The 57671-nt window shown below is 59.1% G+C and carries 53 protein-coding genes, 1 tRNA gene and 1 pseudogene (2 of these 55 only partly in view); 23 read left to right on the forward strand and 32 right to left on the reverse strand.

The window, feature by feature from the left end:
- The 7 genes from ACOYXH_RS18635 to edd form a co-directional block, all read right to left on the reverse strand.
- Window positions 1-457, reverse strand: the 5' portion of a protein-coding gene (locus tag ACOYXH_RS18635) for a carbohydrate ABC transporter permease (RefSeq protein ID WP_095048188.1). It extends 452 nt beyond the left edge of the window; only the first 457 of its 909 coding nucleotides appear in the window; the start codon lies at window positions 455-457; the stop codon falls past the left edge of the window.
- 154 nt (window positions 458-611) lie between these two features.
- On the reverse strand, window positions 612-1913 hold the full coding sequence (locus tag ACOYXH_RS18640; RefSeq protein ID WP_016983700.1) for an ABC transporter substrate-binding protein: 1302 nt from the start codon (window positions 1911-1913) through the stop codon (window positions 612-614).
- Window positions 1914-2043: 130 nt separating this feature from the next.
- Window positions 2044-3303 (reverse strand): D-mannose isomerase, encoded by a 1260-nt coding sequence (locus ACOYXH_RS18645; protein ID WP_095048189.1) that lies wholly within the window; start codon window positions 3301-3303, stop codon window positions 2044-2046.
- Between the two features lie 179 nt (window positions 3304-3482).
- On the reverse strand, window positions 3483-4952 hold the full coding sequence (locus ACOYXH_RS18650) for an ATP-binding protein (RefSeq protein WP_095048190.1): 1470 nt from the start codon (window positions 4950-4952) through the stop codon (window positions 3483-3485).
- On the reverse strand, window positions 4942-5673 hold the full coding sequence (locus ACOYXH_RS18655; protein ID WP_003227460.1) for a response regulator: 732 nt from the start codon (window positions 5671-5673) through the stop codon (window positions 4942-4944). Before ACOYXH_RS18655 ends, ACOYXH_RS18650 begins: the two co-directional genes overlap by 11 nt.
- Before the next feature lie 175 nt (window positions 5674-5848).
- Window positions 5849-6802, reverse strand: coding sequence for a glucokinase (locus ACOYXH_RS18660; RefSeq protein ID WP_460409865.1), 954 nt, complete (start codon window positions 6800-6802; stop codon window positions 5849-5851).
- A complete protein-coding gene (edd, locus tag ACOYXH_RS18665) occupies window positions 6799-8625 on the reverse strand; it encodes a phosphogluconate dehydratase (RefSeq protein ID WP_053123026.1) in 1827 nt (608 codons plus the stop codon). Before edd ends, ACOYXH_RS18660 begins: the two co-directional genes overlap by 4 nt.
- A 220-nt stretch (window positions 8626-8845) precedes the next feature.
- Between edd and gap the strand changes: the two genes are divergently transcribed.
- From gap to ACOYXH_RS18710, 9 genes and pseudogenes are all read left to right on the forward strand, one after another.
- On the forward strand, window positions 8846-9847 hold the full coding sequence (gap, locus tag ACOYXH_RS18670; RefSeq protein WP_460409866.1) for a type I glyceraldehyde-3-phosphate dehydrogenase: 1002 nt from the start codon (window positions 8846-8848) through the stop codon (window positions 9845-9847).
- 190 nt (window positions 9848-10037) lie between these two features.
- Entirely contained in the window at window positions 10038-10565 is a 528-nt protein-coding gene (locus ACOYXH_RS18675; RefSeq protein WP_064391734.1) for an RNA polymerase sigma factor, read from the forward strand.
- A gap of 94 nt (window positions 10566-10659) precedes the next feature.
- On the forward strand, window positions 10660-11625 hold the full coding sequence (locus tag ACOYXH_RS18680) for a FecR family protein (protein WP_095048194.1): 966 nt from the start codon (window positions 10660-10662) through the stop codon (window positions 11623-11625).
- A gap of 121 nt (window positions 11626-11746) precedes the next feature.
- Window positions 11747-14332 (forward strand): TonB-dependent receptor, encoded by a 2586-nt coding sequence (locus ACOYXH_RS18685; protein ID WP_460409867.1) that lies wholly within the window; start codon window positions 11747-11749, stop codon window positions 14330-14332.
- Window positions 14333-14443: 111 nt separating this feature from the next.
- Window positions 14444-15040 carry a biliverdin-producing heme oxygenase gene (locus tag ACOYXH_RS18690; protein ID WP_095048196.1) on the forward strand — a complete coding sequence of 199 codons (597 nt, stop codon included), beginning with the start codon at window positions 14444-14446 and terminating at the stop codon, window positions 15038-15040.
- Between the two features lie 166 nt (window positions 15041-15206).
- The gene (locus ACOYXH_RS18695) at window positions 15207-15596 is read left to right on the forward strand and encodes a YbaN family protein (RefSeq protein ID WP_095048197.1); all 390 of its coding nucleotides are present in this window, start codon (window positions 15207-15209) and stop codon (window positions 15594-15596) included.
- Window positions 15597-16081: 485 nt separating this feature from the next.
- Window positions 16082-17089, forward strand: a pseudogene (locus ACOYXH_RS18700) (methyl-accepting chemotaxis protein); the annotation flags it as partial.
- Between the two features lie 102 nt (window positions 17090-17191).
- A complete protein-coding gene (locus ACOYXH_RS18705) occupies window positions 17192-17947 on the forward strand; it encodes a methyl-accepting chemotaxis protein (protein ID WP_400507418.1) in 756 nt (251 codons plus the stop codon).
- A gap of 206 nt (window positions 17948-18153) precedes the next feature.
- Window positions 18154-19503, forward strand: a complete 1350-nt coding sequence (locus tag ACOYXH_RS18710; protein WP_460409868.1) for a CoA transferase — start codon at window positions 18154-18156, stop codon at window positions 19501-19503.
- 209 nt (window positions 19504-19712) lie between these two features.
- Here ACOYXH_RS18710 and ACOYXH_RS18715 read toward each other — a convergent pair whose 3' ends face one another.
- Both ACOYXH_RS18715 and arcD (ACOYXH_RS18720) read right to left on the reverse strand, forming a co-directional pair.
- Window positions 19713-20576 carry a DNA-3-methyladenine glycosylase family protein gene (locus tag ACOYXH_RS18715; RefSeq protein WP_220556897.1) on the reverse strand — a complete coding sequence of 288 codons (864 nt, stop codon included), beginning with the start codon at window positions 20574-20576 and terminating at the stop codon, window positions 19713-19715.
- Entirely contained in the window at window positions 20573-22000 is a 1428-nt protein-coding gene (arcD, locus tag ACOYXH_RS18720; RefSeq protein ID WP_095048201.1) for an arginine-ornithine antiporter, read from the reverse strand. The genes ACOYXH_RS18715 and arcD (ACOYXH_RS18720) overlap by 4 nt, the downstream gene beginning before the upstream one ends.
- Window positions 22001-22438: 438 nt before the next feature.
- Here arcD (ACOYXH_RS18720) and arcD (ACOYXH_RS18725) point away from each other — a divergent pair, with 438 nt between their 5' ends.
- The 12 genes from arcD (ACOYXH_RS18725) (at window position 22439) to ACOYXH_RS18780 (ending at window position 37369) form a co-directional block, all read left to right on the forward strand.
- On the forward strand, window positions 22439-23866 hold the full coding sequence (arcD, locus tag ACOYXH_RS18725) for an arginine-ornithine antiporter (RefSeq protein WP_095048202.1): 1428 nt from the start codon (window positions 22439-22441) through the stop codon (window positions 23864-23866).
- A gap of 33 nt (window positions 23867-23899) precedes the next feature.
- Window positions 23900-25156 (forward strand): arginine deiminase, encoded by a 1257-nt coding sequence (gene arcA, locus ACOYXH_RS18730; protein ID WP_095048203.1) that lies wholly within the window; start codon window positions 23900-23902, stop codon window positions 25154-25156.
- 69 nt (window positions 25157-25225) lie between these two features.
- Window positions 25226-26236, forward strand: coding sequence for an ornithine carbamoyltransferase (locus tag ACOYXH_RS18735; protein WP_008086805.1), 1011 nt, complete (start codon window positions 25226-25228; stop codon window positions 26234-26236).
- A gap of 141 nt (window positions 26237-26377) precedes the next feature.
- Window positions 26378-27307 carry a carbamate kinase gene (gene arcC, locus ACOYXH_RS18740; RefSeq protein WP_034153407.1) on the forward strand — a complete coding sequence of 310 codons (930 nt, stop codon included), beginning with the start codon at window positions 26378-26380 and terminating at the stop codon, window positions 27305-27307.
- 62 nt (window positions 27308-27369) lie between these two features.
- Window positions 27370-27732 (forward strand): DUF5064 family protein, encoded by a 363-nt coding sequence (locus ACOYXH_RS18745; RefSeq protein ID WP_095048204.1) that lies wholly within the window; start codon window positions 27370-27372, stop codon window positions 27730-27732.
- 403 nt (window positions 27733-28135) lie between these two features.
- The gene (locus tag ACOYXH_RS18750) at window positions 28136-29644 is read left to right on the forward strand and encodes a sigma-54-dependent transcriptional regulator (protein ID WP_007908048.1); all 1509 of its coding nucleotides are present in this window, start codon (window positions 28136-28138) and stop codon (window positions 29642-29644) included.
- Window positions 29645-30081: 437 nt separating this feature from the next.
- A complete protein-coding gene (gcvH, locus tag ACOYXH_RS18755; RefSeq protein ID WP_095126188.1) occupies window positions 30082-30465 on the forward strand; it encodes a glycine cleavage system protein GcvH in 384 nt (127 codons plus the stop codon).
- 11 nt (window positions 30466-30476) lie between these two features.
- Entirely contained in the window at window positions 30477-33329 is a 2853-nt protein-coding gene (gene gcvP, locus ACOYXH_RS18760; protein WP_258708714.1) for an aminomethyl-transferring glycine dehydrogenase, read from the forward strand.
- Between the two features lie 203 nt (window positions 33330-33532).
- Window positions 33533-34909 carry an L-serine ammonia-lyase gene (locus ACOYXH_RS18765; protein ID WP_095048207.1) on the forward strand — a complete coding sequence of 459 codons (1377 nt, stop codon included), beginning with the start codon at window positions 33533-33535 and terminating at the stop codon, window positions 34907-34909.
- A gap of 134 nt (window positions 34910-35043) precedes the next feature.
- Complete coding sequence (gcvT, locus tag ACOYXH_RS18770) at window positions 35044-36168, forward strand: glycine cleavage system aminomethyltransferase GcvT (RefSeq protein WP_258708715.1); 1125 nt, start codon at window positions 35044-35046, stop codon at window positions 36166-36168.
- A gap of 403 nt (window positions 36169-36571) precedes the next feature.
- A complete protein-coding gene (locus tag ACOYXH_RS18775) occupies window positions 36572-36784 on the forward strand; it encodes a cold-shock protein (protein WP_003227496.1) in 213 nt (70 codons plus the stop codon).
- A 96-nt stretch (window positions 36785-36880) separates the two neighbouring features.
- Window positions 36881-37369 carry an RDD family protein gene (locus ACOYXH_RS18780; protein ID WP_095048209.1) on the forward strand — a complete coding sequence of 163 codons (489 nt, stop codon included), beginning with the start codon at window positions 36881-36883 and terminating at the stop codon, window positions 37367-37369.
- Between the two features lie 135 nt (window positions 37370-37504).
- On the opposite strand, the gene nadA is transcribed toward ACOYXH_RS18780, so the two are convergent.
- The 19 genes from nadA to ACOYXH_RS18875 all read right to left on the reverse strand — a co-directional run bounded on the left by nadA (window position 37505) and on the right by ACOYXH_RS18875 (window position 52576).
- Window positions 37505-38563 carry a quinolinate synthase NadA gene (gene nadA, locus ACOYXH_RS18785; protein WP_016773509.1) on the reverse strand — a complete coding sequence of 353 codons (1059 nt, stop codon included), beginning with the start codon at window positions 38561-38563 and terminating at the stop codon, window positions 37505-37507.
- 271 nt (window positions 38564-38834) lie between these two features.
- Window positions 38835-38910, reverse strand: a tRNA-Lys gene (locus ACOYXH_RS18790).
- A gap of 62 nt (window positions 38911-38972) precedes the next feature.
- Window positions 38973-39665: a 7-cyano-7-deazaguanine synthase QueC gene (gene queC, locus ACOYXH_RS18795; RefSeq protein WP_095048210.1), complete on the reverse strand. Its 693-nt coding sequence runs from the start codon at window positions 39663-39665 to the stop codon at window positions 38973-38975.
- A 1-nt stretch (window position 39666) separates the two neighbouring features.
- Window positions 39667-40314: a 7-carboxy-7-deazaguanine synthase QueE gene (queE, locus tag ACOYXH_RS18800; RefSeq protein ID WP_095048211.1), complete on the reverse strand. Its 648-nt coding sequence runs from the start codon at window positions 40312-40314 to the stop codon at window positions 39667-39669.
- 166 nt (window positions 40315-40480) lie between these two features.
- A complete protein-coding gene (gene ybgF, locus ACOYXH_RS18805) occupies window positions 40481-41314 on the reverse strand; it encodes a tol-pal system protein YbgF (protein ID WP_007912724.1) in 834 nt (277 codons plus the stop codon).
- A 6-nt stretch (window positions 41315-41320) separates the two neighbouring features.
- Complete coding sequence (gene pal / locus ACOYXH_RS18810) at window positions 41321-41818, reverse strand: peptidoglycan-associated lipoprotein Pal (protein WP_003178634.1); 498 nt, start codon at window positions 41816-41818, stop codon at window positions 41321-41323.
- Between the two features lie 52 nt (window positions 41819-41870).
- Window positions 41871-43151 (reverse strand): Tol-Pal system beta propeller repeat protein TolB, encoded by a 1281-nt coding sequence (gene tolB, locus ACOYXH_RS18815; protein ID WP_016983828.1) that lies wholly within the window; start codon window positions 43149-43151, stop codon window positions 41871-41873.
- Between the two features lie 17 nt (window positions 43152-43168).
- Complete coding sequence (gene tolA, locus ACOYXH_RS18820; RefSeq protein ID WP_320413389.1) at window positions 43169-44251, reverse strand: cell envelope integrity protein TolA; 1083 nt, start codon at window positions 44249-44251, stop codon at window positions 43169-43171.
- Entirely contained in the window at window positions 44251-44703 is a 453-nt protein-coding gene (tolR, locus tag ACOYXH_RS18825; protein WP_161806672.1) for a protein TolR, read from the reverse strand. Before tolR ends, tolA begins: the two co-directional genes overlap by 1 nt.
- 23 nt (window positions 44704-44726) lie before the next feature.
- On the reverse strand, window positions 44727-45422 hold the full coding sequence (gene tolQ / locus ACOYXH_RS18830) for a protein TolQ (RefSeq protein WP_008080223.1): 696 nt from the start codon (window positions 45420-45422) through the stop codon (window positions 44727-44729).
- Complete coding sequence (gene ybgC, locus ACOYXH_RS18835; protein ID WP_095048214.1) at window positions 45412-45879, reverse strand: tol-pal system-associated acyl-CoA thioesterase; 468 nt, start codon at window positions 45877-45879, stop codon at window positions 45412-45414. The genes tolQ and ybgC overlap by 11 nt, the downstream gene beginning before the upstream one ends.
- Window positions 45880-46006: 127 nt before the next feature.
- Entirely contained in the window at window positions 46007-47068 is a 1062-nt protein-coding gene (gene ruvB / locus ACOYXH_RS18840) for a Holliday junction branch migration DNA helicase RuvB (RefSeq protein WP_007912736.1), read from the reverse strand.
- Window positions 47069-47677, reverse strand: a complete 609-nt coding sequence (gene ruvA, locus ACOYXH_RS18845; RefSeq protein WP_034153418.1) for a Holliday junction branch migration protein RuvA — start codon at window positions 47675-47677, stop codon at window positions 47069-47071. It abuts the gene before it with no gap.
- Between the two features lie 114 nt (window positions 47678-47791).
- Window positions 47792-48319 carry a crossover junction endodeoxyribonuclease RuvC gene (gene ruvC, locus ACOYXH_RS18850; RefSeq protein ID WP_007962095.1) on the reverse strand — a complete coding sequence of 176 codons (528 nt, stop codon included), beginning with the start codon at window positions 48317-48319 and terminating at the stop codon, window positions 47792-47794.
- 158 nt (window positions 48320-48477) lie between these two features.
- Window positions 48478-49224 (reverse strand): YebC/PmpR family DNA-binding transcriptional regulator, encoded by a 747-nt coding sequence (locus tag ACOYXH_RS18855; protein ID WP_007912738.1) that lies wholly within the window; start codon window positions 49222-49224, stop codon window positions 48478-48480.
- A gap of 129 nt (window positions 49225-49353) precedes the next feature.
- A complete protein-coding gene (gene aspS / locus ACOYXH_RS18860) occupies window positions 49354-51129 on the reverse strand; it encodes an aspartate--tRNA ligase (RefSeq protein WP_093430490.1) in 1776 nt (591 codons plus the stop codon).
- Window positions 51130-51229: 100 nt separating this feature from the next.
- Window positions 51230-51451, reverse strand: coding sequence for an FmdB family zinc ribbon protein (locus ACOYXH_RS18865; protein WP_093430491.1), 222 nt, complete (start codon window positions 51449-51451; stop codon window positions 51230-51232).
- A gap of 131 nt (window positions 51452-51582) precedes the next feature.
- Complete coding sequence (locus ACOYXH_RS18870; RefSeq protein ID WP_095048215.1) at window positions 51583-51921, reverse strand: ribbon-helix-helix domain-containing protein; 339 nt, start codon at window positions 51919-51921, stop codon at window positions 51583-51585.
- Window positions 51922-52105: 184 nt separating this feature from the next.
- The gene (locus tag ACOYXH_RS18875) at window positions 52106-52576 is read right to left on the reverse strand and encodes a Dps family protein (protein ID WP_038366640.1); all 471 of its coding nucleotides are present in this window, start codon (window positions 52574-52576) and stop codon (window positions 52106-52108) included.
- Window positions 52577-52887: 311 nt separating this feature from the next.
- Between ACOYXH_RS18875 and ACOYXH_RS18880 the strand changes: the two genes are divergently transcribed.
- Complete coding sequence (locus tag ACOYXH_RS18880) at window positions 52888-53490, forward strand: cold-shock protein (protein WP_007912746.1); 603 nt, start codon at window positions 52888-52890, stop codon at window positions 53488-53490.
- Between the two features lie 70 nt (window positions 53491-53560).
- Here the strand turns inward: ACOYXH_RS18880 and ACOYXH_RS18885 are convergent, their stop codons facing one another.
- Together ACOYXH_RS18885 and ACOYXH_RS18890 are read right to left on the reverse strand one after the other, a co-directional pair.
- Window positions 53561-53767: a SlyX family protein gene (locus ACOYXH_RS18885; RefSeq protein WP_093430493.1), complete on the reverse strand. Its 207-nt coding sequence runs from the start codon at window positions 53765-53767 to the stop codon at window positions 53561-53563.
- A gap of 3 nt (window positions 53768-53770) precedes the next feature.
- A complete protein-coding gene (locus ACOYXH_RS18890; RefSeq protein WP_077574284.1) occupies window positions 53771-54196 on the reverse strand; it encodes an HIT domain-containing protein in 426 nt (141 codons plus the stop codon).
- A gap of 891 nt (window positions 54197-55087) precedes the next feature.
- Here ACOYXH_RS18890 and ACOYXH_RS18895 point away from each other — a divergent pair.
- Window positions 55088-56446 carry an OprD family porin gene (locus tag ACOYXH_RS18895; RefSeq protein WP_095048216.1) on the forward strand — a complete coding sequence of 453 codons (1359 nt, stop codon included), beginning with the start codon at window positions 55088-55090 and terminating at the stop codon, window positions 56444-56446.
- 118 nt (window positions 56447-56564) lie between these two features.
- On the opposite strand, the gene ACOYXH_RS18900 is transcribed toward ACOYXH_RS18895, so the two are convergent.
- Complete coding sequence (locus tag ACOYXH_RS18900; protein WP_034153426.1) at window positions 56565-57407, reverse strand: mechanosensitive ion channel family protein; 843 nt, start codon at window positions 57405-57407, stop codon at window positions 56565-56567.
- Window positions 57408-57588: 181 nt separating this feature from the next.
- A protein-coding gene (locus ACOYXH_RS18905) for a YajQ family cyclic di-GMP-binding protein (protein ID WP_007912755.1) crosses the window boundary here: on the reverse strand, window positions 57589-57671 show its 3' end. 403 nt of this gene lie beyond the right edge of the window; 83 of the gene's 486 nt are visible here — the last part of the coding sequence; its start codon lies off the right edge, out of view; it ends in the stop codon at window positions 57589-57591.

Genomic DNA, 57671 nt, shown 5'->3' on the forward strand with positions numbered 1-57671 from the left:
CTTCCCAGCCCCAGTCACGCAACAATTTGTCCAGGCCCATGCCCGGGTTGAGCAGCCATTTCCACGCGGTACCGGTAACGATCATCGAGAGCGCCATCGGGTACAGGTAAATGGTGCGGATAAAGCCTTCGCGACGGATGCGCTGGTCGAGGAACACCGCCAGCAACACGCCGATCACCAGAGTGATACCGATGAACATGCCGCCGAACACCGCGAGGTTTTTGCTCGCGACCCACCAGCGGTCGTTGTCGAACAACCGCGCGTATTGCGCCAGACCGGCCCACTTGTAGTTGGGCAGGAAGGTCGAGGTGGTGAACGACAGAATGAACGTCCACAGGATGTAGCCATAGAAGCCCACCAGCACGATGAACATGCTCGGCGCCAGCACCAGTTTGGGTAGCCAGCGTTGCAATGCATCGAACGGCGAGGCCTTGCTGAACACAGCAACAGAACTCATGGGGAAATCCAGTACAGGGAATAAAAACTACAGTGAGATCCCTTGTGGGAGCGAGCCTGCTCGCGAATGCGGTGTCAGTCGACGGATGGAGCAACTGACACAACGCCTTCGCGAGCAGGCTCGCTCCCACAGGAGAAGCCTGTGCTACCGACGCTTATTTGGACGACTTGATCGCTGCGCCCAGTTTCTTGGCGGTGTCGGCCGGGTCCGCTTTCGGATCGTTGATGTAGTTGGTCACGACATCAAAGAACGCGCCTTGCACCGCCAGCGTGGTCGCCATGTTGTGCGCCATGCTTGGTTGCAGGCCGCCGGACTTGGCGTCCGCCAGGAAGTCTTTGGCTGCAGTCTGTGCGCAGGAGTCGAAACCGAGCTTGTCCATGTTGTTCAACATGTCATTGCGAACCGGGATCGAGCCTTTGTTGATGCTGAAGACTTTCTGGAAGTTTTCACCCAGCACGACTTTGGCGATGTCCTGCTGACCGGCCGCAGTGCCTGCGTCCTTCTGCTTGAACACGGCCAGCGAGTCGATGTTGTAGGTGAACGCCTTGTCGGTGCCCGGGAAGGCTACGCACTCGTAATCCTTGCCGGCGACTTTCTTGGCAGCGGTCCATTCGGATTTGGCCCAGTCACCCATGATCTGCATACCGGCCTTGCCGTTGATGACCTTGGCCGCTTCCAGGTTCCAGTCCTGACCTTTGCCATCGGCGTCCATGTAGGTCGCGACTTTCTTCAGCTCGGTCAGCGCCTTGACCATTTCCGGGCCGGTCAGCGCGGCATTGTCCAGGTCAACCAGGGCTTTCTTGTAGCCATCGACACCCATGACCGAGAGCACCACGGCTTCGAACACGGTGCTGTCCTGCCAAGGCTGACCGCCGTGGGCCAGCGGAATGAAGCCCGCAGCCTTCAGCTTGTCGCCAGCGGCATAGAATTCTTCGAGGGTGGTCGGGTTCTTGGTGATACCGGCTTTCTTGAATACTTCCGGGTTGATCCACAGCCAGTTCACACGGTGAATGTTCACCGGTACGGCCACGTAATCACCGTCGTACTTCACGGTATCGGAGACTTTCTTGTCGAGCAGGCTGTCCCACTTTTCCGACTTGGCGACGTCTTTCAGCACGTCGGTGTCGAGCAGGCCGGTCGACGCCCATTCCTGGATGTCCGGGCCTTTGATCTGAGCAACGCCAGGCGGGTTGCCGGCGACTGCACGGCTTTTCAGCACGGTCATGGCAGTGGCACCGCCACCACCGGCGACAGCGCCGTCTTTCCAGGTGAAACCGTCTTTTTCGACTTGCGCCTTGAGCACATCAACGGCAGCTTTTTCGCCACCGGACGTCCACCAGTGCACGACTTCGACCGAACCTTTGGATTCGGCAGCGGAAACACTGAGAGGCAGAATTGCGAGCGGGAACAGGGAGGCGACAGAAATGACAGTAGCGAGGCGAGAAATCGCATTCATCTGAGATGTACCTTTCTTGTTGTTATGCATGCAAGTCTGGTGCTTGCGCTGCACAGGAGTTTAAACAGGACGTTTCCCTTCGCAGGTAACGAAGGGACGCGCAAATGTCACTACATGGTTACATGATTGGTCACATGGCAACGCTCTGGGACAACTGCGCCAGAGCCGTTGCCATACTCGGTGACAAGGGTAGACGAGGGATCAGCACGGCTTGCCAGGCGTGATACAGATCGGGTTTGCCCGGCCAGATATCGGCACTTGGCAGGTTTTGCGGATTGAGCTCGTGGCGCCAACTGCCGTCGCAACGGTCGATGAAATACGTTTCGCAGAATTCCCAGATCAGCCGGTACCAGGTTTCGTATTGCGCATCGCCGGTGCGTTTGAGCAAGGCGCTGGCAGCGGCACTGGCCTCGGCGTGCGTCCAATGCAGGCGATGGCGAACGACGGCTTTGTTGTCCCAGTCGAGGGTGTAGACGATGCCCGGCAGACCATCGACGTCCCAACCGTTGCGGCAATTGTTCTCGAACAGTTTTTGCGCATCGGTGGCGAGCCAACCGGGCGTGAGCATTCCGGCCTGCACCCGCGCCGCTTCGAGGTGCAGCAGCAGCCGCGCCCATTCGAAACCGTGGCCCGGCGTGGTGCCGTAAGGGCGGAAGCCGTCGGCGGGATTGTCGTGGTTGTATTCGCGTAGCGGCTGCCAGTCGCGGTCGAAGTGCTCGATGACCATGTAACCGTTGGCGGCGGCGTGCCCGTGAATGACGCGTTCGACGATGCGTTGCGCGCGAATTAACCAGCGCGGATCTTCGGTGACATCGGCCAGCGCAAGGAACGCTTCGGTCGCGTGCATGTTGCTGTTGGCGCCGCGATAGGCTTCTTCTTCGCTCCAGTCGCGATTGAAGAATTCGCGCATCGCGCCCTCTTCTTCGCTCCAGAAATACGTGTCGATGATGTCAATCGCATCATCCAGCAACGCCTGTGCGCCAGGGCGCTGTGCGACCACCGCAGAGCTGGCCGCAAGCGCAACGAAGGCATGCAGATAGGCGTTCTTGCCGGTGTTGTCATCGCGGTGTTCGGCGACCGCAAACCAGCCACCGTGCAGGGCATCACGCAACGGCCCGCGCAGGGCGGCGATGCCATGATCGACCAATTCGGCAAAACCCGGCAAACCCTGAATGTGGGCCATGGCGAAGCTGTGGGTCATGCGCGCGGTGTTCATGGTTTCGGCTTGTGCGTTCGCTGGCAGACGGCCGCGCTCGTCGAGGTTGCCAAAGCCTTCGGGCAGTTTCGATGCCTTGGCGAAATCCAGCAGGCGCAGGCCTTCGGCGGCGAGCCATTGCTGGTGGGCAGGGGCGTTCAGCCAACTGCTGAAGCCGGGGTGGAAGAGATCCATGGGTGGCCTTTTTTGTTGTTATGACTGCGGGGAGTCTAAACAACGGGTCGGGGTGGGCTTGTAACGAAGGGGGCGGGGTTTGTCACTGAGCGGTGACAAAGAGCTACCCCTCACCCCAGCCCTCTCCCTCTGGGCGGTCCGACGTTTCGGGAGGGCTAGGGTGAGGGAAAGCTTTTGACTCAATCCGCCGAACGCGGCAGCTGCAAGGTCACCCGCAACCCACCCTCACGCAGATTCTGCAGCGTCACTTCCCCACCATGGCTGTGGGCAATATTGCGCGCGATGCCCAACCCCAAGCCATAACCCTGCTGCTGCCCCGCCAGACGGAAGTGCGGTTCGAACACTTGCTCCAGCCGCTGCTCTGGAACACCCGGCCCTTCATCGTCGACGTGCAGAACAAACGCGCGCTCATCGTCGTCGATGTGCAAATGCGCGTTTTGCCCGTACTTCAACGCATTGTCGATCAGGTTACCGATGCAGCGTTTCAACGCCAGCGGCTTGCCCGGATAAGCCGCCAGCGCCTTGCCCTGCTGCGTCACGCGGCCATTGCCGTTCGGCGCCAGATACGGTTCCACCAGACAGTCGAGTACATGGTTCAAGTCCACCGGTTCGATGTTCTCGTGGATGTCGGTGTCCTTCACACATTGCAGCGCGCCTTTGACCAGCAGTTCCAACTCATCCAGATCACGGCCGAACTTGGCCTGCAGCTTTTCGTCTTCAAGCAATTCGACGCGCAAGCGCAAACGGGTGATTGGTGTGCGCAGGTCATGGGAGATCGCGCTGAACAACTGACTGCGCTCGGTGAGGTAGCGGCTGATGCGCTCGCGCATGGTGTTGAAGGCGCGGCCTACTTCGACCACTTCACTGCCGCCGCCCTCAGCCACTGGCTCGACGTCGGCACCTAGCGACAAATCCCGCGCCGCCCGCGCCAGACGCTTGAGCGGCCGGCTCTGCCAATGCACCAGCAGGCCGATAAACAGCAATAGGAATCCACTGGTGAGGACGATGAACCACACCTGTTGCGAGGGCAGGCCTTGCTCTTCAAGACTGGTGTACGGCTCCGGCAACAGCGAGGCGATGTACAGCCATTCGCCCGGGGCCATTTGAATCTGCGTGACCAACACGGGCGGATTCACCGGCTCCAGGGTCAACGCGTAATGCGCCCAGGAGCGTGGCAGCTCATCGAGTTTCAGCCCAGCATTGAAGATGCGCAGATCCTCAGGACTGACGAAGGTCACCGAAATATCGGTGTCATGGCCCAACGTCTGCCGCAGCACCTCGTCGACGGCTTTCATCACCGCCGCTTTGCGCGGCGTCACCGGCAGCACGTCCATGCCCAACGGCTTGTCGTTGAGCGTCACCACGAATCGCGTGCCGCCCATGCTGCGCAATTGATCGAGCACCAACGGCCGATAAGCCACCGGCAACGAGCGGAAGTAACTGACGCTGGCGGTCATCGAATGGGCGAGGCTGCGGGCGCTGGTGACCAGGCCTTCGAGCTGCGTAGCGCGCAGTTGCGAGACCCAGATCACGCTCGACAAGGTCTGCGCGAACAGCACCGCGAGCAACGTCAGCAGCAACATCCGCCCGAGCAGCGAACGCGGCATCGGCACTTTAGCGGCGAATTTGCGCAGCGACTCAGTGACCATTGCCGGCAACCACGTTGGCTGCCAGTTGGTAGCCGCTGCCGCGCACCGTGCGAATCAGTCGTGGCGGTTTCTCGGTGTCGCGCAGACGCTGGCGCAAACGGCTGACGGCCATGTCGACGATGCGATCGAGCGGCATCAGGTCGCGGCCACGGGTGGCGTTGCCGATGGTGTCGCGGTCGAGAATTTCCTGCGGGTGATCGAGAAACAGTTTCAGCAGGGCGAAGTCGGCACCGGAGAGAATCACTTCCTCGCCGTCGGTGTGAAACAGCCGGTGACTGACCATGTCCAGCCGCCACTCGTCGAAGGCCAGCACGTCACTGCCGCTGCGCTCCTGACCGAATTGCGCACGACGCAGCAATGCCTTGATGCGCGCTTGCAGTTCGCGGGGGCTGAAGGGTTTGCCGAGGTAGTCGTCGGCGCCGAGTTCCAGACCGATCACGCGGTCGGCTTCGTCGGAACTGGCGGTGAGCATGATGATCGGCACCTGCGCCTGACGCGGATGCTGACGCACCCAACGGCACAGGCTGAAGCCGTCTTCGTCGGGCAGCATGACATCGAGGATCACCAGATCGCTCGGCGCCTCGTTGAGGGCCTGACGGAAACTGGCACCGTCGGCGGTGGCCCGTACCTGAAACCCGGCGCGGGTCAGGTAGGTTTCCAGCAACTCGCGTATTTCCTGGTCGTCATCGACCAACAATATCGACTTGTTGACTGAGCTCACTTCGAAGGCATCCTTGTTGTTGGAATTGGGGCGGATTATGCCTGATGAACCGATCGTTCCCACGCTGATCGTTCCCACGCTCTGCGTGGGAATGCCTCTGGGGACGCTCCGCGTCCAGTGACGCGGAGCGTCACGGGCTGCATTCCTTTGCTGCGCATGGGAACGATCTCACGCTTCAGCCTGCCTGTTCCAGAGCCACACCCGCGCCAACCAGTCCGGAATACGGCGCTGTCACCAGCCACACCGGGATGCCTTTGAAGTAATCGCTCATGCAACCTTTGTCAGCGAAGCTGCGGGCAAAACCGCTTTCGAGGAAGAAATCGGCGAAGCGTGGAATCACACCACCGACGATATACACCCCGCCACGTGCGCCCGTGGTCAGCACGTTGTTGCCGGCCACACGGCCGAGCCAGCAGCAGAACTGCTCCAGCACTTCCAGGGCAATCGGATCACCCGCAAGACCTGCCGCCGTGATCGCTTCCGGCGTATCAAGCGTTGGCTCATGCCCATCCACCGCACAGATCGCCCGGTAAACCCGTGGCAATCCACCGCCGCTCAACGCAGTTTCGGCGCTGACATGGCCGATTTCGTTGTGGATGTGCTGCCACAGCTGCGTTTCACGCGGACTGCTCAACGGCAAATCAACATGCCCGCCCTCACCCGGCAATGCCGCAAAACGGCCTTCGCCCAAATCGAGCAAGGTGCCGACGCCAAGGCCAGTGCCCGGGCCGATCACCACCGCCGGACGCAACGGCTCTGGCGTGCCCTCGCAGACCACGCGGAATTCGCCGGGCTGCAAACGGGTCATGCCCAGCGCCATCGCCGAGAAGTCGTTGACCAGCAACAACTGCTCGACCTGCAAGGTTTTGCAGAACGCTGTGCGACTCAAGCGCCAGTGATTGTTGGTGAATTTGAATTCATCACCACTGACCGGACCTGCCACGGACAAGCACACCGAACCGATCGAACCCGGCACCAGACCGAGCCCGCTCAGATAGAGGCTGATCGCCTCTTCCGGGCTGGCGTGGTCGGCCGTGGCCAGCACCTGAACCGATTCCAGTTGCTGGTTTTTCCACAACGCAAACCGCGCGTTGGTGCCTCCGATATCACCGACCAAAGCCAGTTTCAATTAAGCGTCTCCAGGGCAGAAGTGAAGGCGCTGGCGCCCTGCTCCGCCGAGCTGAAGGCCATGCGCATGAAGCCAAACAGTTCGCGCCCGCTGCCGATGTTGTTGCCCAACAGGCCTTTGGCGGGTTCGCGCGCTGCAAATTCTGCGGCGTCGACCTTCAGTTCCAAGGTGCCTTTGACGCCATCGACGCGGATGATATCGCCCTCTTGCACGCGCGCCAAAGCGCCACCGACATAAGCTTCCGGGCTGACGTGAATCGCTGCGGGGATTTTCCCCGAGGCGCCAGACATCCGCCCGTCGGTCACCAGCGCGACTTTGAAGCCGCGATCCTGCAGCACGCCGAGGAACGGCGTCATCTTGTGCAGCTCGGGCATGCCATTGGAACGCGGGCCCTGGAAGCGCATCACGGCGACAAAATCTTTTTCCAGCAGTCCGGCCTTGAACGCGTCGGCCAGATCCTGTTGATCCTGGAACACCATCGCCGGTGCTTCGACGATCTGGTTTTCCAGGGCGACGGCGGACACCTTCATCACACCGCGACCGAGGTTGCCTTCCATCACCCGCAAACCGCCTTCCTGCGAGAATGCACGGGCGACCGGGCGCAGGATGTTTTCGTCGAGGCTGTCGACCGGACCTTCGCGCCAGACCAGTTCACCGTTATCAAGGAACGGTTCCTTGGTGTATTTGCTAAGGCCGTGGCCGAGCACGGTATTGACGTCTTCGTGCAGCAGGCCGGCGCCGAGCAGTTCGCGGATCAGGAACGACATGCCGCCCGCTGCCTGGAAGTGGTTGATGTCGGCTTTGCCGTTCGGGTAAACGTGACTCAGGGTCGGCACGACTTCGGAGAGGTCGGCCATGTCCTGCCAGGTCAGTTGAATGCCCGCCGCCATGGCGATGGCCGGCATGTGCAGGGTGTGGTTGGTCGAGCCGCCGGTGGCATGCAGCGCAACGATCGAGTTGACCAGCGACTTCTCGTCGACGATTTCACCGATCGGCATGAAGTTGCCATTTTGTTTGGTCAGACGCGTCACTTGGTGCGCGGCTTCACGGGTCAGCGCATCACGCAGCGGCGTGTTCGGATTGACGAAAGAGGCGCCCGGCAAGTGCAGGCCCATGACTTCCATCAGCAACTGGTTGGTGTTGGCGGTGCCGTAGAAGGTGCACGTGCCCGGGCTGTGGTAGGACTTCATCTCCGATTCCAGCAGCTCTTCGCGGGTGGCTTTGCCTTCGGCGTACTTCTGACGCACATCGGCTTTTTCCTTGTTGGAAATCCCCGAGACCATCGGCCCGCCCGGGACGAAAATCGTCGGCAGGTGACCGAAACGCAGCGACCCCATCATCAGGCCCGGCACGATCTTGTCGCAGATGCCGAGCATCAGCGCGCCGTCGAACATGTTGTGCGACAGCGCCACAGCGGTCGACATGGCGATCACTTCGCGGCTCGGCAGGCTCAGTTCCATGCCCGGCTCGCCTTGGGTCACACCGTCGCACATCGCCGGCGTGCCGCCAGCAAACTGGCCGACCGAGCCGATTTCGCGCAGGGCGTTCTTGATCTGTTCCGGGAAGACTTCATACGGCTGGTGCGCCGAGAGCATGTCGTTATACGAAGAAACAATGGCGATGTTCGCCGAGTTCATCATCCGCAGGCTGTGCTTGTCTTCGCTGCCGCAACCGGCCACGCCGTGGGCGAAGTTGGCGCATTGCAGCTTGCCGCGCATCGGCCCGTCAGTGGCGGCGCCGCGAATCAGTGCAAGGTAAGCCTGACGCGTGGCGCGGCTGCGGGCGATAAGCCGTTCGGTGACCTCAAGGACGCGGGGATGCATGTGTAGAACTCCAGGCTAACGGATGTGGCGACCTGATTGTCTATGCTGATCAAACGCCGTTGTTGTTGGAATGACAGACGGCTTTTTTGACCATTCGGACCAGTTGATTCAGGTCACTCGTTGTAGATAAAACAAAATATTGCCATTAAAAAGGCTTGTTTTCTATTTTTATGCGAATAATCTTGTAATTCCAACAACAAAACGACGGCGGCGCTGTTCCATGACTCTTCGAATCGCAATCAATGGTTTTGGCCGCATCGGCCGTAATGTCCTGCGCGCACTGTATACCCAAGGCTATCGACAGGATCTGCAGATCGTCGCCATCAATGATCTGGGCGACAGCTCGATCAATGCTCATCTGCTCAAATACGACACCGTTCACGGCACGTTCGACGCTCAGGTCGAGCATGACAACGAAAGTCTGACCGTCAACGGCGACCGCATTGCGGTCAGCGCGATTCGCAACCCGGCCGAATTGCCATGGGCGGCGGAAAAGATTGATGTGGTGTTCGAATGCACCGGTCTCTTTACCGATCGCACCAAAGCGGCCGCGCATATTACTGCCGGCGCGCGCAAAGTGATCATTTCGGCCCCGGCCAAAGGTGCCGACGCCACTGTGGTTTATGGTGTGAACCACGACATTCTGCGCCAGTCGCACCAGATCATCTCCAACGCTTCGTGCACCACCAACTGCCTGGCGCCAGTGGCGCAAGTGCTGCACCGCGAGCTGGGCATTGAAAGCGGTCTGATGACCACCATTCACGCCTACACCAACGACCAGAACCTCACCGACGTCTATCACACCGACCCGTACCGCGCGCGTTCGGCCACGCAGAACATGATCCCGAGCAAGACCGGCGCTGCTGAAGCAGTGGGCCTGGTGCTGCCGGAACTGGCGGGCAAACTGACCGGCATGGCCGTGCGCGTGCCGGTGATCAATGTGTCGCTGGTGGACCTGACCGTACAGCTGAAAAAAGAAGCCAGCGCCGAGGAAGTCAACGCGCTGATGAAGTCCGCGAGCCAGCACTCGAAGATTCTCGGTTTCAACACCTTGCCGCTGGTGTCCAGCGACTTCAACCACAACCCGCTGTCGTCGATCTTCGACGCCAACCACACCAAAGCCAGCGGCAAACTGCTGAAAGTGCTGGCCTGGTATGACAATGAGTGGGGCTTCTCCAACCGCATGCTGGATAACTGCCTGGCGCTGTGTAACGCGGAGTAAATCCCGTATCCCTTGTAGGAGTGAGCCTGCTCGCGATTGCTATCTGTCAGTCACAGATGTTGTAGCTGATCTACCGCTATCGCGAGCAGGCTCACTCCTACAGGGTTTTGTGCTGTATTTAAAATCAGGGCTTGACCATTCAACTAGATGATAAGCATTATCATTCGCTTGAAATCGATCAGGTCCTCCCGTGAGTCAATCGCGCTTCAACCACGTCTTCCTCACCCAGCGCACATCCTTGCTGCGAACGCTGGAACGGATGGTCAACAATCACAGCACCGCTGAAGACCTGTTGCAGGAGACCTACCTGCGTGTGACGCGGGCGTTGAGCGAGCGGGCCATTGATCACCTCGAACCTTTTGTCTTCCAGACCGCACGCAATCTTGCGCTGGATCATTTGCGTGCGCGCAAGATCCATTCGCGGACCATGGTCGATGACGTGCCGCAGGATGTCGTGCACAGCATTGCCGCCCCTGCCAGCAGCGCCGAAGATGCCGCCCACGCCGAACAGATGCTGGAGCGCCTGAACGTGAGCCTCAGTCAACTCAGCCCCCGCCAGCAGCAGATTTTCATCCTCAGCCGTTTGCACGGGAACAGTTATCAGGAAATCGCCGACGAGCTGAATGTTTCCCTCAGCACCGTGCAGAAAGAACTGAAGCTGATCATGAGCATTTGTATCGGCGTCGCCGAACGACACGACAGCAGCGGCAAGCTGTAAGCTTCAAGCTCCAAGTAAAAACGAAAAGCAGTACACGCATCTGGCTTGCAGCTTGACGCTAGAAACTGCTTCGCCAGAAGCCCGAGGAAACACCGTGACGGACACCCACCGCTCGCCTTCGCCGGATTCGGTGCAGGACGCTGCAAACGCAATGGACCAGGCTCTGGACTGGCTCATCGTGCTCGGCAGCCCGGACGAGGAGCAGACCCGGCAATTTCATGCCTGGCTGGCGGCCGATCCGTTGAATGCCGAAGCGTTCGCCAAGGCCCAGGCGATCTGGGATGGTCCGCAAGTCGCCCAATGCGCGCAAAGCCTGGCGGCCAAACCTGCGAAGGTCACTTTTCTCAAGCGTCTGCGTCCGCACTGGAAACCACTGGCCACTGCCGCCGTGCTGATCCTCGGTTTGTTCAGTTTCAGCAATTTGCCGATGCGCCTTCAGGCCGATCACCTCACGGTGGTTGGCGAGCGTCAGCGCCTGCAACTGGAGGACGGTTCGAAAGTCCTGCTCAATACCAATTCTGCATTCTCCAGCACCATCAACGATCAAAAACGTGTCGCGCGGCTATACCAGGGCGAAGCGTTTTTCGAGATTGCCAGTGGCCGCAGCCAACCCTTGGAAATCGACGCCGGTCCGGTTCGCGCCAGCGTGCGCGATACCGCATTTGCCGTGCGTTATCTCGATGGCGTGGCGCAGGTCAACGTGCAGCGCGGCGATGTCGATCTGCAGGCGACGCATAACGACGCTCGCGTGCGTCTGACGGCGGGTGAGAGTATTCGTATCGGCCCCAACGGTTTCGACCGCCCGGCCAAACTCGATGCCAACACGGACCTGGCCTGGGTCCAGGGCCGACTGGTGTTCGAGAACTGCCCGCTGAATCAGGTGCTGGCCGAATTGCGCCGCTACTACCCGGGCTGGATCATCAACAACAACGAGCAGTTGGCCGACGTCGCCGTAACCGGCAATTACCGTCTCGACCAGCCGCTCGACGTGGTCCGCTCCCTCGCTCAGATCACCTCGGCGCAACTGAAAGAATTCCCCGCCCTGGTCATCCTGAACTAAATGAGAATTATTTTTACTCGATAGCCAACGTTAGTACGTCTCGTTATAGCCAATGCAATTGATTCGCAACAAGCGAGTCAATCAGCACCTATAAAGATTCGTGCGACACGGAGCGCTATCGATGTCCTCACGCCTTACCCGCCAGACTTCTTCCCCTTCCCGCGTACTGTCGCTGCTGACAGCGGCCATCCTGATGGCGGGCACTGCGCCGCTGATGGCGGCCACCGAGCAACCGACGCGCAACATGGGCGATTACTCGTTCGCCATCGGCCAGCAGCCGCTGGTGTCGGCGCTCAATGCCTTCACCGCCGTGACCGGTTGGCAAGTCGGCTTGCCGGCAGAACTGGGTCAGGGCGTGTCGTCGCCGGGCGTGCGTGGCTCGCTGCCACCCGAAAAAGCCCTGGAGCGCCTGTTGGTGGGGACCAACCTGAGCTTCCGCAAAATCAGCAACAACAACGTCGTGCTGGAAAAGCGCAACGCCAGCGGCACGCTCAATCTGGATCAGGTGACCATCAGCGCCACCCGTCAGGAGCAGTCGGTCAACAGCGTGCCGGCCACCGTCACCGTGCAGACCCGTCAGGATCTGGACCGCAACAATGTCAACACCATCAAGGATCTGGTCCGCTACGAGCCGGGTGTGTCCGTCGGCGGCGCCGGTCAGCGTGGCGGCATCAGCGGCTATAACATTCGCGGCATCGACGGCGACCGCATCCTGACTCAGGTTGACGGCGTCGAAGTGCCGGACGGTTTCTTCAACGGCCCGTACGCCAAGACCCAGCGCAACTACGTCGATCCGGAAATCGTCAAACGCGTGGAAATTCTCCGTGGCCCGGCCTCGGTGCTGTACGGCAGCAACGCCATCGGCGGCGCCGTCAGCTACTACACCCTTGATGCCGACGACATCATCAAGCCGGGCAAAGACGTCGGTGCGCGCCTGAAAACCGGTTACAGCTCCGCCGATGACAGCTGGCTGAAGTCCGCTACCGTTGCCGGCCGCGCCGACCAGTTCGACGGTTTGCTGCACTACAGCCAGCGCGACGGGCACGAGACCGATTCCTACGGCAGCAACAATGGCACTGGCCTTGAGCGCACCGCCGCCAACCCGGAAGACGTCAACGCCTACAACGTGCTGGCCAAGATCGGCTGGAACTACAACGACGATTCGCGTCTGGGCCTGACCTACGAAAAGTACAAGGATGATCGCGACACCGATCAGAAAAGCGCTTACGGCGGCCCGTACTTCAACGGCGCGCCGACCATCCCCAACAGCGTGCTGCCCGGCGGCATGTACCAGTGGCGCACCGGTAACGACACCATCACCCGTGAGCGTTTCGGCATCGAACACTCGTTCGCCCTCGACAGCCTGCTGGTCGACAACGTGAAGTGGAGCCTCAACCATCAGATCGCCAAGACCGACCAGAGCACCACCGAGTTCTACTACCCGATCACTCGTAAGGTGCTGCGTACTCGCGACACCATTTACGAAGAGAAACAATGGGTCTTCGATGCGCAACTGGACAAGGCGTTCGCCATTGGAAACACCGATCACGTACTGACTTACGGCACCACCATCAAGCAACAGAAAGTCACCGGTTCGCGCAGCGGCGACGGCACTTGCCTGGCCGTCGGTCGCGGCTGCACCGCGATCGGCGCAACCAGCACCGCTGACGTGTTGGCCAAGGCCACCGACTTCCCGGACCCGACTATCAACACCTACAGCTTGTTCGCTCAGGATCAGATCAGCTGGAACAGCTGGACCTTCCTGCCGGGCCTGCGCTACGACTACACCCAGCTCAAGCCGCACATCACTCAGGAATTCCTCAACACCGTGGCGGCGGACGGCCAAGGCACGGTCAGCGACGAGAACAAGACCTGGCACAAAGTCTCGCCGAAATTCGGCCTGACCTACGCCCTGTCCGAGAATTACACCTGGTACGGTCAGTACGCTGAAGGTTTCCGCACACCGACCGCGAAAGCCCTGTACGGTCGCTTCGAAAACACCACCACCGGCTACAGCGTGGCGCCGAACCCGGACCTCGAACCGGAAAAAAGCAAAAGCTATGAAACCGGTCTGCGCGGCAACTTCGAACACGGCTCGTTCGACGTGGCGGTGTTCTATAACAAGTATCGCGACTTCATCAACGAAGACGCTGTGACCCCGGGACGCAACGAGCTGACCTTCCAGTCGGCCAACATCAAGCACGCCACCATCAAGGGTGCGGAAGTCAAAGGTCGCCTGAACCTGGATGCGTTTGGCGCGCCGCAAGGCCTCTACACCCAAGGCTCGATTGCCTACGCCTACGGTCGCAACAACGACAACGGCGAGCCGATCAACAGCGTCAACCCGCTGACCGGCGTGTTCGGTCTGGGTTACGACCAGGACAACTACGGCGGCCTGCTGAGCTGGACCTTGGTGAAGAAAAAGGATCGCGTCGACGACAGTAACTTCAAGTCGCCGGATGGCGTCAGCAGCCAATTCAAAACCCCGGGCTTCGGCATTCTTGATCTGGCCGGTTATTACAAAGTCACCGACGACGTCACCGTCAGCGGCGGCATCTACAACCTGACCGACAAGAAATACTGGCTCTGGGATGACGTGCGCGGTTACGACAGCGTCGGCGAAGCCTCGGTGACGCAACCGGCCAACCTCGATCGCCTGACCCAACCGGGTCGCAACTTCGCGATCAATCTGATCTGGGACATCTGATCCGGCCAACCTCACTGCGCGTGTTCAGTCACCGCGCCGTGAGGTTTTTTTACGCTTGCACGTCGCCTTGTTCGTCTCGTTATCAAGCGCCTCTTTTATCAAGGACATGTCATGACCACTTCGGAAAAAGCCCTGCGTTCACAACGCCTGAACCAGATCACCCACGAGCCGCACAACAAGCTCGACGCCCTGGTCAAAGCCCACGCGCCGTTCGAGACCCGCGCCAATTTCGCCCGTTTTGTCGTCGCGCAGTACCTGTTCCAGTCGGAACTGGTCGATCTGTATAACGACGCCGAACTGACCGCCATCGTCCCGGATCTGCCGGCCCGTTGCCGCGCCGAAGCGGCCAAGGCTGACCTCGCCGATCTCGACACTGAAGTACCGGCAGCGGTCGCAGGCGCAGTGAAAAATCCGAGCAAGGCTCGCGCACTGGGCTGGATCTTTGTCTCCGAAGGTTCGAAGCTCGGTGCGGCGTTCCTGATCAAACGCGCGGTGGCGCTGGAGCTGAGCGAAACCTTTGGCGCCCGTCACCTCGGCGAGCCTGAAGGTGGCCGTGCCGAAGGCTGGAAAAGCTTCGTGCGCACCCTCGATTCGCTGCAGTTCACTGCCGAGGAAGAAGCCGAAGTCGAGCAAGGCGCGATCGACGCGTTCAACCGCTTTACCGTGCTGCTGGAACAGGCTTACGCCACCGAAGCCGAACCTGCCTGATTCCCGACACACCACAAAACCCTGTGGGAGCTGGCTTGCCAGCGATGGCGGTATGTCAGTCAACTTTGTAGTCACTGATCGACCGCTATCGCTGGCAAGCCAGCTCCCACAGGGATCTTCACAAATCTGTAAGATCCCCATCTCGCCTCACAGCAATCCCGAGCCCATGCCGCAACCCGCCTCCTCGAAACTCGCCCGCGTGCTGTTCGGCCTCTTGGCCTACGTCAGCCTCGGCATCGGCCTGATCGCCATTGTCGTGCCCGGCCTGCCGACCACCGAGTTCATCCTTCTCGCCGCCTGGGCCGCGACTCGCAGCTCGCCGCGCCTGAGTGCCTGGCTGGAAAACCATCGTTTGTTCGGGCCGATCCTCAGCAACTGGCGCAACGGCAAGATCATCGCGCGCAAGGCCAAGGTCAGCGCGACGGTGAGCATGTTGCTCTGCGCAACCTTGATGCTGGTGATGCTCGACCACGGCTGGCCGGTCTATCTGGCGATTGCCGGGATGAGCCTGGGTAATCTGTGGATCTGGTCGCGACCGGAAGCCATCCCTGCTTGAACCCACAACGTCTTCACACTGAAACATCCCTGTAATTATTCGCTTTTTCAGCACTTTCTCCTGCGCAAACGTTTAGCGCTGACCGTCCGTCGGCACGCGCCTCATGACCTCTGCTTCCACGCCGATGAGCATTGAATGGCGCTGAATGGATTTGGCGAACCGGGTAGCTCCTGCCCGAATGCCACCCGTTTATTCATTCGCGAGATCGCCCCATGTTCGACGCTCTGTCCATTCGCCTGAAAATCGTCCTGCTCTCCGGTCTGTGCCTGCTCGGTGTGGTCGCGCTGATCGTCGGCATGAACATCTACCAGACCAACCAGAACGACGAACTGGTCAGTAACTCCAGCAATAAATTGCTCACCGCCAGTGTGCAAAATCTGTTGCAAGCCAAAGCCGCCGAACAAGCCGTGCGGGTGCAGAAAACCTTCGGCGAAAGCCTGACGGTGATCACGGCCGTGGCTGACCAGATCAAGGACATGCGCGTCATGGCCGCCAAGCGTTCGCTGGACGCCGGCGCCTTGCGTGAAGAGTTGAACCTGAGCCTGAAAACCGCCTTCGAGCGCAACGACAAAGTGCTCGGTATCTGGCTCGCCTTCGAACCCAACGGCCTCGACGGCAAGGACAGCGAATTCGCCAACGACGCCGCTCGCCAGTCCAACGAAGCCGGACGTTTGGCCACCTACTGGAGCCGCGCTGGCGGCGCCTCGCTGAACACCATCATGGTCGAAGAAGACCTGACCAAAACCACCCTCAGCGTCAGCGGCACGCCGTACAACAGCTGGTACACCTGCCCTCGCGATGCCAAGCGCACCTGCCTGCTCGACCCGTATGCCGACACTGTCGGTGGCAAGGAAATGCTCATGACGACCATTTCCGTCCCCCTGATCGTCGACGGTAAAGCCATCGGCGTGGTCGGTGTCGACATCGCCCTCGACGCCCTGCAAGCGGCGGCCGTGGATTCCCAGCGCAATCTGTTCAACAACGCCGGGCACATGCTGATCGTCTCTGGCAGCGGCGTGCTCGCTGCCGACAGTTCCGACGCGACCAAGGTCGGCAAGAAAATCAGCGACACCCTCGGCGCCGATGGCAAGGATGTGCTGCAACTGCTGACCTCCGGCACACCGAAGATTCTTGAACAAGGTGATTTGATTCGCGCCGTTTACCCAGTCGATCCAATTGGTAACTCGCGCGCCTGGGGCGTGGTCATCGACTTGCCGAAACAAGTACTGCTGGCTGACTCGGTCAAGCTGCAAGCGGTGCTCGATGATGCTCAGGAAACCGGTGTGATCACGGCGCTGCTGGTTGCTGTAGTCGCCGGTCTGGTTGGCCTGCTGCTGATCTGGCTGACCGCGTCCGGCGTCACCCGGCCGATCAACAGCGTCGCTGAGATGCTGAAGAACATTGCCAGCGGCGAAGGCGATCTGACCCAGCGCCTGAACTACAGCAAACAAGATGAACTGGGCGAACTGGTGAACTGGTTCAACCGTTTCCTCGACAAGCTGCAACCGACCATCGCGCAGATCAAACAGAGCATCACCGAAGCCCGTGGCACCGCCGACCAGTCTTCGGAAATCGCCCGCCAGACCAGTGAAGGCATGCAGGTGCAATTCCGCGAGATCGACCAGGTCGCCACCGCCTCCAACGAAATGAGCGCCACCGCCCACGACGTCGCCAACAGCGCCTCCAACGCGGCCAATGCCGCGAAAGGTGCCGATCAGTCGGCCAAGGACGGCATGTCGATCATCGAGCGCAGTACCCGCGACATCAATCAACTGGCCGACGAAGTCAGCAAAGCCGTGACCGAAGTTGAAGCGTTGGCAGTCAACAGCGAGCAGATCGGCTCGGTGCTGGAGGTGATACGCAGCATCGCCGAACAGACCAACCTGCTCGCCCTCAACGCAGCGATCGAAGCGGCTCGCGCCGGTGAGAGCGGCCGTGGTTTCGCCGTGGTTGCCGACGAGGTACGCAACCTCGCCAAGCGCACGCAGGATTCAGTGGAGGAAATCCGCATCGTCATCGAGCGCATTCAAACCGGCACCCGTGGCGTGGTCGCGACCATGCATTCGAGCCAGACCCAAGCGCACAACAACGCCGGGCAGATTCGTCAGGCGGTGGATGCGCTGGGCAAAATCAGCGACGCGGTGACGGTGATCAGTGACATGAACCTGCAGATTGCCAGTGCGGCTGAGCAGCAGAGTGCGGTGGCCGAAGAGGTCAATCGCAATGTCTCGGCGATTCGCACCGTTACCGAAACATTGACTGAACAAGCCACTGAGTCGGCGGCGATCAGCAGCCAGCTCAATGCCCTGGCCAGTCAGCAGATGAAGTTGATGGATCAGTTCCGCGTCTGACCCCGCCACTCAATCCACCACAAAACCTTGTGGGAGCTGGCTTGCCAGCGATGACGGCACATCAGTCAGTACATTGTTGACTGACACTCCGCTATCGCTGGCAAGCCAGCTCCCACAGGGTCAAGTGGCAACCCTGCAATCGGGGATTTCATCTGACCCGACATTCTTTTGCACTATCATCGCCCTCTCGCTCCGGAGGGCCTTCGATGACTGATTTACTCACGTCCATTCAAGCCGAACTCGGTTTGTCGCACACGCCGATTCCGTTCACCGACCGAGGCGCCCTGCCCTCGGCGTTCGCCGTCACTGAGCTTGCCTGCGCCAGCATCGCAGCGGCCGGTCAGACCGTCAGCGAATTGCTCCGGCAGCAGACCGGTCAGCGACCTGTCGTTGAAGTCGATCGTCGATTGGCCTCGTTCTGGTTCGCCACATCAATCCGTCCCATCGGCTGGCAAGTCCCGCCACTGTGGGATCCCGTCGCTGGCGATTATCAGACCCGCGATGGCTGGATCCGCCTGCACACCAATGCCCCGCATCACCGCGCCGCCGCTGAACGCGTGCTTGGTGCCTGCGCCGACCGTGGAGCGATGGCTGCCAAAGTCGCGCAATGGGCGAGTACGGATCTGGAGCAAGCGGTGGTCGAGGCCAAGGGTTGTGCCGCGCAAATGCGCAGTTGGGTGCAGTGGCAGACGCATCCGCAGGGGCTGGCGGTGAATGCCGAGCGGCTGGTGCATTTCATCGATTCGCCAGATGAAAACGCCCAACCATGGCAAGGCTCGGTGGCGCAACCGTTGGCCGGGATCAAGGTGCTGGATCTGACACGCGTGCTCGCCGGCCCCACCGCCAGCCGTTTTCTCGCTGGCCTTGGCGCCAACGTGTTGCGCATCGATTCCCCGACCTGGAATGAGCCTGGTGTCGTTCCGGAAATGACCCTCGGCAAACGTTGCGCGCGGCTGGATCTGCACGACCCGGCGGATCGTGCAGTTTTCGAGAATTTGTTGAAAGACGCCGACATTCTGCTGCACGGTTACCGTGCTGATGCTCTGGAGAATCTTGGTTTCGGCGTTGAGCGCCGTCGCCAAATCGCGCCGGGCCTGATCGACGTCGGCCTCAACGCCTACGGCTGGAACGGCCCGTGGCAGAACCGTCGAGGCTTTGACAGCCTGGTGCAGATGAGCAGCGGCATTGCCGAGGCCGGGCAGCGCTGGCAGCAGGCAGACAAACCGACTCCGTTGCCGGTGCAGGCGCTGGATCATGCGACGGGGTATTTGCTGGCGGCGAGTGCGCTTCGACTGTTGACCGAGCGTTTGAACACGGGTCGCGGTGGCTCGGCGCGGTTGTCGCTGGCGCGGACGGCGAAGTTGTTGATCGAGCATGGGCCGGGGACAAGTGAGGCATTGCGGGCGGAAGATGAGCAGGATCAGGGTTCATTTCTGGAACAGACCCCGTGGGGCCCGGCGCATCGCTTGCAGGTGCCGGTGAAGATCAGCGGCACATCTATTCAATGGGCTTTGCCGGCTACGGAATTGGGTTCTCACCAACCACGGTGGGCTTAAAAAGCCCCTCACCCTAACCCTCTCCCAGAGGGAGAGGGGACTGATTGGGGGATATTGAAGAGATTCACCGACTTGATCGATTGGCGCTGAATCCATAATCGACTCGGGCTTTCAGGTCGATGGACAGCGCAAGACACCTCGGTCGGCCCCCTCTCCCTCCGGGAGAGGGCTGGGGTGAGGGCTGCAATTTCAGGCCGATCGATGATGTTTCAATCTGCCCGGCTCAAAGATGTCCACAAAAGCTGCGCCGCATACCCTCGATAAGGCCGCCAGGTCTCAGCGCGCAAAGCCAATTCCCGCGCTGTCGGCCGCTCGCCTTCCAGCACCTCCAGCGCTCGCAACAACCCGACATCGCCATGGGGAAACCCATCCATATCCTGCAACTGCCGCAACGCAATGTACTGCGCCGTCCACTCGCCAACCCCATGCAACGCCAACAACCGCGCCACGCCACCCTCGCGATTCGGCTCGAACAATGAAGGTTCTTCCAGCAACGCCTGCGCCACCCCCGACAGCGTCCGACCGCGACTCTTTGGCATGCCCAGCGCCGCCAGATCTGCCGCCGCCAATACGTGCGCCTCGGGAAATACATGCGTCAATCCGGGCACGGTGGAATCAAGCGGCGCGCCATATTGCGCCACTAGTTTCCCCGCCAGGCGAATCGCCGCAACCACGGTAATCTGCTGCCCGAGCACCGCGCGAAAGGCCAGTTCCAAGCCATCCCACGCCCCGGGAATCCGTAATCCCGGACGCTCGGCAATCAACCGCGCCAGCAACGGATCATTCGCCAGATGCGCATGCATCACCGCCAGATCCGCATCCAGATCAAACATCCGCCGCAACCTGACAACGATCTCGGGCACCACCAACGGATCAGGAAAATCCAGCTCAACGGCCAAGGCATTCCCTGCCTCAGGCCAAATTGAAACCGTGCCATGAAGCCCGTTCAAACCGATGCTGCGTGAATACACACCATCGACCACAACCTCCATCCCGACCACCGCCCGCGCCGCGAGAAACCCCAACATCGCCGCCCAGTCATACGGCGGCTGATACGCAAGCGACAACCTCACAACGACAGCACACCGCTGTACAACCCATACGCCGCCAGCCCCGCGCCGATAACCACGCAGGTAAAAATGCCCTTCTCGATATGGGTGAACAACGGCTCGCCCTGTTCATGCTTAGCCTTGGCAAACAAAATTACCCCCGGCGCATACAGCAACGCCGACAACAGCAAATACTTCACCCCACCGGCATACAGCAACCACACCGCATACCCCAGCGCGATGCCGCCGATCAGCAAATCCTTGGTGCGCTCTGCCGAGGCATGCTCATAGGTTTCGCCACGCCCGCTCAACAGCACTGCATAGGCCGCCGACCACAGGTACGGCACCAGAATCATCGACGACGCCAGATAAATCAGACTGGTGTAAGTGCCCGCCGAAAACAGCGTGATCAACAGGAAGATCTGGATCATCACGTTGGTCAGCCACAACGCATTGACCGGGACGTGATTCTTGTTTTCCTTTTTCAGGAACGCCGGCATGGTCTTGTCCTTCGCCGTGGCAAAGAGAATCTCCGCACACAGCAGCGCCCACGACAACAACGCGCCGAGCAGGGAAATCGCCAGGCCAATGCTGATCAACAAGGCGCCCCACGGCCCGACAATGTGCTCGAGCACCGCCGCCAGTGACGGGTTCTGCAAATTCGCCAGTTCCGGCTGGCTCATGATCCCCAGCGACAGCACGTTGACCAGCACCAGCAGCGCCAGCACGCCGATAAAACCGATCACCGTGGCGCGGCCGACGTCGCTGCGTTTCTCCGCCCGCGCCGAGTACACACTGGCACCTTCGATGCCGATGAACACGAACACCGTGACCAGCATCATGTTGCGCACCTGATCCATCACCCCGCCGAAGTTCGGGTTGCTGGTGCCCCAGATGTCGCGGGTAAAAATGTCAGCCTTGAATGCGACCGCCGCGATAACGATGAACATGATCAGCGGTACGACTTTGGCCACCGTGGTCAGTTGATTGATCAGCGCCGCCTCCTTGATCCCGCGCATCACCAGAAAATGCACGGCCCACAGCAGCACCGACGCGCAGCCAATAGCGATTGGCGTGTTGCCCTGACCGAACACCGGAAAGAAATAACCGAGGGTGCTGAACAGCAGGACGAAATAACCGACGTTGCCCAGCCAGGCGCTAATCCAGTAGCCCCAAGCCGACGAGAAGCCCATGTAGTCGCCAAACCCGGCCTTGGCGTAGGCGTATACGCCGGAATCCAGCTCGGGTTTGCGATTGGCCAGGGTCTGAAAGACGAACGCCAGCGTCAGCATGCCGATCGCGGTAATCCCCCAACCGATCAGGATCGCCCCGGCGTCGGCGCGTGCCGCCATGTTCTGCGGCAGCGAGAAAATCCCCCCACCAATCATCGAACCCACCACCAGGGCGATCAACGCGCCTAATCGCAGCTTTTGCGTCGGTTGCGACATTTCAGTTTCCCTTTGAAGTGTGGTGAGCGTGCATTTGTAACAACGATTAACTAAACGGATAAAGGTAGATGACGTTTATCAGGTAACGCCAATTAACGCCTGTTTATATATAGCGGATGACGCTAACGCCTAGCACGTTAAGACAGTTTTGTGCGCTGATCCCGATAAATCAATTCTGTACTGAAAACAGAGGCGGAAAATTTGCCAAAAGCTGAAAAAGAACTAGCGTGATAATTCGAAAGTAATAATAGCCATTCCCAAAGATGTAGCCACAACGCCTCTAGGACGGGCCTTGCGGGCAGGAGCTTTATGCCTTCAGCCGAAGCCTAAGTCATTCATTAACAATGGAATGTGACCATGCACTGATCTAAGTCAGCTGTTTGAACAGACAACAGAACTACGCTGTGATCTCTTCTCTCCTGCAATGGAGTCATGCAAATGTCTGAAGCTCCCGGAAAACTACGACTAGGTGCACTGGTTGCATTGGTAGTCGGTTCAATGATCGGTGGCGGGATATTCTCCTTGCCTCAAAACATGGCCGCCAGCGCCGACGTCGGTGCGGTACTTATCGGTTGGGCCATCACCGCTGTCGGCATGCTCACCCTCGCTTTTGTCTTCCAGACCCTCGCCAATCGCAAGCCTGACCTGGACGGCGGCGTCTACGCCTACGCCAAGGCCGGATTTGGCGATTACATGGGGTTCTCGTCCGCTTGGGGTTACTGGATCAGCGCCTGGCTGGGTAACGTCGGTTACTTCGTTCTGCTGTTCAGCACCCTCGGCTATTTCTTTCCGATTTTCGGTGAGGGCAACACCGTTGCTGCGGTGATTGGCGCCTCGGTGCTGCTGTGGGCGGTGCACTTTCTGGTGCTGCGCGGGATCAAGGAAGCGGCGTTCATCAACCTGGTGACCACGGTCGCCAAGGTCGTACCGTTGCTGCTGTTCGTGTTGATCGCGGTGTTCGCTTTCAGACTGGACATCTTCACCGCCGACATCTGGGGCATCAAAAATCCGGATCTGGGCAGTGTGATGAACCAGGTGCGCAACATGATGTTGGTCACCGTGTGGGTGTTCATCGGTATCGAGGGCGCGAGCATCTTCTCGGCCCGCGCCGAAAAACGCTCGGACGTCGGTAAAGCCACCGTGATCGGCTTCATCACCGTGCTGTTGTTCCTGGTGCTGGTGAACGTGCTGTCGCTGGGCATCATGACCCAACCGGAACTGGCGAAACTGCAGAACCCGTCGATGGCCGCCGTGCTTGAGCATGTGGTCGGTCACTGGGGTGCGGTGCTGATCAGCGTCGGGCTGATCATCTCCTTGCTGGGGGCGTTGCTGTCGTGGGTGCTGCTGTGTGCGGAGATCATGTTCGCCGCCGCCAAAGACCACACCATGCCGGAGTTCCTGCGTAAGGAAAACGCCAACCACGTACCGGTCAACGCCCTGTGGCTGACCAACGCGATGGTGCAGATTTTCCTGATCATCACGCTGTTCTCGGCCAGCACTTACCTGTCGCTGATCTACCTCGCCACCTCGATGATCCTGGTGCCGTACCTGTGGTCGGCGGCCTACGCCCTGCTGCTGGCGGTGCGCGGTGAAAGTTACGAAGGCTTCGCGGCCGAACGGCGCAAGGATCTGATTATCGGCGGCATCGCCCTGATCTATGCGGTGTGGCTGCTGTATGCCGGCGGGGTCAAGTACTTGCTGCTCTCGGCCCTGCTCTACGCACCCGGCGCGATCCTGTTCGCCAAGGCCAAGCTGGAACTCAAACAACCGATTTTCACTAACGTCGAGAAGTTGATTTTCGCCGCAGTGGTCGTGGGTGCCCTGGTGGCTGCCTACGGTCTCTACGACGGCTTCCTGACTCTGTAATCCCTGATTGTTTTGTTATCTGGAGGATCTGAAATGACCACGGAAAAAGTTAAGTACGGCGTCCACTCCGAAGCCGGTAAACTGCGCAAAGTCATGGTGTGCTCCCCAGGTCTGGCCCATCAGCGGCTGACCCCGAACAACTGCGATGAACTGCTGTTCGACGACGTGCTCTGGGTGGCCCAGGCCAAGCGCGACCACTTCGACTTCGTCACCAAAATGCGTGAGCGCGGCATCGACGTGCTGGAAATGCACAACCTGCTGACCGACATCGTTGCCATCCCGGAAGCACTGGACTGGATTCTCGAGCGCAAGGTCACCGCCGACTCGGTGGGCCTGGGCCTGATCAACGAAGTCAAATCCTGGCTGAAAAGCCTTGAGCCACGGCACATCGCCGAATTCCTGATTGGCGGCGTGTCCGCCGATGATCTGCCGGACAGTTTCGGCGGCAAGACCATCCAGATGTTCCGCGACTTCCTCGGCCACTCCAGCTTCATTCTGCCGCCGCTGCCGAACACCCAGTTCACCCGCGACACCACTTGCTGGATCTACGGTGGCGTGACTCTGAACCCGATGTACTGGCCAGCGCGTCGTCAGGAAACCCTGCTGACCACCGCCATCTACAAATTCCACCCGCAGTTCACCAATGCCGATTTCGAGATCTGGTACGGCGACCCGGACAAGGATCACGGCAGCTCTACCCTTGAGGGCGGCGACGTGATGCCGATCGGTAACGGCGTGGTGTTGATCGGCATGGGCGAACGCTCATCGCGTCAGGCCATCGGTCAACTGGCGCTGAACCTGTTCAAGAACAAAGCCGTGGAAAAAGTCATCGTTGCCGGCCTGCCGAAGTCCCGCGCGGCGATGCACCTGGACACCGTGTTCAGCTTCTGCGACCGCGACCTGGTGACAATTTTCCCGGAAGTGGTGAACCAGATCGTCGCCTTCACCCTGCGACCAGACGAAAGCAAACAGGGCGGCATCGACATCCGCCGCGAAGAAGGAACCTTCCTCGACACCGTGGCCAAAGCCCTCAACCTGCCGAAGTTGCGCGTGGTGGAAACCGGCGGCAACAGCTTCGCCGCCGAACGCGAGCAATGGGACGACGGCAACAACGTGGTGGCTGTGGAGCCGGGCGTGGTCATCGGCTACGACCGCAACACCTACACCAACACCCTGCTGCGCAAGGCCGGCGTGGAAGTCATCACCATCAGCGCCGGTGAACTGGGCCGAGGCCGTGGCGGTGGCCACTGCATGACCTGCCCGATCATCCGCGACCCGATCGATTACTAAACGACCATCTCCCCGGCCGCACACACCCCGTAGCGGCCGGGCCGATTACCGAATCCAAGGAGAATCATCATGGCGTTCAACATTCACAACCGTAACCTGCTCAGCCTCGAACACCACACCCCACGTGAGCTGCGTTACCTGCTCGACCTGTCCCGCGATCTGAAGCGCGCCAAGTACACCGGCACCGAGCAACAACACCTGAAGGGCAACAACATCGCCCTGATCTTCGAAAAAACCTCGACCCGTACCCGTTGCGCGTTCGAAGTGGCGGCCTATGACCAAGGCGCCAACGTCACCTACATCGACCCGAACTCGTCGCAGATCGGCCACAAAGAAAGCATGAAAGACACCGCCCGCGTGCTGGGGCGCATGTACGACGCCATCGAATACCGTGGCTTCAAACAGGAAATCGTCGAAGAGCTGGCCAAGTTCGCCGGTGTGCCGGTGTTCAACGGCCTGACCGATGAATATCACCCGACTCAGATGATCGCCGACGTGCTGACCATGCGTGAACACGCCGACAAGCCGATCCATGAAATCAGCTACGCCTACCTCGGCGATGCGCGCAACAACATGGGCAACTCGCTGCTGCTGGTCGGCGCCAAACTCGGCATGGACGTGCGTATCTGTGCGCCGAAAGCGCTGTGGCCACTGGATGATCTGGTCGAGCGTTGCCACAAATATGCGGAAGAAAGTGGCGCACGTATCACCCTGACTGAAGACCCGAAAGCCGCCGTCAAAGGCGTCGACTTCATCCACACCGACGTTTGGGTGTCGATGGGCGAGCCGGTGGAAGCCTGGGCCGAGCGTATCCAGCAACTGCTGCCGTACCAGGTCAACGCCGAACTGATGAAAGCCAGCGGCAACCCGCGCACTAAGTTCATGCACTGCCTGCCGGCGTTCCACAACAGCGATACCAAGGTCGGCAAACAGATTGCCGAGCAGTATCCGCACCTGAAAAACGGCATCGAAGTGACCGACGACGTGTTCGAGTCGCCAGCCTGCATCGCCTTCGAGCAAGCGGAAAACCGCATGCACACGATCAAGGCGATTCTGGTCTCGACCCTGGCTGATCTGTAACCACTGCTGATCCATGATCGTTCCCACGCTCCTGCGTGGGAATGCATCCCGTGACGCTCTGCGTCACAGCGGACGCGGAGCGTCCGTGGCGGCATTCCCACGCAGAGCGTGGGAACGATCAACACGAAAAGGACATGCATTATGCGTATCGTCGTAGCGCTGGGCGGTAACGCCCTGCTCCGCCGTGGTGAACCGATGACCGCTGACAATCAGCGCGCCAACATCCGCATCGCCACCGAGCAAATCGCCAAGATCCATCCCGGCAACCAACTGGTCATCGCCCACGGCAATGGCCCGCAAGTCGGCCTGTTGTCGCTGCAAGCGGCGGCCTACACCTCTGTCACCCCTTACCCGCTGGACGTGCTCGGTGCCGAAACCGAAGGCATGATCGGCTACATCATCGAACAGGAACTGGGCAACCTGCTCGACTTCGAAGTGCCGTTCGCCACCCTGCTGACCCAGGTTGAAGTCGACGCCAAGGATCCGGCCTTCCAGAACCCGACCAAGCCGATCGGCCCGGTCTACGACAAGGCTGAAGCAGAAAAACTCGCCGCCGAAAAAGGCTGGGCGATTGCCCCGGACGGCGACAAGTTCCGCCGCGTGGTCGCCAGCCCACGGCCAAAACGCATCTTCGAAATCCGCCCGATCAAGTGGCTGCTGGACAAGGGCAGCATCGTCATCTGCGCCGGTGGCGGCGGGATTCCGACCATGTACGACGAGAACCGTAACCTCAAGGGTATCGAGGCGGTGATCGACAAGGATCTGTGCTCGTCGCTGCTCGCCGAGCAACTGGAAGCCGACCTGCTGGTGATCGCCACGGACGTCAACGCGGCGTTCATCGATTACGGCAAGCCGACGCAGAAAGCCATTGCCGAAGCGCACCCGGATGAGCTGGAACGCCTCGGCTTCGCCGCCGGCTCGATGGGGCCGAAGGTGCAGGCAGCCTGCGAATTTGCACGCCATACTGGCAAGGTCGCGGTGATCGGTTCGCTGGCGGACATCGAAGCGATTGTCCAGGGCACTGCCGGTACTCGCGTGACCACTGCGAAGCCCGGCATCACTTACCGATAATTAGAAACTCCGGGGGCAGGCCCGAGGTCTGCCCTTCTCCCATGCCTTGAAAGGAGAAAAACATGGCCCAGTTTGAACCCGGTCATCTGCATATTGAGCGGCACGCGTTGACGCCGGATGACGTCAGTTACAACGTGCACCTCGACTATGAAGTCTTCAGCGATCCGCAAAAAGGCAAAGGCATCCAGTTCACGATGCATGGCAACCTTCAGGGCAAGGACATGAAAGAGACCTTCTTCCTGCCCAAAGAGGAGGCCTACAACTTTGCCAACAATGTGACGAAAATCGCCGAGAAGTACGGCATTCCCAAGACGCACAGCCAGATCGGCTCGGTTCACAAGCATTACGACATGATGTTTGAAGACATCCGCAAGCAACTTGATATGAAGTCCGGCGACCCGGTCAATCTTGAGCATTTCGAATAACCCGCAAAAGCCCCTCACCCTAGCCCTCTCCCAAAGGGAGAGGGGACTGATTGGGGGATGCTCTAGAGTTACGCCGACCTGACCTTGCTTTACCGAATCCATAATCGACTGGTTCTTTCAGGTCGATGTCAAACCTCAGACACCTCGGTCAGCCCCCTCTCCCTCCGGGAGGGGGCTGGGGTGAGGGGACTGATTGGGGGATGCTTCGGAGTTACGCCGACCTGAACTCGCTTTACCGAATCCATAATCGACTGGTTCTTTCAGGTCGATGTCAAACCTCAGACACCTCGGTCGGCCCCCTCTCCCCCTGGGAGAGGGCTGGGCGGGCGGCGTTTCCGATGAGGGTGTTTTTGATTTAAGGCATACTTGCCACCCTCCGCACTGCAGATCACTGAACCGCCCCATGCGTATCCACGTCAGCTTCATCGACCGCGTCGGCATCACCCAGGAAGTCCTGGCTATCCTCGGTGGGCGCAATCTCAATCTGGATGCGGTGGAGATGATCCCGCCCAACGTCTACATCGATGCCCCGACCTTGAGCCCGCAAGTGCTCGAAGAGCTTAAAGATGCGCTGTTCCGCGTGCTCGGCGTCGAGGCTGTGACCGTGGTCGACATCCTCCCCGGCCAGCGTCGGCATTTGCAGCTCGATGCGTTGCTGGCGGCGATGACCGACCCGGTGCTCGCCCTCGACAGTGCCGGCAAGGTGCTGCTGGCCAACCCGGCGTTGATCGCGCTGTACGGTCGCGAACCGGCCGGCGAGAGTGTCGCGGAACTGTTCAATGATCCCGCGCTGCTCGACACCTTGCTCGAACATGGCTTCCGTCTGCCGCTGCGCGAGATCACCGTCAACGGCCAGACTTTGCTGCTCGACGCCACGCCGATCACTGACGCCGGCGCCCTGCTGACCTTGTATCAACCGAACCGTATCGGCGAACAACTCTCGGCACTGCACCATGACCACGCCGAAGGTTTCGATGCGCTGCTCGGCGAGTCCCCGGCGATTCGTACGCTCAAGGCCCGCGCGCAAAGAGTCGCCGCTCTTGATGCACCGCTGTTGATTCAAGGCGAAACCGGCACCGGTAAAGAACTGGTCGCCCGCGCCTGCCACGCCATCAGCGCGCGACACAGTGCACCGTTTCTGGCCCTCAACTGCGCGGCCCTACCGGAGAACCTCGCCGAAAGCGAACTGTTCGGCTACGCCCCCGGCGCCTTTACCGGCGCGGCGCGCGGCGGCAAACCGGGGCTGATGGAACTGGCCAACCAGGGCACGGTGTTTCTCGATGAGATCGGCGAGATGTCGCCGTACTTGCAGGCCAAGCTGCTGCGTTTCTTGAACGACGGCAGCTTCCGCCGCGTGGGCGGTGATCGCGAAGTGAAGGTCAACGTGCGCATCCTCAGCGCGACCCACCGCGATCTGGAAAAAATGGTCAGCGAAGGCTTGTTCCGCGAAGACCTGTTTTATCGCCTCAACGTGCTCAACGTAGAAGTGCCACCGCTGCGTGAACGCGGGCAAGACATTTTGCTATTGGCGCGGTATTTCATGCAGCAAGCCTGCGCGCAGATCCAGCGCCCGGTCTGCCGTCTCGCCCCAGGAACTTACCCGGCGCTGCTCGGCAATCGCTGGCCGGGCAATGTGCGGCAATTGCAGAACGTGATTTTCCGCGCGGCGGCGATTTGCGAGAGTAGCCTGGTGGATATTGGCGATCTCGACATTGCTGGCACCTCGGTGGCGCGGCAAACCGACAGCGATGTCGACAGCCTCGAGCAAGCGGTCGAAGCTTTTGAGCGTTCCCTGCTGGAAAAACTCTACGTCAGCTACCCCTCGACCCGCCAACTGGCCAGCCGCCTGCAAACTTCGCACACGGCCATTGCCCATCGCCTGCGCAAATACGGCATCCCCAACAAACCCTGAAAACACCACAAATTCACCTGCGGGAAATACCCCCCTGCTCGCGAAAGCGGTATATCAGCAGAATCATTAGTGACTGACACACCCTCTTCGCGAGCAGGCTCGCTCCCACAGGGTTAGAGGGTGATTTCGAAATCGCGTCAAAAACGACCTCCACCTGTACTGAAAGCGCTACAGCGGAACGATATCGCTACACACACCTCCGATCACCGCTGTGCAAGGCTTTGATCCCGTTCAGCTTTTATCCTCGCTCCATGCTGTAGCGATTTCGCTACAGGCATCTCTGAACCTTCGACCCCCACAATATTTAATTCATTGATTTATAACGATAAATCAACATTGGCCACATTCTTGCTAATCAACCCTTCATAAATAAGGGCCTTCGCGCCCGACTATTCCACCGCGTCCACCAGACGAGTCTGGCCCCCTGAGGAGTTTCCATGAGCGAGTTGCGTTTTACTGAAGATCACGAATGGCTGCGCACCGAAGCTGACGGCAGCGTTACTGTCGGCATCACCGCTTTCGCGCAGAACGCCTTGGGCGACGTGGTGTTCGTGCAACTGCCTGAGCTGCAGGCTTACGAAAAGGGCGCCGAAGCCGCCACCGTGGAATCGGTGAAAGCCGCCAGCGGCGTGTACATGCCGCTCGACGGCGACGTACTGGCAGTCAACCCGGCGCTGGTAGACGCCCCGGAACTGGTCAACGAAGATCCGCTGGGCGAAGGCTGGTTCTTCCGCTTCCAGCCTAACGACGCCGCCGCTGTCGGCAAATTGCTCGATCAGGACGCGTACGACCGTCTGATCAAAGCCCAAGCCGAAGCCTGAGGAACACCGACATGACTCAAGTAAACCTTGGCACCGCCAACGAATTCATCGCCCGTCACATCGGCCCGCGCGCCGGTGACGAGCAAGCCATGCTCAACAGCCTCGGCTTCGACTCGCTTGAAGCCCTGAGCGCCAGCGTCATCCCGGAAAGCATCAAGGGCACCAGCGTGCTCGGCATGGACGACGGCCTCAGTGAAGCCGATGCCCTGGCGATGATCAAATCGATCGCCGGCAAGAATCAGTTGTTCAAGACCTACATCGGCCAGGGCTACTACAACTGCCACACGCCGTCGCCGATCCTGCGCAACCTCTTGGAAAACCCGGCCTGGTACACCGCGTACACCCCGTATCAGCCAGAAATTTCCCAAGGTCGTCTCGAAGCGCTGCTGAACTTCCAGACCATGATCAGCGACCTCACCGGCCTGCCGATCGCCAACGCCTCGCTGCTCGACGAAGCCACCGCCGCTGCCGAAGCCATGACCTTCTGCAAACGCCTGAGCAAGAACAAGGGCAGCCACCAGTTCTTCGCCTCGATCCACAGCCACCCGCAGACCCTCGACGTGCTGCGCACTCGTGCCGAGCCGTTGGGCATTGAAGTTGTGGTCGGCGACGAACGTGAACTGACTGACGTAACGCCGTTCTTCGGCGCGCTGCTGCAATACCCGGCGAGCAACGGTGATGTGTTCGACTATCGCGAACTGACCGAACGCTTCCACGCCGCCAACGCTCTGGTCGCCGTGGCTGCCGACCTGCTGGCCCTGACCCTGCTGACCGCCCCGGGCGAGTTCGGTGCTGACGTTGCCATCGGTTCGGCACAACGCTTCGGCGTGCCGCTGGGCTTTGGTGGCCCGCACGCCGCTTACTTCTCCACCAAAGATGCGTTCAAGCGTGATATGCCGGGCCGTCTGGTCGGTGTCTCGGTTGACCGTTTCGGCAAGCCGGCGCTGCGTCTGGCGATGCAGACCCGCGAGCAACACATCCGCCGCGAGAAGGCCACGTCGAACATCTGCACCGCACAAGTGCTGCTGGCCAACATCGCCAGCATGTACGCCGTCTACCACGGCCCGAAAGGCCTGACGCAGATTGCCAACCGCGTGCATCACCTGACCGCGATCCTGGCCAAGGGTCTGACCGCGCTGGGCGCTAACGTCGAACAAGCCAGTTTCTTCGACACCCTGACCGTCGCCACCGGCGCAAACACCGCCGCGCTGCACGACAAGGCACACGCTGCGCAGATCAACCTGCGCGTGATCGACGCTCAGCGTCTGGGCCTGTCGGTCGACGAAACCACCACCCAGGCTGACATCGAAACCCTTTGGGGCCTGTTCGCCGATGGCAAGACCCTGCCGGACTTCGCTGCTCTCGCCGCCTCCGTACAAAGCACCATTCCAGCCTCGCTGGTACGTCAGTCGCCGATCCTCAGCCACCCGGTGTTCAACCGCTATCACTCGGAAACCGAGCTGATGCGCTACCTGCGCAAACTGGCAGACAAGGATCTGGCCCTGGATCGCACCATGATCCCGCTGGGTTCGTGCACCATGAAACTCAACGCTGCCAGCGAAATGATCCCGGTGACCTGGGCTGAATTCGGCGCCCTGCACCCGTTCGCCCCAGCCGCACAGAGCGCCGGTTACCAGCAACTGACCGATGAACTGGAAGCGATGCTCTGCGCCGCCACCGGTTACGACGCGATCTCGCTGCAACCGAACGCCGGTTCGCAAGGTGAATACGCAGGCCTCTTGGCGATCCGCGCCTATCACCAGAGCCGTGGTGATGAGCGGCGCGACATCTGCCTGATTCCGTCGTCCGCCCACGGCACCAACCCGGCCACCGCCAACATGGCTGGCATGCGCGTGGTTGTGACCGCGTGCGATGCGCGCGGCAACGTCGACATCGAAGACCTGCGCGCCAAAGCCATCGAGCACCGCGAACACCTCGCCGCGCTGATGATCACTTACCCGTCGACCCACGGCGTGTTCGAAGAAGGCATCCGCGAAATCTGCGGAATCATTCATGACAACGGCGGCCAGGTGTACATCGACGGCGCCAACATGAACGCAATGGTTGGCCTCTGCGCACCGGGCAAGTTCGGCGGCGACGTCTCGCACCTGAACCTGCACAAAACCTTCTGCATCCCGCACGGCGGTGGCGGCCCGGGTGTCGGCCCGATTGGCGTGAAATCGCACCTGACCCCGTTCCTGCCGGGCCACGGCCAGATGGAACGCAAAGAGGGCGCGGTCTGCGCAGCACCGTTCGGCAGTGCGAGCATTTTGCCGATCACCTGGATGTACATTCGCATGATGGGCGGCGCAGGCCTGAAACGCGCTTCGCAGCTGGCGATCCTCAATGCCAACTACATTTCCCGTCGTCTCGAAGAGCACTACCCAGTGCTGTACACCGGCAGCAACGGTCTGGTGGCACACGAATGCATCCTCGATCTGCGTCCGTTGAAAGACAGCAGCGGCATCAGCGTTGATGACGTCGCCAAGCGCCTGATCGACTTCGGCTTCCACGCACCGACCATGTCGTTCCCGGTCGCGGGCACGCTGATGATCGAGCCGACCGAAAGCGAATCCAAGGAAGAGCTGGACCGCTTCTGCGACGCCATGATCCGCATCCGCGAAGAAATCCGCGCGGTGGAAAACGGCACGCTGGACAAGGACGACAACCCACTGAAAAACGCTCCGCACACCGCTGCGGAACTGGTTGGCGAGTGGACCCACCCGTACAGCCGCGAGCAAGCCGTGTACCCGGTCGCGTCGCTGATCGAAGGCAAATACTGGCCACCGGTCGGTCGTGTCGACAACGTCTTCGGCGATCGCAACCTGGTGTGCGCCTGCCCGTCGATCGAAAGCTACGCTTAATGGAATGAGGGGCAGGAATACCTGCCTCTTTCTCCAGAACACCACAAATCCCTGTGGGAGCTGGCTTGCCAGCGATGAGGGTGGATCAGCCTACATCTTTGTTGCCTGACCCACCGCCATCGCTGGCAAGCCAGCTCCCACAAGGAACGCATCAAGCCTGATACTTTCGCCAATTCCTATAACAAGAAACCGGAGAACCACTCATGTCGTTAAGCGTGTTCGACCTGTTCAAGATTGGCATCGGCCCCTCCAGTTCCCACACCGTCGGCCCGATGCGTGCTGCTGCGCGTTTCGCCGAAGGCCTGCAACGTGAAAACCTGCTGACCACCACCGCCAGCGTTCGCGTTGAGCTGTACGGTTCACTCGGCGCCACCGGTAAAGGTCACGGCAGCGACAAAGCCGTGCTGCTCGGCCTCGAAGGCGAACATCCCGATACGGTTGATACCGAAACCGTCGCCGCGCGCCTGCAAGAAATTCGCGGCAACGGACGACTGAACCTGCTCGGCGAACACAGCATTGCGTTCAACGAGAAAGAACACCTGGCAATGATCCGCAAGCCGCTGGCCTATCACCCCAACGGCATGATCTTCCGCGCCTTCGATGCGGCGGGGATTCAGATCCGCAGCCGCGAGTACTACTCGGTTGGCGGTGGTTTCGTGGTCGACGAGGACGCGGCCGGTGCCGACCGCATCGTCGAAGACGCCACGCCGCTGACCTTCCCGTTCAAAAGCGCCAAGGACTTGCTCGGTCATTGCGCCACCTACGGTCTGTCGATCAGTCAGGTGATGCTGACCAACGAAAGCGCCTGGCGCCCGGAGGCGGAAACCCGCGCCGGCCTGTTGAAAATCTGGCAGGTGATGCAGGACTGCGTCGCTGCGGGCTGCCGTAACGAAGGTATTTTGCCCGGCGGCTTGAAGGTCAAACGCCGTGCGGCAGCGTTGCATCGGCAACTGTGCAAGAACCCGGAATCGGCGTTGCGCGATCCGTTGTCAGTGCTCGACTGGGTCAACCTCTACGCTTTGGCGGTCAACGAAGAAAACGCCAATGGCGGACGTGTGGTCACTGCCCCCACCAACGGCGCGGCGGGGATCATTCCAGCGGTGCTGCATTACTACATGCGTTTTATCCCAGGCGCGAATGACGACGGCGTCGTACGGTTTCTGCTGACCGCTGCGGCCATCGGCATTCTCTACAAGGAGAACGCATCGATCTCCGGCGCTGAAGTCGGCTGCCAAGGTGAAGTCGGCGTGGCCTGTTCGATGGCGGCCGGTGCGTTGTGCGAAGTGCTTGGCGGCAGCGTGCAGCAAGTCGAGAACGCTGCGGAAATCGGCATGGAGCACAACCTCGGCCTGACCTGCGACCCGATTGGCGGGTTAGTGCAAGTGCCGTGCATCGAGCGCAATGCCATGGGCTCGGTAAAAGCCATCAACGCGGTGCGCATGGCCATGCGTGGCGACGGCCAGCATTTCGTCTCCCTCGACAAAGTCATCCGCACCATGCGCCAGACCGGCGCCGACATGAAAAGCAAATACAAAGAGACCGCCCGCGGCGGTCTGGCGGTCAACATTATCGAATGCTGACCTCACCCCAGCCCTCTCCCTCTGGGAGAGAAAAGTAATTAGCCCCCTCTCCCTTCGGGAGAGGGCTGGGGTGAGGGGCTTTTGATCTTGATCTTGCCTCTTACCCCCAAACTCTAATTTTCAAGGAGCCACGCATGTCCACCGAACAACTGTCGAAAACCCCGCTGCACGCTCTGCACATCGAACTCGGCGCTCGCATGGTGCCGTTCGCCGGCTACGACATGCCGGTGCAATACCCACTCGGCGTGATGAAAGAACACCAGCACACCCGTGAGCAGGCCGGGCTGTTCGATGTCTCGCACATGGGCCAGATTCGCCTGACCGGCGCCAACGCCGCCAAAGCCCTGGAAAGCCTGGTGCCGGTAGACATCATCGACCTGCCGGTGGGCATGCAGCGTTACGCGATGTTCACCAACGACAACGGCGGCATTCTCGACGACCTGATGGTGGCAAACCTCGGTAATGACGAATTGTTCCTGGTGGTCAACGCCGCGTGCAAGGATCAGGACCTTGCCCACCTGCAAAAACACATCGGCGATCAGTGCACCATTACGGCGCTGTTCGAAGAGCGCGCTCTGCTGGCATTGCAAGGTCCGGCGGCGGTCACCGTGCTGGCGCGGCTGGCACCATCCGTTGAAAAAATGACTTTTATGCAGTTCGCCCGTGTCAATCTGCTCGGCGTCGACTGCTTTGTCAGCCGTTCGGGTTACACCGGTGAAGACGGTTTCGAAATCTCCGTACCAGCTGCAGATGCCGAAAGACTTGCCCGCGCCCTGCTCGCCGAACCGGAAGTCCAGGCCATTGGCCTCGGCGCTCGCGACTCGCTGCGTCTGGAAGCCGGTCTGTGCCTCTACGGCCACGACATGAACACCGAGACCACGCCGATCGAAGCCAGCCTGTTATGGGCGATCTCCAAGCCACGTCGCGCTGATGGCGCGCGGGCCGGCGGTTTCCCGGGCGCGGAGAATATTTTCGCCCAGCAACAGAATGGCGTGGCACGCAAACGCGTCGGCTTGCTGCCGCAGGAGCGCACACCCGTGCGTGAAGGCGCAGAAATCGTCAACGAAGCCGGCGAAATCATCGGCAGCGTGTGCAGCGGTGGTTTCGGTCCGACCTTGGGCGGGCCGTTGGCGATGGGTTACCTCGACAGCGCATATGTCACCCTCGACACACCGGTTTGGGCCATCGTTCGTGGGAAAAAGGTGCAAATGCTTGTAAGCAAAATGCCATTTGTTCCACAACGCTACTATCGCGGCTGATTGACTGTTTCTATAAGTAACGCGATTGCGTTATGCGTGCACTAATGTGTAACGCAATCGCCACAAAAAAGTGCATTTTCTATCAACTGATTCGAATATGAACTTTGCTTATAACGATCGAAAACAATTGAACAGGCTAATCGTCTAAGACCGCACTAGCGAGAGGATTAACTTGCTCAAGCTCAGTAAAACCGGGGGCTTCGCAGGGCTTGTTTTTTCTCCCGTAGTTGGCGTAGAGTTTCTCCACTGTGTTTGCATGGGTCAGCTTGGAATCGTGACCTGGGCAGTAGCCTACAAGTTAGCTACATCCCGTTCGACGTCTTCTTACTCTCCTGCAACCAGCCCCAGTACTCTTTCATGAGAAAGAGACTGTCATTAATTTTTGCGTCAAAGGAAATAAGAAATGTCCACACGTCAGAGCGGTACCGTCAAGTGGTTTAACGACGAGAAAGGTTTTGGTTTTATCACTCCAGAAAGCGGTCCGGATCTGTTCGTACATTTCCGCGCCATTCAGGGCAACGGTTTCAAGAGCCTGAAAGAAGGCCAGAAAGTGACCTTCGTTGCTGTGCAGGGCCAGAAAGGCATGCAGGCTGACGAAGTACAAGCAGAAGCCTGATTTCTGTTACGAAAAAGCCCCTGATATTGATATCAGGGGCTTTTTTGTGCGCGCGAATCCGTAAAATGGCGCTTCATTTTGCGTCCAGAGGCTGCCATGTCGAAAAACCTGCTCACCCCACAGGGCGATTTTCCCGCCGTTGGTCTAGGCCGGCGTCTGGCGGCGATGTTCTATGACTTTCTGCTATGCACCGCCCTGCTGATCGTCACGGGTGGCATCTACAAGATGATTCAGGCAGCGATAATTGGTGAAGAGCGCCTGCGAGTGATGACCGATGCCGGCAAGCTCGACGGTGATCCGCTCTACTCGACCGTGCTGGTGTTGGTTCTGTTCGCATTTTTTGCCAAGTTCTGGACCCACGGCGGTCAGACGCTGGGCATGCAGGTGTGGGGCATTCGCGTGCAGAACGCCAATGGCACGGCGATCAGCCTGTGGCAGGCGTTGTTGCGGTTTATGGTGTCGATTGCGTCGTGGCTGTGCGTGGGGTTGGGATTCCTCTGGTCGCTGTACGACAAGCAGAAGCGCACGTGGCATGACATCTATTCCGATACCCGCCTCGTCCGGATCCCGAAGAAGACCAAATAATTTTCAGACGCCGAAAACCACTGTAGGAGTGAGCCTGCTCGCGATAGTGGTGTGTCAGTCAACATTTTCGTTGTTTGACACACCACTATCGCGAGCAGGCTCACTCCTACAGGTTTATTTATTGCCTGAAAGACCTCAGGCGTTACCGGCCAGCTTCATCCGCGCCGCTTGAGTAAAGTCGAGCATGCGCTTCAATGGCCGGATCGCCTGCGGAATCAACGCCGGATCAACAAAGATCTCGTTGGTCCCTTCCTTCAAGCTCTTGAGCGTGCGCTCAAGGGTGTTCATGGCCATCCACGGGCAATGTGCGCAACTGCGGCACGCCGCGCCGTTACCAGCGGTTGGCGCCTCGATGAAGACCTTGTCCGGGCACAGCTGCTGCATCTTGTAGAAGATGCCACGGTCGGTCGCAACGATCAGGGTCTTGTTCGGCAGCGATTGCGCGGCAGCGATCAACTGGCTGGTGGAACCCACGGCGTCCGCCAGTTCGATCACCGACGTTGGCGACTCCGGGTGCACCAGAATCGCAGCGTCCGGGTACAACGCTTTCATGTCTTCAAGCTGCTTGGACTTGAACTCTTCGTGAACGATGCAGGCACCGTCCCACAGCAGCATGTCCGCGCCGGTCTTGCGCTGGATGTAAGTGCCCAGATGCTTGTCCGGCCCCCAGATGATGGTCTCGCCGTTGTCCATCAGGCTTTCGACGATCTCCAGCGCGCAACTCGAAGTCACCACCCAATCAGCCCGAGCCTTAACGGCTGCGGAGGTGTTGGCATAGACCACCACCGTGCGCTCCGGGTGCTGATCGCAGAACGCCGAGAACTCGTCGACCGGGCAACCCAGGTCCAGCGAGCACGTCGCTTCCAGGGTCGGCATCAGCACGCGTTTTTCCGGGTTGAGAATCTTCGCGGTCTCGCCCATGAACTTCACGCCGGCGACCACCACGGTTTTGGCCGGGTGAGCATTGCCGAAGCGGGCCATTTCCAGGGAATCGGAGACGCAACCGCCGGTTTCTTCGGCCAGAGCCTGAATCACCGGATCGCAATAAAAGTGGGCCACCAGCACCGCGTCCTGAGCCTTGAGCTCGGCGGCAATGGCGGAACGGTAATAAGCCTCCTCCTCGGCCGTCAGCGGTTTGGGCTGTTTGGCATCGAGGTGGGCTTGAACCAGAAGGCGTTCGGAAATCTGCGTCATGTTCGCAAGACCTGCAGGCGCGTTCGCGCGAAAGTCGAGTATACACCCGGCTCCGGACCGCTTGAGGGTACCGCCGGGAGAGTGAGTATTATCAGGCACGGACAGCATTGAAGCTGCGCAAGGCTACAGAATATCCCGTTGATACAAAAGATGATTCTGACCTACGTCAGCGCTGCGGGTATTGAAATAACGCGGAGCGAAATTACAGGCAAAAAAAAACCCGGAAATCCTCACTTTCGTGGGCCTTCCGGATTTTCTAAACCGCCAAATATGGTGGGTCGTGTGGGATTCGAACCTACGACCAATTGGTTAAAAGCCAACTGCTCTACCAACTGAGCTAACGACCCGCTGTGTGGTGGCGCGTATAATACTGATTTTTAAGGACTATTCAACACCTTTTTGAAAATAATCAAAAATAAGGTGTTGGATCGTCCACACCAGCGGCCGCGAAGCCTTCTGCGCGTAGGCGGCAGCTGTCGCATTTACCGCACGCGCGGCCGTCATCGTCGGCCTGATAGCAGGAAACGGTGAGGCCATAATCAACGCCGAGCTTCACGCCCGCCTGGACGATCTGCGCCTTGCTCAGGTTCTGCAGGGGCGCCTGAATGCGGAAACCGTTGCCTTCCACACCGGCCTTGGTCGCCAGGTTGGCCATGCGCTCGAACGACTCGATAAACTCGGGACGGCAATCCGGGTAACCGGAATAGTCCACGGCGTTGACACCAATAAAGATGTCACGCGCACCCAGCACTTCTGCCCAGCCCAACGCCAGCGAAAGGAACACCGTGTTACGCGCCGGCACGTAAGTCACCGGAATGCCTTCGCCCAGCTCCTCCGGAATATCGATGCTGCTGTCGGTCAGTGCCGAGCCGCCCATACCATTCAGGTTGAGGCCAATCACCTTGTGTTCGATCACACCCAAGTCGCGGGCGACGCGGGCAGCGGCGTGCAGTTCGGCGTGCGAACGCTGGCCGTAGTCGAAGCTCATGGTGTAGCAGCGGTAGCCTTCGGCTCGTGCCATGGCCACGACGGTCGCCGAGTCCAGGCCACCGGACAGCAGGATGACCGCGCGTTTTTCGAGAGTGTTCAGTTGTTCGGTCATATCAGCGCCCCGGCTCGTCGTTCCAAAGATATTTATGCAACTGCAATTGCAAGCGTACCGGCAGGTTGTCCGCCACCACCCAGTCCGCCAGATCGCGAGCATTGAGGTCATGGTGACTTGGGGAGAACAGCACTTCGCCGGCACGCCGATCAAGACCGTACTGAATCAGCTTGGAGACGGCCCAGTCATAGTCGTCGCGCGAGCAGATGACAAACTTCACCTGATCGTTGGGGCTCAGCAGTTCGATGTTCTCGTAACGGTTGCGATGGGCTTCTTTCGAGTCCGGCGTTTTCAGATCGACAACCCGACTGACGCGCGGATCGACGGCCGAAATGTCGAGTGCGCCACTGGTTTCCAGCGAAACCTCGTAACCGGCGTCACACAACTGCTTGAGCAAAGGAATGGCGTTCGGCTGCGCCAGCGGCTCACCGCCGGTGACACAGACGTAGCGCGGACGAAATCCGGCCACTTGCTCGAGGATGTCGTCGAGGGTGCGGATGGTGCCGCCACTGAACGCATAGGCGCTGTCGCAGTATTGGCAACGCAGAGGGCAACCGGTCAGGCGCACAAAAACCGTGGGCAGCCCGGCAGTCCGCGTTTCCCCCTGCAACGAGTAGAAAACTTCGGTGATTCTCAATGTGTCTTGCATAGTCGCCACGGGCGTAACAGCTAAACAGGCTGTCCGCCTCCGTCAGGCACTTCAGGCAATCCCGCCAACGCGTAGACCGCAAGAAGCGTGTTTCAGAAAAAGGGCGTGAATTCTAACGAAAAAACCCGCGACAAGCGCGGGTTTCTTCTAAACGGGTAACACGACCTTACATGCGTTGCAGATCGCGTTGAGCCAACTGAGCGGCGGAGGTACCCGGATATTGGGCCACCACCTGCTGCAGAATGCCTTTGACCTTGTCGGTATGACCAAGGCGGCGCTCTACGTCAGCCAGCTTGTACAGCGAGTCTGGCACTTTGGCGTGCTTTGGATACAGCTGCGAAACCTTGGCGAAAGCCTGACCTGCGCCTTGCAGATCACCTTTGGCCAGATTCACTTCACCCAACCAGTACTGGGCGTTGCCCGCGTATTGGCTGTTCGGGTATTTGCGCAGGAAAGCGGCAAAAGCCTGGCTGGCCTTGTCGAAATCCTTGGCTTTGATCAGGTCGAAAGCGGCATCGTAATACAGCTTTTCCTTGGCCGGATCACCCGGTTCGCTGCTTGCAGCAGGTGCCTGGGCAGCAGCCCCGGCGCCAGCGGCAGCACCGGCAGCAGCACTTGCATCGCCACCGGCAGAAGAATTCTCAGGAGTCGCGGCAGGTGCAACGCCGGATCCTATGCGCCGATCAAGATCCTGGTATCGCTCCAGGGATTCCTGCTTCATGCGCGCAACCTGATTCTGCAGTTCTTCGATCACGCCTTGCTGGCGAGAAATCTGATCCTGCATCTGTTGCAATTGGTTGAACAGCATGCCTTGTGCCGAGGCAGGGGCCGAAGCCGCTCCCCCGGCATAGGCGCCGTTCGTACCGTAACCTGCAGGCGGATAACTGCTCCCGCTATTGTTATAACCGGAGTTGTCATCGACCACAGGAACCGCAGCCCACGCCGCAAGCGGCGCAAGGCTGAGAGCCAGAACAGTTACAGCACGACGGCACGTTCGCATATCGAATTACTTACGCAGTTCGACGCGACGGTTTTGAGCCCAGGACTGCTCGTCGTTGCCGGTAGCAACTGGACGCTCTTCGCCGTAGGAAACCAGTTCCAGCTGAGCTGGGGAAACACCTTGCAGTACCAGGTAGCGCTGAACGGCTTTCGCACGACGCTCGCCCAGTGCCATGTTGTACTCACGAGTACCACGTTCGTCGGTGTTGCCTTCCAGAACAACGCGAGCGCCGTTTGCTTTCAGGTCTTTGGCGTGAACGTCCAGAGCGCGCATGGCTTCTGGCTTCAGGTCCGAGCTGTCGTATTCGAAGTAGAAGGTGGTGATTGCGCGCAGAGCAGCTTCTTCGCTCAGGGAACCGTCAACGGCACCAGTGTTTGCGCCGTAACCAGCGTTTGGATCAACAGCGCCTTCACCGGCGTTGTCGCCGCCTTTGGACGAGCAACCTACAGCTACAGCCATGGCCAGAGCCAGCGCAGCAAATTTACCAAACTTCAGCATTTCCATCGTGAAACTCCTAATGAACCCCAGTGTGTTAAGTAAAACGTGTAGCGCCCGCTCACTTCAGGTAAGGGGACCAGGACGGTTCTCTGACTTCGCCTTGAGCGGTAGGAAGCGGGAGCCTAACGCGTCCATTAATGGACACGAGCATCAAGACTCCCCGGCCCTGTTGGCGGGTGGCGTAGATTACCATGGTGCCGTTGGGCGCAACAGTAGGTGACTCGTCCAGAGTGCTATCAGTGAGGATCTTTACACTCCCTCGCTGCAGATCCTGAGCTGCCACCTTGAAATTGGTGAAGCCATCCTGACGATGGATCATCACCAAAGTCTTTTCATCCGCCGAAAGTTTCGGGTTGGCGTTGTAATTACCTACAAACGTCACACGCTCGGCACCACCGCCACTGGCGCTGGTTTTGTAGATCTGAGGCTTGCCGCCGCGGTCCGAGGTGAAGTAGATGGTCGAACCATCCTTGCCCCAGTACGGTTCGGTGTTGATGCCAGGACCTGCGGTCACACGGGTGATCTGACGCGAAGCCAGATTCATCACGTAGATATCCGGGTTACCGTCCTTCGACAGCACGAACGCCAGGCGATCACCGTTCGGCGACCAGGCTGGCGCGCCGTTCAGACCTTCGAAGTTGGTGATCTGCTCACGGCGACCGGTGTCGATGTTCTGCATGAAGATGCGTGGGCGCTTCTGCTCGAACGACACATAGGCGATGCGCTTGCCATCCGGTGCAAAACGCGGCGACAGGATTGGCTCACGCGATTGCAGCAAGGTCACGGCGCGAGCACCGTCGTAGTCCGAACGCTGCAGGGTGTAACGGGTGTTCTTCTCGGAGAAGCGCTCAGCCGTCACGTACAGCAGACGCGTCGAGAACGCACCTTCAATACCGGTCAGTTTCTGGAACGACTGGTCGGAGATGAAGTGCGCCATGTCACGCAGTTGCTCGGTGGTGCCGGAAACACTGCCGTCAGCCACTTTCTGTTCGGTGGCCACGTTGAACAGTGCCCACTGCACCTGCAGGCGACCGCCGGCTGGCGCAATGCTGCCGACCATCATGTATTGAGCACCCACCGCCTTCCAGTCACGGAAGATGATTTCGCTCGGCTGGCTTGGCTGGCTGATCATGTTTTGCTTTGGAATCGGCGAGTAGTAGCCCGAGTTACGCAAATCGTTACCAATGATTTCTGCCATGTCGTCCGGCAGCACGGCACCGCCCTGCATGCCGAACGGTACGACTGCGATCGGAGTAGCCCGATCGCTGCCGCTGGTAACCAGAATGTTCTTTTCATCCGCCATCGCGATCCCTGCCATGCAGCAGATCACGACCAGCATTCCTCGAAGAAGGTTTCTCACAAGGCTAGATCCTCAGGTGTGAATGTCATCTTGAATGAACGATACGGAGCGAAATCGCTCGGCTTCATTCCCTGCATTTCTGTCAAACGTCCAATATTCTTCACTGCCGCGACTGCCGACGCATCGAACGGACCATCGCCACTGGACTTGGCGACGCTGACCGAAGTCACCGTACCGTCCGGCAACATGCCGATCTGCAGTACAACTGTCATGCCTTTGCGTGCCGAAGGTGGACGGGCCCAGCCCTCTGCAGCTCGCGCACGAATCAGGTCATCGAAACTGCCCGCGACTTCGTCACCCTGCTCATCGGCCAAGGCCTGCTGGCGCTGCGGCGTATCGGAAAGCAAATCGGCCAAGGCCTGAGCCTTTTTGTCTTCAGTCGATTTACGCGCCGCATCCTGCGCTTTCTTCTTCGCAGCATCGGCAGCAGCTTTCTTCTTCGCTTCGTCGGCGATTTTCTTCTTCGCCTCTTCAGCTTCAGCTTTCTTCTTGGCGTCTTCGGCGGCTTTCTTCTTCGCGTCTTCGACGATCTTCTTCTTGGCTTCTTCAGCAGCGGCTTTCTTGGCCTCTTCTTCAGCAGCCTTTTTCGCTTCTTCTTCAGATTTCTTCTTGGCTATATCAGCCAATTGTTTCTCTTCAGCCTTTTTGGCTTCGGCGGTCTTCTTGGCTTCGTCGGCTTTCTTGGCTTCATCAGCCTTTTTCGCTTCGTCTGCTTTCTTCGACTCGTCGGCCTTCTTGGCTTCCTCGGCTTTTTGAGCCGCTTCTTCTTTCTTTTGTTCCGCAGCGGCCTTGATCTCTTCCTGCTCGACCTTCTTCTGCTCCATCTGCTCGACTTCGGTCTGGCGCGCGGCGGATTTCTTCGCCTCACCCGCAATCTTCTGATTGGTCTGGGTGGTTGCCTGACTTTTCGATTTCAGTTGGTAGAGGGTCGCCTGGACAATCGGCTTGGCCGGCGGCAGCTCTGGTGTAAAGGCAAAACTGACGAACAGCATGCCGAACACCAGCACGTGCAGGACAATTGCCAGAATGCTAGGCCAGAAGTAGCTTTCCGAGGCGGACGGCTCTCGCTGTTGCTGCATCAGGGGGCCTCGGTAATCAAACCAACATTACCGACCCCGGCTTTCTGCAGCCCGCCCATGGCGCCCATGACGGAACCATAGTCGACGGTCTTGTCACCGCGGATGAAGACCTGGGTACGCTTGCCGCCTTCAGTGCCGGCACGAATGATCTTGGTCACCGCGTCGGTCATTTGCGGCAGAGTCATGGCCCTGTCCTGTTGCTTCTCGGTATCGACTTCGCTGCCAAGGTTCCAGTAGTAGGTCTTGTCAGCCTTGATCGAAATGGTCAGGACCTGAGTGTTGTTGTCCTGCGGCAAGGCTTCGCTGGAAACCTTGGGCAGATCAACTTTCACGCCCTGATTGAGCATCGGCGCGGTCACCATGAAGATGACCAGCAGTACCAACATCACGTCGATGTAAGGCACCACGTTCATCTCGGCAACCGGCTTGCGCTTTTTGCGAGCTCGAGCGATTAAAGCCATTGGAAATTACCTGCTTATTCTTCGCTGGTGTGCACTTTGCGGTGCAGGATCGCCTGGAATTCATCGGCGAAGGTGTAGTAGCGGCCCAACAAGGTTTCGCTGCGAGCGGCGAAACGGTTGTAAGCGATAACCGCAGGGATCGCCGCAAACAGACCGATCGCGGTGGCGATCAGGGCTTCGGCGATACCCGGGGCCACAGTGGCCAGGGTTGCTTGCTGGGCGCTGGCCAGACCGCGGAAGGAGTTCATGATGCCCCACACGGTACCGAACAGACCGATGTACGGGCTGACCGAACCGACGGTGGCGAGGAACGGCAGGCTCTGCTCCAGTTTCTCTTCTTCGCGGGAGATGGCGACGCGCATGGCACGGGCCACGCCTTCCATCACTGCTTCAGGATCGACACCTGGCTGCTGACGCAGACGGGAGAACTCCTTGAAGCCGGCACGGAAGATCTGCTCCACACCCGAATCAGGGTCAGGGTTGCTGCCCGCCTGACGGTACAGCTTGGACAGGTCGATACCCGACCAGAAGCGCTCTTCGAAGCTCTCCAGGGCGCGTCGACCGGCGCGCAGCAGATTGCTGCGCTGAAAGATCATGATCCATGAGGTCACCGATGCGGCCACCAGGGTCAACATTACCAACTGCACCACGATGCTGGCATTGCTGACCAGGCTCCACATGGAGGAATGGTCGACGACGTTAGCTTCCACGCTTTATCTCCTGCTTTGAGTGTGTACCCGGGCCGACCGCGTCGGCAAAGGCCGCACGCAAGTCTTCGGGAAGGGCCCGGGGTTTCAAACTGTTAGTGCGCACACAGGCCACCAAAAACTGCCCCTCACAGAGCAGCACATTATCCGTTGCCCGCCTGACCTGCTGTTTGAAGCGCAGGCTGACCCGGTTCAATTCGATTACATCAGCGCTTACCAGCAGTTCGTCGTCCAGTCGCGCCGGCGCGTGATAGCGCGCTTCGCTGGAGTGCACGACAAACAACAGGTCCTCCCCTGCCAGCTGCGATTGGGCAAAGCCCAGCTCGCGAAGCCGCTCGGTTCGAGCCCGTTCCATAAACTTGAGGTAATTAACGTAATACACGATGCCGCCCGCATCGGTGTCCTCGTAATAAACGCGACAACGATGTGCGAACGACTCAAGCCCGTTTTGCGCGCGCATACTCTAGTGCTTACTCCTCAGGTTGCCAATCCGGCCAGGCAACTGTTTTTCATGGTTTCAGGGCTTTACCGCAAAAGTACCGTCCTATGACCGTACAAACCCTGAATAAATCGACAAAAAATGTGTATCAATCGTCCACGGCATCGAGAAACTCGTCTGCCACGGGCATTTCACCCATTCGTGACGGGATGTTTAAACCAAAGTGCAGGTACGCATGGCGCGTCACCACCCTGCCCCGTGGAGTGCGCATGATGTAACCCTGCTGGATCAGATACGGCTCCAGCACATCTTCAATCGTGTGGCGTTCCTCGCTGATTGCAGCGGCGAGGCTGTCGATACCGACGGGGCCGCCATCGAACTTCTCGATCATGGTCAATAGCAGGCGGCGATCCTGATGATCGAAACCGTGCTCGTCGACATCCAGCAGGTTCAGCGCCAGGTCTGCCACCGCTTTGGTGATATGGCCCTTTGCACGCACTTCGGCGAAGTCGCGCACACGGCGCAGTAGACGGTTGGCGATCCGCGGCGTGCCCCGGGCGCGGCGCGCGATTTCGAACGAGCCTTCCGGATCCAGCGGCAGACCGAGGATGGCTGCGGAACGGCTGACAATCGTCGCCAGATCAGCCGTGCTGTAGAACTCCAGACGCTGGACGATACCGAAGCGGTCACGCAACGGGTTAGTCAGCATGCCGGCGCGAGTCGTCGCGCCGACCAGCGTGAATGGCGGCAGATCGAGCTTGATCGAACGCGCTGCCGGCCCTTCGCCAATCATGATGTCGAGTTGAAAGTCCTCCATCGCTGGATACAGCACTTCTTCAACGATCGGCGACAGGCGATGGATTTCGTCGATGAACAACACATCGTGCGGCTCAAGATTGGTCAGCAACGCCGCCAGATCACCCGGACGTTCAAGCACCGGCCCGGAAGTGCTCTTGATCGATACGCCCATTTCCTGAGCGATGATGTTGGCCAGCGTGGTTTTGCCCAGACCCGGCGGGCCGAAGATCAGCGTATGGTCGAGGGACTCGCTTCGGCCACGGGCGGCCTGGATGAACAGCTCCATCTGCTCGCGCACGGTCGGCTGGCCGATGTAGTCGGCCAGGCTGACCGGGCGAATGGCCCGGTCCTGGACTTCTTCGCGCTCGCGCGGGCTGTGCGCGGCGGTGATCAGACGATCAGCTTCAATCACTTAAATCATTCCCTTCAGGGCGCGGCGGATCAGGTCTTCACTGCTCAAATTCTTGTCCTTGATGGCGGTAATCGCCTTGCTCGCTTCCTGCGGCTTGTAGCCCAGGGAAATCAGCGCACTGACCGCATCGTTCTCGGCGGTGTTGACCGGCGCCGGGCCATCCGGCTGGTTCGGCACGAGCGCGAACATGGCTGGCGTAGTTTCCCAGGCCTTGAAGCGATCCTTGAGTTCGACCAGCAGACGCTCAGCGGTTTTCTTGCCGACACCCGGCACCTTGGTCAACGCCGAGGTGTCCTGAGACTGCACGCAGCGGATCAACTCGTCGACTTCCAGACTCGACATCAAGGCCAGGGCCAATTTTGGCCCGACACCATTGAGACGGATCAACTCGCGAAAAAAGTCTCGCTCACGCTTGCCGGCAAAACCATAGAGTAATTGCGCGTCTTCGCGTACGACCAAATGCGTGTGCAAGGTCAGCGGTTCACCGACCGACGGCAGGCGATAAAGCGTGGTCATGGGCACTTCCAGCTCATACCCGAGGCCGTTTACATCCAGAATCAGGTGCGGCGGCTGTTTTTCAGCCAGGGTGCCGCGCAAGCGTCCAATCACGTTTCAGATCCTTGAGCGTTGGCCAGCCGTGGGCTGGCGACTGTCGAAAGGCGGATTTCGGGCCGACGACCCAGGCGCAAAAACCGGCTTTCAGGAAAATTGATGCTGATGCTATCAGAGACGCAGGCGCCCGCCACGACTGCGTGCCGTTCCCAGGCCGTGCGGCAGCAGACTGGAACGTGTGTGCGCGTGGCAAATGGCAATGGCCAGAGCGTCAGAGGCATCGATTTGCGGTTTGCTGGTGAGTTTGAGCATGTGCATGACCATCATCTGCACCTGCTCTTTATTGGCGGCGCCGGTGCCGACAACGGCTTGCTTGACCTGCGTGGCCGTATATTCGGCGATCTCCAGGCACTCTTCCGCACCGGCGACGATCGCTGCACCGCGCGCCTGCCCCAGCTTCAGCGCCGAGTCGGCGTTTTTCGCCATAAACACCTTTTCGATGCCCATGGTCACCGGTCCGTAGGTCTGGATGATCTCGCGCACGCCGCGATAGACGATTTGCAGGCGTTCGTGCAGCTCGCCCGCACCAGTGCGGATGCAGCCGGATGCCACATAGATACAGCCGCCACGCCCGGTATCGCGAACAATCCCGTAACCGGTGATGCGCGAACCGGGGTCGATACCAAGAATTAAAGTCATAACGCCTGCAGATTCGGTAAAAGCACGATTTTCAAATCAACCCATAACAAATGTGGGAGCGAGCCTGCTCGCGAAAGCGGTTTCATCATCAGCAACGATGCTGCCTGAAAATCCGCCTTCGCGAGCAGGCTCGCTCCCACATTGAATCGTAGCCGCTCTTAACCGAGCTGAGCGGCCACGTCTTCCGGAATATCCGCGTTGGAATAAACGTTCTGCACGTCATCCAGATCCTCAAGCATGTCGATCAGCTTCAGCACCTTTTCAGCGCCTTCCAGATCCAGTTCGGCGCTAGTGGTCGGCTGCATGACGATTTCCGCGTCATCGCCCTTGAATCCAGCGGCTTCCAGCGCGTTACGCACGGCATAGAAACTGGTGAACGAGGTGAACACATCGATCGAGCCGTCTTCGTGGCTGACCACGTCATCGGCATCGGCTTCCAGCGCCGCTTCGGTCAGTGCGTCCTCATCAACGCCCGGCGCGAAGCTGATCTGGCCTTTGCGCTCGAACAAGTAAGCTACCGAACCGTCGGTGCCGAGGTTACCACCGCACTTGCTGAACGCATGGCGCACAGCAGCAGCAGTACGGTTGCGGTTGTCGGTCATGCACTCGACCATCACCGCCACGCCGCCCGGGCCGTAACCTTCATAGGTCAGCTCTTCAACGTTATCCGCTTCGGTGGCACCAGCGCCGCGCGCCACGGCACGGTCGATGATGTCGCGGCTCATGTTCGCGCTCAGCGCCTTGTCCAAGGCCAGACGCAGACGCGGGTTGGAACCCGGATCACCGCCGCCCTGACGGGCTGCAACGGTCAGCTCGCGGATCCACTTGGTGAAGATCTTGCCTCTCTTGGCATCCTGACGTTCTTTGCGGTGCTTGATGTTCGCCCACTTGGAATGACCTGCCATAACTCGCTCCGAATTCTCTTTGAAACGTTGCCCGCCCTGCTCATGCAGCGGCCAGCAAACAAAAAAATCTCGACCTGCTCTTTGTAGAAAGAAAAAAGGCGCATCCGAAGATGCGCCTTCAGGCCCGTCTTACTCAGCCTTTGGCGTTTCGCGCAAACGAATGTGCAGCTCGCGCAGTGCCTTGGCATCCACCACACCCGGCGCTTGCGTCATGACGTCGGCAGCACTCTGGGTTTTCGGGAAGGCGATCACTTCACGGATCGACTGGGCGCCGGTCATCAGCATCACCAGACGGTCCAGACCGAAGGCCAGACCACCGTGCGGCGGAGCACCGTACTTCAGCGCGTCGAGCAGGAAGCCGAATTTCTCTTCCTGTTCTGCTTCATTGATACCCAGCAGACGGAACACCGCTTGCTGCATTTCCTTGCGGTGGATACGGATCGAACCGCCACCCAGCTCGGTGCCGTTCAATACCATGTCGTAGGCGCGGGACAGAGCGCCAGCCGGGTTGGCTTCCAGCTCTTCAGGAGAGCATTTCGGCGCGGTGAACGGGTGGTGCAACGCGGAGAAGCTGCCGTCGTCGTTTTCTTCGAACATCGGGAAGTCGACGACCCACATTGGCGCCCACTCGCAGGTCAGCAGCTTGAGGTCGTGACCGAGCTTGATGCGCAGTGCGCCCAGAGCTTCGCTGACGATCTTGGCCTTGTCGGCGCCGAAGAACACGATGTCGCCATCGACTGCGCCAACGCGATCGAGGATCACGTTGAGCTTGTCTTCAGGGATGTTTTTCACGATCGGCGATTGCAGACCGTCAACACCGGCAGCGCGCTCGTTGACCTTGATGTACGCCAGGCCCTTGGCACCGTAGATGCCGACGAACTTGGTGTAATCGTCGATCTGCTTGCGTGGCATGCTCGCCCCGCCTGGAACGCGCAGTGCGGCGATACGGCATTTCGGATCGTTAGCCGGGCCGCTGAACACCTTGAATTCAACTTCTTTCAGTTGATCGGCAACGTCGACCAGTTCCAGCGGGTTACGCAGGTCTGGCTTGTCGGAACCGTAGCGGCGCATGGCTTCTTCGAAAGTCATGTGCGGGAAATCGCCGAATTCCAGACCCAGCACTTCCTTGAACAGGTTGCGGATCATTTCTTCAGTCAGGCCCATGATCTCTTTTTCATCGAGGAAGCTGGTCTCGATGTCGATCTGGGTGAATTCAGGCTGACGGTCAGCACGCAGGTCTTCGTCGCGGAAGCACTTGGCGATCTGGTAGTAACGGTCGAAACCGGCAACCATCAGCAGTTGCTTGAACAGCTGTGGCGATTGCGGCAGGGCGAAGAACGAACCGGCGTGGGTACGGCTTGGCACCAGATAGTCACGCGCACCTTCAGGGGTGGCACGGGTCAGGATCGGCGTTTCAACGTCGAGGAAGCCGTTCTCGTCGAGGAAGCGACGGATGCTGGTGGTCATGCGCGAGCGCAGACGCAGCTTCTCGGCCATTTCCGGACGACGCAGGTCGAGGAAGCGATAACGCAGACGGGTTTCTTCACCAACGTCGGAGAACTCGTTCAGCGGGAACGGCGGAGTTTCCGACTCGTTCAGCACTTCCAGTTCATAACCCAGCACTTCGATCATGCCCGACGCCATGTTGGCGTTGGTCGCACCGGCCGGACGCAGACGCACCTTGCCGGTGATCTTCACGACGTACTCGCTGCGCACGCGATCGGCAGCGGCGAAGCTCTCGGCGCGATCCGGATCGAATACCACCTGGGCCAGACCGTCACGATCACGGATATCGAGGAAAATCACCCCGCCGTGGTCGCGGCGACGGTGAACCCATCCGCAAAGGGTAATTTCCTGGCCTTCCAGGCTTTCGTTCAGTTGGCCGCAATAGTGGCTGCGCATCATGATAATGGTTCGCTTCTCGTCATTCGATATTCGGTGGAGATCCCGTTGCTTTCAAAGCAATGCGGAAACTCACGCGTGTCGTTCAACCTGGGGTTGAACCCTAGTCAGATTTGTCGCCACCGGCCAGATTCTTCTTGGTCCCGGTCTTGAAATCGGTTTCGTACCAACCGCTGCCGCTGAGGCGAAAGCCTGGCATGGACAGCTGTTTCTTCAGCTCTGGCGCCTGGCAGGCAGGGCAGTCGACCAGCGGTGCATCGCTGATCTTTTGAATGGCTTCCAACTGATGACCACAGGAAGCACATTGGTAATCGTACATCGGCATGGGGGTGTCTCGGCGATCAGATTGCCACCGCGCGCAGGGCTTTGCGGCGAAAGAGCGGGATTATATCGATTAAATGCGGCCTGTGCAGCCGTAAGACTGCACAGGCCGAGACCTCGTTTGCAACCGCCGTTTCAGAGCGATTCGGCAGCTGCTGCCTGCTTGACGCCGTTCATGACGCACACCACCCGCACCAGCGCGCTGAAATTTCTCACCCCGCCGTGACGCAGGTGCACTTCGCGGTCGACGTGGGACAACAGCGAGCTGATCGAACAGCAGTTATCTGCGGCCATGTTGCCGAGGATGTTCCAGTAGACCCGCTCCAGCCGCAGACAGGTCGCATAACCGTTCAGACGCACGGATCGTGACGATGGCTGAACCAGTGCCATGTCGAACTCGCTGATGAACGGATCAACTTTCAACTCATGGGGCAAGCCGACAATCCTGTCGCCTCGCCTGTCTCCCTCTGCCATATCAGTGACACTCCTTTGCCATCTCTGCTTGTTTGAAAAGTCACATCCTGTGGCTTTCATAAAAGCGCAGACACAAAGTTATAGCCAGACGACTTATTGACCGACTCCGTAGGATAAGCCAACGACACAGGTAGGATTGCGGACAGCGCACGAGCCCCGCTGGCGGGCCCGCGCACTAGGGGGATTACGCTTCCAGCAGCGAGCGCAGCATCCACGCCGTTTTTTCGTGAACCTGCATGCGCTGGGTCAGCAGGTCTGCGGTCGGTTCATCGCTGACCTTGTCGAGCAGCGGGAAGATGCCACGGGCCGTGCGGGTCACGGCTTCCTGACCATCGACCAATTGTTTGATCATGTCTTCGGCACTCGGCACGCCCACCTCTTCCTTGATAGAAGAAAGGCGCGCGTACGTGGCATAGGCGCCCGGCGCCGGAAAGCCCAATGCGCGAATACGCTCGGCGATCGAGTCCACGGCCAGCGCCAGCTCGTTGTATTGCTCTTCGAACATCAAATGCAGCGTACGAAACATCGGGCCGGTGACGTTCCAGTGGAAGTTGTGGGTTTTCAGATACAGCACGTAGGTGTCCGACAGCAGACGCGACAAGCCTTCGACGATGGATTTGCGATCTTCTTCACTGATACCGATATCGATTGCCATGTTTACCCCCTAACGGCGATTGAATTCATCCAACAGGTGCAGACCCACTCTAGCAAGCCTACCGACACCCCGCAGCCCGGATCGGGTGCAGGTGCTGCGACAAATCGACCGACGCATGCCGCTGGCCGGGCTGATTTGAGTAGCCGCAGGCTTTGCTGTTAAATAGGCAGTGTGTCGCCATGCCCCATTTTTCGGGGCGTTGCGCATAGGCTGATGCCGTGAACGTGTCCACCGCCTCTTATTTTGTTCCGAAGCGAACCGTGCGCCTTCAGCTCTTCCTTGTGAGCCGTCATAAACGTGAGCCAATCAAAATGTTGAAAATCGTCCACCTGCTAATGGGCGCAGCGGCTTTGCTGCTGTCGTTCATACCCAGCTTGAAATCCGAAGCCGTTCCCTACCTGCAACAACCCGATGCACTTTACCTGGCCTTTTTCGGCCTGCTGAACCTGGTGATTGCTCCAGTGATTCCTTTCTGGAACAAAGGCCCTCGTCAGCATCTGCAAAACCTGGTCAGCGCGCTGCTGGTACTGACCGTCGTCCTGCAAACCTTGACCCTGATCGCCCCGATGCCCGTCATCGCCGGTCAGCCAGCCGTGCTGTTCACTCTGGTGATCGCGCTGGTTGCCGTGGTCCTGCACCTGGCCGTCAGCTTCTATCGTTCTTCACCGGCTGCTGCTCCAACCAGCTATGACATGACCAATCGTGATACCGGTACCGTCAAGTGGTTCAACACCTCCAAAGGCTTCGGCTTTATCTCCCGGGATTCCGGCGATGATATCTTCGTGCACTTTCGCGCGATCCGTGGCGAAGGTCACCGCGTCCTGGTCGAAGGCCAGCGCGTGGAGTTCTCGGTAATGAACCGGGACAAGGGCCTGCAAGCCGAGGACGTGATCGCCGCGCTGCCGCGACGCTGATCCAGGCATAAAAAAACCGCGAGCAGCGTGCTGTTCGCGGTTTTTTTACGCCTGCTGAAAAGTACCGGTCTCAGTAGTGCGGCGGTGGCGCCTCATCCTCGAAGGACTCGAACTGGCCGACCATCTCCTCCTGACGCTTGAGCAGCGCCGCCATCTGCAATTGCAGGCGCTCGACCACGCGCTGCTGCGCCACCAGCACGTCGTTCAACGACTGAATGGTGTCATCCTGAAACGCCAGACGGCTTTCCAGATCGGTAACACGTTCTTCCAGATTCATGACTCAGCCCTCCACAAAGGTGAAATGCTCGGTCAACACCAGTCGCAATCGTTCGCGAATGGCAGCGACCTGCTCGGTACTGTAAGGCTTGGCCGGGTGTTTGCCCCAGACCGGCGCCGGCCAGGCTGCGTCGTCACGTTTGCGCACAATCACATGCATGTGCATCTGACTGACAACGTTACCCAAGGTCGCGACGTTCATTTTGTCGGCATCGAACAGATCCTTGAGCAGCTCAGCCAGCGCGGTGGTTTCCTGCCAAAACTGCTGTTGATCGGCGACATCCAACTGAAACAACTCACTGATATCGTCCCGACGAGGCACCAGAATGAACCAAGGGTAGTTGGCATCATTGGACAGCAGCAGTCGGCAGAGAGGGAAATCACCGATGGTCAGCGTGTCCTGTTGAAGTCGTGAATCTAAAGCAAACACTGCGCGCACTCCCGGCTGATCATTATTCAGCTTAGCGGCCATCCCGATGGACAGCGCACCAAGCGACAGGACGGCAGCATACCTGCGAATGCGCCAGCCTTCACGACGACGGTGAACCCCGTCGCTCTGCCAACGCCCCGAGATGTGACATTTACGAGCGCGACGCACCAGCACGGAACCAACATCGACGTTCAGCACAAAAAAATGACCAGAATCAGCAGAGACGTGCAGCGTCATGCCCCTGCAAGCTGTATGAGTTCAGAACAGCTGCAAATTTTTTTGCACCAAAACCGCACAGTGCGTCTACGCTCACTGCGTCGGGCATCCGCCAAATACTCACCGGCGGGGTGAACCGGTAACGTTTTTGGATGTCACGCGCGTTTCTCGGCGTGACAACACCATAGGAGGAATGGCGTCAAGCAATGAAAAAATCAGGCTTGAAGCCCAGCTTTCACGAGGTTTTCACAAACGTAGGCGGGTGTTCAGAAAAATAACCGCAGCGAAATTGCGGTTTGTGCACGCTTGTTGCATTCGTACCCATATGGACTATAAGCGCACCACTGGAAGTGGATGCCTTAAGCCCCATAAGAACAGTGGCAGGGTTGCCCGATGGAGATTCAAGTGTTTTGCCAGGGACTCTTTTTTACCGATGCAAAAAGGCCCATAAACAGCGAGAAAGTTGTCAGTCCGGCTGCGTCGGTACTGTGAATTTGCGACATCCACCACGTCATTTGCGACACCGTCGTAAAGAAGCTGAAAGGTTGGAATAGCAAGTATCGCCAACATTGTCGGCGTGATATAAGTTTGCGCCGACACAAAAAGAAAGAGCCGCCCAGATAATAAAACAGGTGGGACGGCAGTACTCTTCTAAAACCAAAGGAGCAAATCACGATGCGCGTGATGAAGTGGAGCATGATCGCACTGGCAGTTGCTGCAGCAGCCAGTACTCAAGTGGCAACGGCCGCCCCGTTTGTAAGTGACCAGTCTGAAGCCAAAGGTTTTGTTGAAGACGCGAAACTCACCGAGACGTTGAAGAACTACTACTTCAACCGCGACAACAAGAACGGCGGCCATGACCAGAAAGACTGGACTCAGGGTTTCCTGGGCAACTTCACCTCCGGGTACACCCAAGGTACCGTTGGTGTTGGTATTGATGCATTCGGTTACCTGGCCTTGAAACTCGATGGCGGTGACGGTACTTCCGGTTCGGGCAACATGAGCCGTAGCGATACCATCAAAGCCAACGGTTACGCCCGCGACGTCAATGACAGTCAAGGTAAAGCCGGCGCAGCCATCAAGTTCCGCGTATCCAAAACCGAGTTGAAAGTCGGCGATATGCAGCCAAGCACTGCACCAGTGTTCGCTGTTGGCGGTTCCCGCATCCTTCCGCAAACTGCCAGTGGCTTCCAGCTACAAAGCAGCGAAGTCAAAGACCTTGACCTCGAAGCCGGTCACTTCTACTCGGCCACCAGCCAGGACAAAAACGCCCGTGATGGCGAGTTGTGGGCCACTTACGCCGGCGTCAAAGCTGACTCCATCGACTACTTCGGCGGTAAGTACGGTATCACTGACAATCTGTCCGCTTCGCTGTATGGCGCCAAGCTGGAAGATATCTGGAACCAGTACTACGCCAACCTGAACTACACCATCCCGATGGGTGGCGATCAGTCGTTGAACCTGGACGGTAACATCTACCGCACCACCGACACCGGTCGTGCTGAAGCAGGCGAGATCAGCAACACTGCGTTCTCCCTTGCTGCTGCGTTCTCGTTCCTGAAAGCTCACACCTTCACCCTCGCCTTCCAGAAGGTCAACGGTGACACTCCGTTTGACTACATCGGTGTCGGCGGCCACGGTCCTTCGAACCGCGGTGGTGACTCGATCTTCCTCGCCAACTCCATCCAGTACTCTGACTTCAACGGTCCTGGCGAGAAATCCGTTCAAGCCCGCTACGACCTGAAAATGGCCGAGTATGGCGTTCCTGGCCTGAGTTTCATGGTCCGTTACGTCAATGGCTGGAACATCGACGGCACCAACACTCCGACCGTCAGCTCTTATACCGGCGCTTACGGCGAAGATGGCAAACACCACGAAACCAACTTCGAAGCCAAGTATGTTGTTCAATCTGGCCCTGCTAAAGACCTATCCTTCCGCATTCGTCAAGCCTGGCACACTGCCAACGCTGACGAAGGCGAAGGCGACGTCAAAGAGTTCCGCCTGATCACCGAATACCCACTGAACATCTTGTAATCGTCAGTGGTTAGTTTGGAAGCATAAAAAAAGGCCCATCTTGCGATGGGCCTTTTTTATTGCCTGTCACTTGCAATAGTTGCCTGACCGACAAGTCAGGCAATTAATTAGCAACCTATCATTGTGTTGCCGATTCCTGTACCACACGAATCACACGCTGTGGAAACGGAATATCAATACCGGCCGTCTTCAAACGATCACGCGACTGTTCGTTAAACATGAACATTACGTCCCAGTAATCTGCAGTTTTAACCCACACACGCAGGGAAACAGTGATCGAACTGTCGCCCAATGTCGAAATCACGGCCTGAGGTGCAGGATCCTGCAACACACGCTCATCCTTGGCCAGATCCAGCAGCACCTGACGGGCCTTCTGCAGATCGGCTTCGTAATCAACGCCTACATCAAATACGACCTTGCGAGTCGGCTGACGGTTGGTGTTAGTAATGATGCCGTTCGACAGGTTGCCGTTTGGCACGATGATGGTTTTGTTGTCGCCAGTACGCAGCACGGTGTGGAAAATCTGGATGCTGTCGACCGTACCCGATACGCCTTGCGCTTCGATCCAGTCACCGATACGGAACGGACGGAACAGCAGAATCAGCACGCCGCCGGCGAAGTTCGCCAGGCTACCCTGCAACGCCAAGCCGATTGCCAGACCGGCAGCACCGATCGCAGCAACGAAGGAGGTAGTTTCAACGCCGATCATCGAAGCGACGCTGACAATCAGCAGCACTTTGAGAATGATGTTCGCCAGGCTGCTGATAAAGCCTTGCAGCGCCAGATCGGCATTACGCAGGGCCAGCAGACCACCGAGTTTTTGCGTGACCTTGTTGATCAGCCACCAGCCGATGGCCAGCGTGATCACTGCCAGCAGCACGCGGCTGCCGTATTCCATGATCATCGGAATCCACGCCTGGGACGCCTTGACCAGGTTGTCCACCTCAGCATTCAAATCCATGTTCTATCTCCTGATTTCCGGCCATTCGGCACGCGAAAAATAAGCGGCAGAAAACCGCCGGGTGTACACAAAACAATGTGGGAGCGAGCCTGCTCGCGAAGGCGCCGTGTCATTCAGCAATGAGTTGACTGACACACCGCCTTCGCGAGCAGGCTCGCTCCCACAGGTCATCTGACCGAGCTTAGTCGCGGAAGTTGTTGAACTGCAGCGGCATGCCGAATTCTTTGGCACGCAATGCCGCGATGGCTTCTTGCAGGTCATCAC

This window comes from Pseudomonas sp. Mb7 (assembly GCF_054790525.1).

Coding starts and splice junctions, on each gene's coding strand:
- ACOYXH_RS18640 (WP_016983700.1), bottom strand. CDS start 1,913: ATGAATGCGATTTCTCGCCTCGCTACTGTCATTTCTGTCGCCTCCCTG.
- ACOYXH_RS18645 (WP_095048189.1), bottom strand. CDS start 3,303: ATGGATCTCTTCCACCCCGGCTTCAGCAGTTGGCTGAACGCCCCTGCC.
- ACOYXH_RS18650 (WP_095048190.1), bottom strand. CDS start 4,952: ATGGTCACTGAGTCGCTGCGCAAATTCGCCGCTAAAGTGCCGATGCCG.
- edd (WP_053123026.1), bottom strand. CDS start 8,625: ATGCATCCCCGCGTCCTTGAGGTCACCGAACGGCTTATCGCCCGCAGC.
- gap (WP_460409866.1), top strand. CDS start 8,846: ATGACTCTTCGAATCGCAATCAATGGTTTTGGCCGCATCGGCCGTAAT.
- ACOYXH_RS18685 (WP_460409867.1), top strand. CDS start 11,747: ATGTCCTCACGCCTTACCCGCCAGACTTCTTCCCCTTCCCGCGTACTG.
- ACOYXH_RS18690 (WP_095048196.1), top strand. CDS start 14,444: ATGACCACTTCGGAAAAAGCCCTGCGTTCACAACGCCTGAACCAGATC.
- ACOYXH_RS18695 (WP_095048197.1), top strand. CDS start 15,207: ATGCCGCAACCCGCCTCCTCGAAACTCGCCCGCGTGCTGTTCGGCCTC.
- ACOYXH_RS18705 (WP_400507418.1), top strand. CDS start 17,192: ATGCAGGTGCAATTCCGCGAGATCGACCAGGTCGCCACCGCCTCCAAC.
- ACOYXH_RS18710 (WP_460409868.1), top strand. CDS start 18,154: ATGACTGATTTACTCACGTCCATTCAAGCCGAACTCGGTTTGTCGCAC.
- arcD (WP_095048201.1), bottom strand. CDS start 22,000: ATGTCGCAACCGACGCAAAAGCTGCGATTAGGCGCGTTGATCGCCCTG.
- arcD (WP_095048202.1), top strand. CDS start 22,439: ATGTCTGAAGCTCCCGGAAAACTACGACTAGGTGCACTGGTTGCATTG.
- arcA (WP_095048203.1), top strand. CDS start 23,900: ATGACCACGGAAAAAGTTAAGTACGGCGTCCACTCCGAAGCCGGTAAA.
- ACOYXH_RS18735 (WP_008086805.1), top strand. CDS start 25,226: ATGGCGTTCAACATTCACAACCGTAACCTGCTCAGCCTCGAACACCAC.
- arcC (WP_034153407.1), top strand. CDS start 26,378: ATGCGTATCGTCGTAGCGCTGGGCGGTAACGCCCTGCTCCGCCGTGGT.
- ACOYXH_RS18745 (WP_095048204.1), top strand. CDS start 27,370: ATGGCCCAGTTTGAACCCGGTCATCTGCATATTGAGCGGCACGCGTTG.
- ACOYXH_RS18750 (WP_007908048.1), top strand. CDS start 28,136: ATGCGTATCCACGTCAGCTTCATCGACCGCGTCGGCATCACCCAGGAA.
- gcvH (WP_095126188.1), top strand. CDS start 30,082: ATGAGCGAGTTGCGTTTTACTGAAGATCACGAATGGCTGCGCACCGAA.
- gcvP (WP_258708714.1), top strand. CDS start 30,477: ATGACTCAAGTAAACCTTGGCACCGCCAACGAATTCATCGCCCGTCAC.
- ACOYXH_RS18765 (WP_095048207.1), top strand. CDS start 33,533: ATGTCGTTAAGCGTGTTCGACCTGTTCAAGATTGGCATCGGCCCCTCC.
- gcvT (WP_258708715.1), top strand. CDS start 35,044: ATGTCCACCGAACAACTGTCGAAAACCCCGCTGCACGCTCTGCACATC.
- ACOYXH_RS18775 (WP_003227496.1), top strand. CDS start 36,572: ATGTCCACACGTCAGAGCGGTACCGTCAAGTGGTTTAACGACGAGAAA.
- ACOYXH_RS18780 (WP_095048209.1), top strand. CDS start 36,881: ATGTCGAAAAACCTGCTCACCCCACAGGGCGATTTTCCCGCCGTTGGT.
- nadA (WP_016773509.1), bottom strand. CDS start 38,563: ATGACGCAGATTTCCGAACGCCTTCTGGTTCAAGCCCACCTCGATGCC.
- queC (WP_095048210.1), bottom strand. CDS start 39,665: ATGACCGAACAACTGAACACTCTCGAAAAACGCGCGGTCATCCTGCTG.
- queE (WP_095048211.1), bottom strand. CDS start 40,314: ATGCAAGACACATTGAGAATCACCGAAGTTTTCTACTCGTTGCAGGGG.
- ybgF (WP_007912724.1), bottom strand. CDS start 41,314: ATGCGAACGTGCCGTCGTGCTGTAACTGTTCTGGCTCTCAGCCTTGCG.
- pal (WP_003178634.1), bottom strand. CDS start 41,818: ATGGAAATGCTGAAGTTTGGTAAATTTGCTGCGCTGGCTCTGGCCATG.
- tolB (WP_016983828.1), bottom strand. CDS start 43,151: ATGCTGGTCGTGATCTGCTGCATGGCAGGGATCGCGATGGCGGATGAA.
- tolA (WP_320413389.1), bottom strand. CDS start 44,251: ATGCAGCAACAGCGAGAGCCGTCCGCCTCGGAAAGCTACTTCTGGCCT.
- ybgC (WP_095048214.1), bottom strand. CDS start 45,879: ATGCGCGCGCAAAACGGGCTTGAGTCGTTCGCACATCGTTGTCGCGTT.
- ruvC (WP_007962095.1), bottom strand. CDS start 48,319: ATGACTTTAATTCTTGGTATCGACCCCGGTTCGCGCATCACCGGTTAC.
- ACOYXH_RS18855 (WP_007912738.1), bottom strand. CDS start 49,224: ATGGCAGGTCATTCCAAGTGGGCGAACATCAAGCACCGCAAAGAACGT.
- aspS (WP_093430490.1), bottom strand. CDS start 51,129: ATGATGCGCAGCCACTATTGCGGCCAACTGAACGAAAGCCTGGAAGGC.
- ACOYXH_RS18865 (WP_093430491.1), bottom strand. CDS start 51,451: ATGCCGATGTACGATTACCAATGTGCTTCCTGTGGTCATCAGTTGGAA.
- ACOYXH_RS18870 (WP_095048215.1), bottom strand. CDS start 51,921: ATGGCAGAGGGAGACAGGCGAGGCGACAGGATTGTCGGCTTGCCCCAT.
- ACOYXH_RS18875 (WP_038366640.1), bottom strand. CDS start 52,576: ATGGCAATCGATATCGGTATCAGTGAAGAAGATCGCAAATCCATCGTC.
- ACOYXH_RS18880 (WP_007912746.1), top strand. CDS start 52,888: ATGTTGAAAATCGTCCACCTGCTAATGGGCGCAGCGGCTTTGCTGCTG.
- ACOYXH_RS18885 (WP_093430493.1), bottom strand. CDS start 53,767: ATGAATCTGGAAGAACGTGTTACCGATCTGGAAAGCCGTCTGGCGTTT.
- ACOYXH_RS18895 (WP_095048216.1), top strand. CDS start 55,088: ATGCGCGTGATGAAGTGGAGCATGATCGCACTGGCAGTTGCTGCAGCA.
- ACOYXH_RS18900 (WP_034153426.1), bottom strand. CDS start 57,407: ATGGATTTGAATGCTGAGGTGGACAACCTGGTCAAGGCGTCCCAGGCG.